Here is a 57,671-nt window from a genome sequence, read left to right on the forward strand (position 1 = left end):
GTGATGACCTTTGTCTTCGTCATTCTGGTTCGCCTGCTTGAAAGGAGGAACCGGGTATGAAAATGAAGGCAAAGACGGTAGATAAAATTGCAACATCCGTTATCGTTGTACTGGCCTTGTTCATTGTTATTCTATTGCTCGGTCTGCTTGGCTTCATCATGTTTAGAGGCATTGGACATATTAACTGGCACTTCCTGACAAGCGCTCCACAGTTACTCAAAGGCGGCGGTGGGATTGGTCCACAGCTCTTCAACTCCATATTCTTGCTTGTCCTGACCCTGATTGTTACCATTCCACTCGGATGGGGCGGCGGAATTTACATGGCGGAATACGCCAAACCAGGCAAGATTACCAGCTTCATTCGTCTGGTCGTTGAAGTATTGTCATCATTCCCTTCCATCGTTATCGGTTTGTTTGGTCTCTTATTGCTTGTAAATACATTTGGTCTTGGTTTCTCCCTGATCTCGGGTGCCTTGGCTCTGGCGATCTTTAACTTGCCACTGATGGTGCGGACTACGGAGCAGGCCTTCCGGGCTGTTCCGAAGGAACAGAAAGAAGCAGGTCTGGCACTTGGACTGTCCAAGTGGAAGATTATCACTTCCATTCTGCTGCCTGTGGCATTGCCCAGCTTGATTACGGGTACGATCCTGGCATCGGGCCGGATCTTTGGTGAGGCAGCAGCGTTGATGTTCACCGCAGGTATGAGTAGTCCACCATTGGACTTTACAGATTGGAATCCGACGAGCCCTAGATCACCGCTTAACCCTTTCCGTCCGGCAGAGACACTTGCTGTCCATATCTGGAAGGTCAACAGTGAAGGCATTGGGCCAGATTCCAAAGAAGTGGCAGCAGGCGCATCCGCGGTGCTTGTCATTCTCGTGCTGGCGTTCAATCTAAGTGCACGCTGGATCGGTCGGGTTATATTCCGCCGCATGACAGCTTCGAAATAAGGAGGAACCAACATGGCCATACCTTTTGGTACGGAACAGTTAAGCATATATTATGGGCATTTCCAGGCAGTTAAGCAGATCAGCCTGACGTTTCCCGAAGCAAGCGTAACGGCGCTGATTGGACCGTCTGGTTGTGGTAAATCCACGTTCCTCCGGTCCCTCAACCGAATGAACGATGAGATCGCTGGTTCCCGCACAGAGGGACATATCTGGATGGACGGTAACGATCTGAATGAGCCTGGAACCGATGTAATCAAGCTTCGCCAGAAGATTGGCATGGTGTGGCAGAAGCCGAATCCTTTTCATAAGTCCATCTACAACAATATCGCGTTTGGCCCCCGCTACCGTGGTACGAAGAGTAAGAAGGCACTGGATGAAATTGTGGAAAAAAGCTTGCGCCGTGCTGCGCTCTGGGACGAAGTGAAAGACAGATTGCATGAGTCAGCTCTGTCTCTCTCTGGCGGACAACAGCAGCGCCTATGTATCGCTCGCGCTTTGTCTGTTGAACCACAGATTCTGCTGCTCGACGAGCCGGCATCTGCACTTGACCCGGTATCTTCGGGTAAGGTTGAGGAATTGATCACCGAGCTTAAGAAGGATCTGCGGATTGTTATTGTTACCCATAACATGCAGCAGGCGGCACGCATCTCGGATTATACAGCTTATTTTTATCTTGGAAATATGATTGAACATGGGGATACAGAGCATATTTTCACGAACCCGGACAATCGTCTGACGCAAGAATACATTATGGGTCGTTTCGGTTAATTGGATCATGGAGTGTCACATAGAGCAACAGACAGAGAGATTAAGAAATTAATAGAGACAAAAGAAAGCACAATGCCTGGACGGTTGTTCGGGGGTTGTGCTTTTTAATTTCATTTTGGAAGAATTTGCTGTATGTCAAGCAATCATGCTACGATATTTATTAATAAGAGAACGTTTACATTACTTTGAAGGAGATGTTGATCATCACTACGGACCAGATGTCTTACGACCATATGGCAGCTCAGATTATACAAAACTACACTATTGAGAAACCTGTCGTTTCATATATTCGGCATAATGAGAATCTGACGTATCATGTTGTTGATGAAGCAAGCGGGCAGAAGTATCTGCTACGGATACACCAAGCCGCATATGCAAGTATGACAGGTATTCAGCATACACTTCCTGCGCTGGAGGCAGAGATGAATCTGCTTCATGAGTTGAACGCAACGACAGCATTGCGCGTGCAGCATCCGGTACGGAATGTATCAGGCGAATGGGTAACGGTATGGACAAGTGAAGCGGGAGAAGAGATTTGTTGTACGGTATTGGAGTGGATTGAGGGCAGGGACATCCAGCAGGGAGAACGCCTGACAACAGAGCAGATCTATGATCTTGGGGCACAACTGCAGATGCTTCATCAATATGGGCGTGAGCAGGATCAGACAGATCGAACAAAGGTACGGCCGGCATATGGTAATAGCCATGAGAACTTGGTCATGCTAGGGCAGTTAGAGGAAGGCGTCCGACTGGGAATTTTTACAACGGAAGACTTCGATCTGCTTCGTGAGACGTTTGAGAACATTAATGAACAGCTAGCAACGTACCCGCAGAACGCAGGGACATGGGGGATCATTCATGGGGATATTACTCGCAACAATCTGCTGATAAGGGAGCAGGGAATTTCCATGATTGATTTTTGTCTACACGGTTATGGTTATTATCTTTTCGATGCCGGAGGGGCAGCACTTATGTTCAATCGGGAGGAACGTGACATATTCTTATCCGGTTATACCCAACAGATCGCGCCACTCACGGATCATGATATTCGATTAATGGAAGGGTTCATGTTGATCTTTACACTGGGTTATTATGCCTTTCAGATGGCAAATGAATCGAGACACGAATGGATGAAAGATCGCATGCCGAAGCTGTGCAGCAAGTATTGCAGACCTTATGTGCAGAACGAGAGCATCTTCTATGAGTTATGAGGTATTTTCTTTTCTAGGAGCTATAACTTAGGATTAAGATTGTGAATAATACCTGGGCGTCCTGAACAATCGGGGGGCTCTTTTTGCATGCATTAGATAACGATCGTAATGGACATTTATGAAGAAAGTATAAACTCTGCGGAGAGTCAGCTTTTCTTCGCTACAATACAGTCATGGGAGGATGAAGCAGCGATGAGAGACAGCGAGAACATATTGCTGGTGGAGGATGATCCAGAGATTGCTCGCATTCTGAGAGATCATCTACGACGTGAGGGTTATGAGGTGACTTGGGCATCAAGCGGTTTGGAGAGCTGGGAAGACTTTAGGGGGGGGACCTATCAATTAGTCCTGTTAGATCTGATGCTGCCGGAGATGGATGGGTTCACGGTATGCAAAAATATCAGGCTAATCAGTGATGTTCCGCTGCTCATGATGAGTGCTCGAATCGAGGAAGAGAGCAAAGTCAGAGGGCTGGGTCTGGGAGCTGACGATTATATTACCAAACCCTTCAGTCTGACAGAACTTACAGCCCGCATTAAATCCCATCTGAACAGGTACCGGAGATATCAAGGTGTAGAGCCGGAATCGACAGATCAGCAGTATAACGATGGGTTATCGATCGATGATTTGAATCAGCGCGCACAGATACATGGAGAACATGTGGCACTAACCAACAAGGAATGGGCTTTGCTCCTACTGCTTGCCTCTCATCCGGGCCGGGTGTTTACCAAGGCGGAACTGTATGAACATGTCTGGAGTCAGCCAGAGGCGGGGAACTCTAGTACGGTCACAGTTCATGTGAAGAGCCTTCGGGCCAAGCTTGGTGACGAGCCCCATCATCCACGCTGGATTCAGACGGTGTGGGGCAGTGGCTACCGATTCGTGGGGGAGCCGGAAGAATGAAGCTGAAGTACTGGTTAATGCTTGCCTTTCTCATTGTAATGCTGCTGCCTGTCGTTGCAGGGTGGGCGCTGTACTCCCTGTATAACTATTACAATGATCAGCGTGCCGTAACGGAATATGTAGAGTTGTCCGGTCAAATGGCCCCTATTGAACTGGCTTTATCTGACCCGGGGCTGTACCGTCTGCAATCGCCTGATGCCTTCGCTGCACTCTCTGAATTGGAGGATGTTCGGGTGAACTTTGATCTGTATTTACCAACAGGGATTCGGGTGTATACATCTGGCGAGAACACATGGACTGCTGGAGCCTACACCGTTGGGGGCGCGGAGCTGTATCGTAATCTGTACAACTTACAGATTCGTCATCGCACATTTTCACTGAAAAAACCCGTATGGGAAAAGGGTGAGTTGGTTGGCATTTACGAGATTGTCATGCTGCGTGGAGATTGGCTGGAAGGCATATCCTTGCGGACAACCTGGGTCATTGGTCTGGCTGCTGCTTTCTTTATCCTGTTATACGGAACAGTGCTGTGGCTGCTATCCAGAAAGCTCTTTCGACCGATGAAATATCTATTAGAACGAATGGATGCTTTTGCACGGGGAGAGGCTGTTCCAGATGTGCTACCTGTTCGTCATGATGAAATGGGCACATTGCTCCAACAGTTTGATGCAATGCAGGAGAAAGTCAGAGAAACCCAGGCTGAAGTGCGAAGAGAACAAAAAGAGAAGGAACTTATGGTTGCCTCTTTGTCTCATGATCTGAAAACGCCGTTAATGTCCATTAGTGCTTATGCGGAAGCACTTAGTAGCAATCCGCATCTGGAACGCCGTGAAAGGCAGGAATATCAGGACGTGCTGTATGGGAATGTGAAGCGGATGAAACAGATGATTAGTGAACTTGAGATGTATACGGCGCTGGGTTCCACTGAATCGGAGATGGCCATGGTTGAGGTGGAAGGTGAGGAGTTTTTCGATATGCTGCTTGGGAGCTATGAGGGACTTGCCGAGCGTGGGCAGATTGACGTGAAGATGGATGTCCGCACAGATCAACTGTACCGAGTTCATCCCGAACAACTGATGCGCCTGACAGATAATCTGATAAATAACGCACTACGCCACACAAGGACGAACGGTGTAATGGGACTAGGGGTTATTGCTTCAGATGGGGAGCTCCCAGAATGGATTATTCCCTCGCTTGGAGATGAATTGGATAACTACAGGGCGGGGGCAACATTGATCATAGTACAAAATGAAGGTCCTGCTATTCCTGAAGAACAGCTCATTCGTATCTTCGAACCCTATGTTCAACACCAGAATCAGGAGGAGAAGACGTATGCAGGTGGTTCGGGATTGGGATTGAGTATAGCCAAACGGGTTGCAATAAAGCACGGGGGGGATATGCGCATGTGGTCATACGAAGGATATGGAACGCTGGCAGCATGCCGATTGCCTGAACATGGAGAATGTAAACGCAGAGAGGATGGGTAAGATGATGAAAAAAGGATGGATGATGCTGGGTACTGCTTTGCTTGCAGGCGCCCTGCTTGGAGGTTGCGCGGAGAAGGATATGCTGGCTATGTCAGGAGACGATATGATCGAGAAGGTTGTCTCAGCAGAAACAGAACCTGCCTCATATTATGCGGAAGGTGTGATGAAGATATGGGCGGACGACAAGCTGACTAACACGATGCAAATTAAGGAATGGGTAGATGGTGAAACCGGCCGAAAGCGCACGGAAACATCCGAGAATGGCAATGTCAGTTACGCAGTTAATAACGGAAAGGAGATCATCCTTTATGAAAAAGAAACAGGAGCAGCATATTCCATGGATGCATCATCCGTGTCACAACAGCCTAATCAAACCCAGAAGCAAATATTGGTTGATCAACTAGAGCGGTTACGTATTACGCATGATGTGAATATGATGGGACAGGAGAAACTTCATGGACAGGACGTCATTCATATTGAATTGACACCAAAAGAAGAAGGCGTATTCTCCATATCTTCAGAGTATTGGGTAGACCCCAAAACGTGGATGATTGTCAAAGTAAACAGCGCGTATGGGGATGGGAAATCAGAAATGGTCTATGATCCGATTCAGTATGACCCTGAATTCACAAAGGATACTTTCGTAATTGACATCCCTAAGGAGGTCGATGTGAAGGACTTGAACGATATGATGCAGAATTCCGAAGTGACCTTAGAGGAAGCGGAAAAAGCGTTGGAACAGCCGTTCCTACAGGACACGAGTGGAGAATTCGAACGATCACGGATCGAAATGTCTACATTGGGCGGTGAGCTGAGCAGAGATGAAGTAACCTTGTATTATGTACGTGACGACAAGGTAGAAGTCAGCCTGACGGTATTCAAGATGCCGGAAGAAAATGTGGACGATACACTAATGCCGGATGAAGCCAAGATTAAGGTTCGTAACACCGAGGGTTCATATATGAAGAGCATTCGGAACATATCATGGAGTGAAAATGGCTTGCGGTACTCCGTCATGGGTGAAAACGAAGGATGGACGAAAGAGAAGCTTCAAGCTTGGATAAATGAATTGAAGCTGCCTAATCATTCCTAATGAGTGATAAAGATGATAATTATACGTCACTTTTATTGACATATAATGTGTAGCATATTAATCTGTAAGTATATGTACCGAATATGATCATTTTAACAAAAGATACACGTTCGATGTGTGTTCGAACGAGGATATGACTATACAGCGGATGATAACGAGCGGGAGAGACCTGGTTAGCCGAGCAAAATGGCTAGTGTTCAGGCACCGAAGGAGCAAGCTGCTGCGCACCCGGCGTAGTGGTTAATCTCTCAGGTAAATGTACCATCGTTGGACGCAACTCTGGAGAGTGCGCGAATTGCGCCACCCAAGGGGTATATGATCAGTCAGCCCGGTGAGCTTGCCTGTAATCGCAGGCATTCACCTTGTCCTTGGACACTGCTGATCATGAAACTCTCAGGTATCGAGGACAGAGAGAGGGCTTGGGGCCTTCTTCTGTCCTTTTTTGGTGTCATCATTCAGTAAATAAGGAACAATCTGTATATGCTTCTGGATGGAAATGACGAATATAAATGGAGGGTTGCAGGTGCGGTTTAAAGATGTTTTTTCAATTATTGGTCCGTCCATGACGGGGCCTTCAAGTTCACATACAGCTGGAGCAGCAAGGTTAGGAAGAATTGCTCGACAGTGGCTGGGATGTACACCGGATCGGGCACGACTGACACTGTACGGTTCATTTGCAGATACGTATCAGGGGCACGGAACAGATCTGGCACTGATCGGTGGTCTGCTGGACTATGTCACAGACGATCCGCGTATTCCAGATGCAGAGCAATACGCAGAGGAAGCGGGCATGGAGGTTGAGTTTTATACAAGCGGCCTGCCTGCTCCTCATCCGAATACGGTCAAAATTGAATTGTGGCATGGAGATCGCGTATGCTCGCTGATCGGTGCTTCCATTGGCGGCGGCAGCGTATCAGTGCATGCGATGAATGATTTTCGTGTTCAGATCAGTGGAGAGTTTCCGACACTCGTTCTGCGACATGCGGACAAAGCGGGGGTGCTTGCGTCAGTGACATCCACGATCAGCTCATCCGGGGTTAACATCGGGTATATGCAGGTAGATCGGAAAGCCCGTGATGGAGAAGCGCTGACGGCAATGGAGATGGACGGCGTGCCTAATCCGGATATGTTGAAGCGTCTGCGTTCGCTCGACCATGTCCTGGACATTCGTGTCATTGATTTGAAGAGAGGAGTTGATTCGGATGCGGTTTAAACATTTGCATGAACTGAATACGATCTGTACAGCGGAATCCAAAACCATTGCTCAGCTAATGATTGAGGAGCAGGTCCAGGAGACCAATACGCCGGAAGTGGATGTTGTGCAGCAGATGTCGGACTATTATCAAGTGATGAAGGAAGCGGTACACAGGGGATTAACGGAAGATACCACATCACGCAGTGGGTTAACGGGTGGAGACGGCAAGAAAATGGCCGAGTACATTCGCAAGGGTGAGACTTGCTCTGGCGATGCTTCTGCACTTGCCATGGCGTATGCCCTGTGTGTATCTGAAGTGAATGCCTCCATGGGCCGGATCGTGGCAACACCAACAGCCGGTTCCTGCGGCATTATTCCTGGTGTGTTTATCAGTTCACAAGAGCGGTTTGGCTGGACGGACGAACACTTGGTGAACGGGTTGTTCTGTGCCGGGGCAATCGGTTATGTCATTGCCAACAATTCGTTTATCTCCGGTGCCGAAGGTGGCTGTCAGGCGGAAGTGGGTTCTGCGATTGGTATGGCTGCGGGTGCTATGGTTGAGCTGCGTGGAGGTACACCGGAGCAGGTCGTTCATGCCGTTGGCTTGGCGTTGAAAAATACACTGGGCCTTATCTGCGATCCAGTCGCAGGGCTCGTCGAAATTCCGTGCATCGTCCGTAATGGACTTGGTGCCGTAACAGCACTGGCTGCGGCCGATATGGCATTGGCCGGTGTGCGTAGTGCCATTCCGTCAGACGAAGTTATAGACGTCATGCTGGAAGTAGGCAGTGCAATGCCGAGTCGCCATCGGGAGACAGCCCAGGGCGGGTTGGCCCAGACGCCAACCGGACGCAAAATGATGCAGAAGCTGGCTAAACCGAAGGCAAAGCGTGCTGAGCCTGAGCCGGAATCGAACACAGCCGATTCTGACACAACTACAAGTGGGGCAGATAATGCTCAAGTGGACACGGACCCTCAGGTTTAAGCTGAACCGGGACCACCGAGATATAAATCAGTGACATTATTATGTATAACGGCGAATACAAAAACAAGCGTCCGCAAACCTGGATTCAGGTCATGCAGGACGCTTGTTTTGCGGTTGGGTATAGCCGAGATGTACTGCATAAACGGAATGACACATGTATGAGTATTAAGACGATCCCTGAGTCACAGCCGTACTCAGTACGGCATATCCATACGTAGGCAGCTCAATGGCGAGCACGCCATCTTCCTTGGCAGTACGATGGTTTCCGCCGAACAGCTCGGTCCACTCACCGTCACCTGCCTCCAGTTCGACAATGGCTGTCTCCTCTGAACGATTGAACAAGATGAGGATGCGTTCCTCATTGTCTTGCCGTTCGAATACCAGTTGCCCCCCATTGTGGCGAGCCTGCAGGAAACGAATGGTGCCTTCCGCACGGAGGGCGGGATGAGCATGACGCAGGGAGATCAGTTTCTGATAAAAGTCGAGCAGTTCCCGGTCCTGCTTTGCTTCATCCCACTCCATGCATTTCCGGCAGCCGGGATCATGCTCACCGTCCATTCCGATCTCGTCTCCGTAATAGATGCACGGAGCCCCCATATAACTGAATTGGAATAACGCAGCCAGCTTCATCTTGCGCTGATCGCCCTCACACAGGGTGAGTAGACGCGGGGTATCGTGGCTGTCCAGCAAGTTGAATGCTACTTCGCTGGCCTGAAGCGGATAGCGGGATAACTGTCGACCGATGGAGTTCGCAAACTGTTCGGCCTGCATGGTATTTTTCACAAAAAAGGCATTCACGGCATCGGTAAACGGATAGTTCATGGAAGCATCGAACTGATCTCCCTGCAGCCAGGCAGAGGACTCGTTCCATACTTCGCCCAGAATATAGGCATCCGGATTAGCGGCTTTGACTACACGGCGGAAATCACGCCAGAATGCATCATCCACTTCGTCCGCGACATCCAGTCTCCATCCGTCTGCACCCACTTCCTTGATCCAGTATTCGGCAACTTCCAGCAGATAGGCCTTAACCTCCGGATTCTCCGTATTGAGCTTCGGCATGTGCGCTTCGAATCCGAATGTCTCATAGGTAGGAATGCCATCCTTCACATCCAGCGGGAATTCGTGCACGTGGAACCAGTCCTTGTATTTGGATTGTTCCCCGTTCTTCTGTACATCCACAAACGGTGCAAACGTCTTCCCGGAATGGTTGAACACGGCATCCAGCAGAACGCGGATTCCGCGCGCATGGCACAGCTCGACCAGCCTTTTCACGGTATCTGCGTCACCAAAGTGCCGGTCTACATGCAGGTAGTCCTCGGTATCGTATTTGTGATTGGTGGTGGCTTCGAAGATGGGTGTGAAGTAGATTGCATTAATACCAAGCTGGCTGATGTAATCCAGATGGTCGATCACGCCCTGAAGGTCACCGCCGAAGAAATTGAATGGTGTCGGCTCGCCCCCCCACGGTTCCACCTTTTCCGGACTAATATCTGGGTTGCCGTTCGCGAATCGTTCAGGGAAAATCTGATAGAACACTGCATCCTTCACCCATGCAGGGGGTGTGAACACAGCTCCGGCGTGAATATAAGGGAACTGGAACATACGGCCCGGATCGTCCGGTTCTTCTTCCTGGAAGTCCGTCTCGGTCATCCAGATCTGTTCGTCTCCGTTTTTTAATAGAAAAGAGTACTTCAGTCGGTGGTAAGGAGGCTTCACTTCACCTTCGTAATAATCGAACATGGAGTCTGTCGTAAACTTGGTTAAGGGAACCAGCGCTTTGGTTGCATCCCAAGCATATTTGTCCCCGGTCAAGGCATGTACCTCGGTCAGATCGTCCTTTTTGGCACGCAGGCGTAGACGGATCGTATCCCGGTCGTAGGCATAGGCCCAGTTCCGTTTCGGTTGATGATAGATGGCTTCCAGCAGCATAATGAAATTCCTCCCGTCAGGTGTAGAACTAATATGTACTTGGTAGACTTGATTAATATGACATTCCCCACGTTAATGGATAAGCTATAATTAGCATGTGTGGTAACGTAAAGGCTTCAACATTGTTTCAACAAGACATGAATTCATTTGTTATAGGCAGCTTTTATCATTATTATGCTCAGATATATCATTAACCCAATGGGGACAGAAAGGAAACGAATATTCGGATGAAAACTAAACTGTTATATATTGAAGACGATACGGAAATTGCGACATGGGTCAGAGCCGATCTGGAGGAGCGCGGTTATGAGGTGGTATGGCTCGGCAGTGGTGAAGGTGCAGCGGAGGCTGCTGTCGGTTGTTCACTCATTATTCTGGATGTTATGCTGCCCGGGCTGGATGGATTTACGGTGGGTCAGCGACTGAAAAAAGAACATCCCGCCGTGCCCATTGTCATGCTCTCGGCCAGAACATCCATTGACGACAAGTTGCACGGTCTTGATTTTGCCGATGACTATGTGACCAAACCATTTCACCCCGATGAACTGGCTGCCCGAATCGAGGTCCAGCTGCGTAAGGCAGGAACTGCGGTCTCATCGGATACAGCCCTGAAGCTGGATCATCTCTCCATTTATGAGAAGGACAACCGGATCGTCAATGAGGAGACGGGGGATGAGATTATTTTATCGGGAAAACAGTTCCACATCTTCGCCTACCTGCTACGACATATGGGCATGATTCGAACGAAAGAGCAGATCTATGAGGCCGTCTGGAACGAGCCCTATCTGGATGGGGACAAGACCTTGATGGTACATATTCGGCATCTGCGCGAAAAGCTGGAGCTTGATCCGGCCAATCCGGTAGTTATTCAAACGGTCCGCGGTGTGGGATATCGTGTGAAGAAGCCATGATCAGGCCGTTCAGAGAACGAAAGATCATGAAGGCAGAACGAAGCATGGATGGGAAGCAATCCGGGCGGCGCAAACTTCGCTTTGGGCGGTCCTTGATGTCCAGATACATCATCCTGATCTTGGCGGCAGTATTATTTGTGCCCGTTGTGCTTCCGATCATATCCATTATATATGTTGTGGTGGTAAATAACACGAATACGAATCAAGCTGCACCTTACGGTGACGTTACCCGAATCAGTAACCTATGGTCGCGTGAAGCAGAGAACTTGGATGGTGTTTCGGATGAGGAGATTAAGGCCCGGTTGGAGCAGTTACATGGCATGTATCCCAAATCTTCCATGTATCGTGTGAATGCGAGTGGTGAGACCCTCTTTATTCTTGGTGGTGAAGATGTAACGCTGCTGGAATCCACGTCGCCGGATGGCATGACAGACACGACATTGAGATGGTCACTGGATTCCGGGCAAACGGCAGAGACCCGAATTCCAGCCTTATGGAATGTGAACAATACGGTGCAATTCATGAAAGAAGCTTCCTTTCGCGATCCGCTGACCGTAGTTGCATATATCGGCGGGAATGAACAGGACAAAGGGCAGGGCTTCATGATCATTGAAGTGCCGCGTTCACTTCTGCAAATGACACAGAGTAACTGGCCGCTGGAACTCTTGTATCTCGGCATTGTCATGACTATCATCTTCATGATCTTCATCATGATGTCGATTCTCTTCTTCGCACGTATTCGCAAAAGGCTTATTCGATTGCAGACGGCGATGATGACTCCGGGTAAGGAAGGCATTCCGCTTCCAGTTGATATTCGTCGGTCAGATGAGATCGGTCAGTTGGAGGAATCCTTCAATCAGATGGTGCATCAACTGTCCGACAGCCGCGAGCGTGAACGCGAGGAAGAACAATTACGCAAACGTCTCATTGCAGGGCTCTCCCACGATCTGCGTACCCCGCTAACGGTGATTCGTGGACATATGCATGCTTTGCATAAAGAAGCGCTCAGCGAGCAAGGTGACCGTTCATTACATCGCATGGAAGTGAAGATGGAGGATCTCGGCGGCCTCATTGACAACATGTTATCCTACAATTTGCTCACGAGTGGGAAATATACACTGAAGCTGGAAGAGAAAGATATACTGCGGATCGTCAGGGAAACGGCGGCGGCCTGGTACCCGGTCTGGGAGAAAGAGCAATTCGAAATTGATATTGACCTTCCGGAGAAACCATTGATATGGCATATGGATGAGCAGGGAATGCGCCGTATTCTCGATAATTTGTTCCAAAACGTGATCCGTCATGCCGCCAGCGGGAAGTATATTGGCATATCAACACAGGAGATTCAGGGCGAGACCGCTATTGTTATTCAAGATCGTGGTCCGGGAATGCAACAGGATTCCGACACAAAAGGCACAGGTCTGGGCCTATCCATTGTAGACCTGTTGATTCGTGAGATGGGACTGCGCAAGCGGGAAGAGAGTTCTGATGCGGGTGTCTGGACATATATCTACAGTGGTAAGGGAAACAGGGAAACAACCAACCGCTGAAATAGCTTTTTTAAACTAAACTTAAACTGGAGACTACCTTGGCTTTAACCTTGGAGGGTTACGATAGTTCCGAGGTGATCATACAATGAGTGATAATATTATTCAAACGGCGAATTTATGGAAAACATACCGGGACCGTGCAGCGGTCCGTGAACTTGATCTGCATATTAAAAAGGGAGATATCTACGGCTTCCTCGGTCCCAATGGTGCCGGCAAAACAACAACGATTCGCATGCTTCTCGGCTTGATTAAACCAACCAAAGGCGTGATCCGTGTCTTTGACAAGGATATCCGCAAGGATCGCATGGATATTTTGCGCCGTGTGGGTTCCTTGGTCGAATACCCGTCCTATTACGGACATCTGAACGCGGTAGAGAATCTGGAAACCTTACGTCGCATCATCAATGTACCAAAATCGAGAATTGCTGAAGTGCTGTCCATTGTAGATCTGACCAAGGATGCCAAACGTTCGGTGAAGGGGTATTCCCTTGGGATGAAGCAACGTTTGGGTATTGCCAGCGCTTTGCTGGGTGAACCGGAGCTGCTGATCCTGGACGAACCAACGAATGGGCTTGATCCTGCCGGCATTCAGGAGATTCGTGAGTTGATCAAACGCATGCCTCTGGAGCACGGGATTACCGTACTGGTTTCCAGTCACTTGCTAAGCGAGGTGGAGCAGATGGCCAGCCGTGTCGGCATTATCCGTGATGGAAAAATGGTGCTTCAGGATACCATTGCGAGTCTGCATAGTCAGACGGGTAGCTCTATCCGATTAACGGTTTCCGAGCCGGAAGAGGCTATGAAGCTGGCGAGAGAACAGGGGCAATTCGGTCAGCAACAGGGTTCTGCGTTAACATTCCCTTATATGGATAACCCTTCGGTTGCACTGCTTGTGCGCCGATTGATTGAGCAGGATCATGATGTGTATCGTGTAGAGGAACAGCGTCAGTCGCTGGAGGATCTGTTCATGCGGGTCATTGGCGAGGGGGCAACCATATGACCGGACGTGCGTTATCGTCGGACTGGCTCAAGATTCGGGGGAAAGGAATCTGGTTTCTCGTCTTTTTGGCCCCTCTTGGACTTACAGCAATGCAGGCGCTTAATTTCGGATTACGGTTGGACTATCTGAAAGAGCAGTATGCAGATAACCTGTGGGGCGGATTGCTGGGCAATGTGGTTATCTTTGTGCCCTTGTCCCTGATGCTGGGGGCAACCATTCTCAGCTCCATGATCGCAAATGTCGAGCATGAACAGGGATCGTGGAAACAGCTGCTCGCGATGCCGATTCCCAGACCGGCCGTGTATCTGGCCAAGTTCCTGCTTGCCTGCCTGCTGCTGGTGATCTCCTGCTTGCTGCTAACCGCAGGAATTGTGGGTCTGGGTCTGGTCCTCGGATTCCATGCCAGTGAGATCCCTTGGATGCATGCAATCAAGCTGGGGCTGCTGCCTTTAGCTGGTGCTCTTCCCGTGTTGTCGTTGGAGTTATGGCTCACGATGGTAAACAAGAATCAGGCGCTTCCTGTCACCCTGGGCATCGTTCTCGCGATAACGGGCATGTTCGCACTCAGTATCTCACCGAACTTTCCGCTCGCATGGGCGCAGATGGCCTGGAATGGACCCCATCCATATCTGTATGCAGGCATGGGTGCAGGTCTGGGGCTCTTGATCCTGTTGCTCGGTATGGTGCACTTTAGCCGGAAGGATGTGGCCTGATATGAGCTTTGCGACAACGTATTTCCGAATTCTGTCCGCTGAACGGTTGAAAATGGGCAAGTCCCCCATATGGCTCCTGATTCTGCTGAGTCCACTCATTGCGCTGCTCATCGGACTCTTGTCCACTCCATCGGGGAATTGGCAGGTATTGATGGGCACCATGGTCTTCCTGCACGGATTACTCCTGTTGCCGATGCTGACCGGTGTGTTTACGTCCTTTGTCTGCCGTTTCGAACATGCAGGAGGAGGGTGGAAGCAGATGCTGGTTTTGCCGCTCACACGTTCAGGTGTATATGCAGGCAAACTGACGATTGTACTCATGCTTCTGGCGGGTACACAAGTATTGTTGCTGATGTCCATTCTGCTGGCAGGCATGGTTCATGACATTGCGATGCCAGTACCTTGGGGATTCTTGGCGAGCAAACTGCTGCTTGGGTTGCTGGCCTGTGTCCCACTGGCTGCCTTGCAGATGTTCGTTTCCCTGGTGTGGAGCAGCTTTGCCGCACCGCTCGCGCTGAATTTTGCACTGACTGTACCGAATATTCTCATCGTGAACTCAGCTACATTTGGGCCGTATTATCCATGGGCACAACCGATGATTCTGATGACACCCGTGGACGGCGGAGGTTTCGGAGCCTACAATGTACCACTGATGACGATGCTAACGGTCGTCGGAGGCAGTGCTGTTATTTTCATTGGAATCGGCATGATGTATTTTGCGAAAAAAGAAATCTGAATAATCCGTTACACACTTGGTTATCGTAGATCAAAATCCTCTTAAGCAAAACATGCAAAGCTCTATTGTATGTACGCTTCAGGAGGATTTTTTCTAATGTCTGACCCACCCATCATGAATGGTCAACTCCCGAATGATCTTGGCTGGTGCGCCGGCTACAAGTGTATTTTCGGGTACATCTTTGGTTACCGTGCTTCCTGCTGCCACAACTGCATTTCTGCCAATGGTCACTCCGGGCAAAATAAGCGCGCCTGTACCAATCCAGGCATTATCCTGAATCACAATCCGCTTGGCAGTCTGGCTCCCATCATCCAGCGAGTCAATTCGGTGGTAGGCACTGTCGAATATGCTTGTTCTAGGACCAATCATGACATTATTGCCGATGGTCACTTCAACGTTTGCGGCAATCCCCACTCCTGCATTAATCATGACGTCATCGCCAATTGTTAACCGCGCGCCCTTGACCACCGTTAACTGGGTTCCCCAAGGTTTGCCTATGATGTTAAGCCGCTTTCCCACCTGCAAGTCACCCAATCTATTCAGATAAACCTTACCCCGAATTCGTGGCAGCAGGCCCATAGAGGGCTGAATTTTACCAAAGATGGCCAAGCCTCTTAGTTTGCCGTAAGCAATTTTAAATCTGTTGGGCAGCATGATTCATCCGTCCTCTCCGTAGTCAAAAAACGTTTTTTTAACGATTATAGCCTTTTTGATACAAAATGTATCGTTAATTTTACATCGAGGCGTCATAAGAGCGGATTATCTCTCTTTCTTTGAGAAGCTTTGCCTCAGGCGGGGGGCGGGTTCATCCTCTCAACTCCCTAACGAATCCGAGGAGTCTTATTCAAGGATTTGAAGTGATCTCAGAAATCTAAGGAACCTGAGACATGTTATATCCAATGAAACAACCGTTTGCAGCGTTTATGACAGGAGATTATGGGGATTAACGTGTCTGATGTTCTTTAAAATTTAAAAAGGGGACCTGGACACCAAATAAGATGTCCTGAGTTCTTAAGAAAATCGTTTACCCATTCGCCAGAATCAGCTGGCTTCAACTTCAAGCTTGTTAGAGGCTTACATCGATTCTTGTATAACTTGCCTGCGTTTGAAGACACCTCCTAAGTAATATCAAAATTCCAAGTATTACATCACACATCATGTGAATTGGATCATAGATTGTAAGCAAAATGAGACGAGAATCTGATAAAATAAAAAAAAGCTGTTTCTAGGCAGGCTTACATGGTTATTCGAGGGTAGGCCCATTTCTGTAAGGGATAATTAATTCCTTCTGTTAGATGAAGAAAGTGGCTGAGAAAAGAGGGGTAAGCCTTGGATATTAATAAAACGGAAACCCTGAAGCGCATTATTTCTGAGGGAAGTTCTTACCAATCACTGTTTTTTAATCATCCGGATGCCATTTATGTGATGGACATTCATGGAAACTATATTGATGCTAATCCCTCGGTAGAGCGGATATCGGGGTATACACTGGATGACTTGATTCGTATGAATCAGAGTGAGATCTGTCCTCCGGACAGTGAAAATTCACGCAAACAATACATTAAAGAGGTACTGGCTGGACGTTCAGTCAGTAATTCCATTACTTTTTATCATAAAGATGGTTCCCTGAAACAGGCAGAGATCACGTATGTGCCTATAACGGAGGGAAAAGAAGTCGTAGGAATCTATGGCATTGCCAAAGATGTTACCGCTATCCTGGAAGTGCAACGTGAGCTTAAGGAGGCACAGGAGAAATATCAGGTGCTGGCTGACCATGCACAAGATCTGATTACGACTTGTGCTACGGATGGTGAGTTGTTATACGTTTCCCCTTCCGTGTACACCTTACTAGGTTATAAGCCGGAGGAAGTCATAGGAAAGTCCTTCAAGGATTATTGTTATCCGGGAGATTATCCGGACCCTATGGATCTTTCCAAGATCGGCAATGGCTGCAAGATGCGTGTGTTGCACAAGAAGGGACATTATATCTGGATGGAGACATTGGCGAAACCTGTGGCTGGAGAGCGTGGCAAGAGTGTCCAGATTGTAAGCATCAGCAGGGATATTACCCAGCATAAGGATGCGGAAAGACGTCTTCGGGAAAGCCGTCAGCGATACAGATCGCTATTTGAACATAACCCGGCAGCTGTGTATTCATTGAATCTGGAAGGTAAATACAGCGCAGTGAACAGCAAACTGGTGCAAATGTTGGATATTCCGCGAAATAAGCTTATTGGCCAATCTTTTTTATCCAATCTGGATAAATGCGAAGTGCAATACGGCAAACATTATTTTGAAATGGTGAAGCAAGGCGAACCGCAATATTATGAGACCCGAATCGTCAATTCAAGTGGTCGAAAGATCGAAGTATCGGTTACGAATGTGCCCATTATTGTGGATAAGGAAATGGTAGGTGTCTATGGGATCGTGTCCGATATTACCGAGCGCAAGGAATATACGGAACGGATTCAGGAGCTAAGCAAGCAACATGAGCTGATTCTCAACACGGTTACGGAAGGAATATATGGTTTGGATGCGGATGGAATCACCATGTTTATGAATCCAGCAGCAGCTTCGATGTTCGGTTATGAGGCGAAAGAATTCATTGGCAAAAACTCACATTCCATCATCCATCACACCCGTGCAGACGGAAGTCATTTGCCACAAGAAGAGTGCCCGATCCACATGACCGTGTTGGATGGACAGAGACGTTCAATTAAGGAAGATGTGTTCTGGCGTAAAGATGGCAGCAGCTTTCTGGTGCAGTATCAGGTGACGCCGATTATTGAACAGGGACAGATTCAGGGCGCGGTGGTTGTGTTTAATGATGTGACTGGCGAACGTGAAATTGTACGTGCCAAAGAAACAGCTGAGCTGGCAGCTCAGGCCAAGTCAGAATTTCTGTCGATGGTCAGCCATGAGATCCGGACACCGATGAACGGGATCGTGGGGATGACAGAATTGTTGATCGGTACCGATTTATCGGAAGAACAGCGTGAATATGCCGAGATTATTCAAGACAGCGGCGATGCTCTGCTGAACATTCTGAATGATATTTTGGACTTCAGTAAGCTGGAATCCGGGAAAATGGCGCTGGCTTATGAACCATTTGAATTACGCAAGATGCTGGAACAGGTTGCCGAACTGTTTAAACCCCGTGCAGATGAGAAACATCTGGAGATCAGATATCGTCTCAATCCAAGTATTCCTGAGTTCATGGTAGGTGACTCGATGCGTATTCGGCAGATTCTGGTGAATCTGGTTGGCAATGCGCTCAAGTTCACAGACCGGGGAAGTATTGATGTTACCGTGGACATCATTAAAGGCAAGAAGCCTGAAGATAGCGTTCTTGATTTTGCTGTGCAAGATACGGGGATCGGCATCCCGGCTGACAAGCTAGATCAGTTGTTCCAGTCCTTTTCTCAGCTGCATCCGGTGATTAACCGCAAATATGGTGGTACAGGATTGGGACTGGTCATCTCCAAGCGACTCGTGGAGATCATGGGAGGAAGTATCAGCGTCGAGAGCATAGAAGGGGAAGGTTCAACCTTCCGATTTGCTGTTCCTGCGACGAGTGTAGATGCTTCAGCAGAACAGACAGCGAGTCAATTCCATCATGATCGTACACGCCAAAGTGACAAGGTAGCCATGCGGATTCTCGTGGCTGAGGATCATCCGGTGAACCGAAAGATTTTGCGAGAATATCTGGAGAAGCTCGGATACGAGGCAGATGTGTGTACCAATGGCGTGGAGGCGATTGATGCCATCTCTCAGAATGCTTATGATATTGTCCTGATGGATATTCATATGCCTGTGATGGATGGACTCAAGGCGACAGACCTGTTACACCGCCTAATTCCACAGGATCGTATACCTCCAATTATTGCAGTTACAGGCAAGGCCAAACGTGAAGATAAGGAAGCTTGTCTGGAGATGGGTATGCGTGACTTTATTAGCAAACCGGTTATGCTGAGTGAGTTGAAGCGGGTGTTACAGCAATGGGGGCCAAGGGACGAACCTCAACTTGCACCGAATTGAACAACTACTCGGCTGTGAACCATAATAAACGCAAACACGCCAATAATCCTCCTCAGATGGAGTGTTATTGGCGTGTTTGCGTGGACAGGCTCTTGAACTTGAGCTGAAGCATATGAAGTTGAGCTGTATACAAATGGGTTATGCCAGTGTCAGACGATTGATGTTATCTGATAGGATTTCACAGGAATTGTTGAATTTCTCACGTTCCGTTGCATCCAGATTCAATTCGATAATCTCTTGAATGCCATTTCCACCGATGATTGCGGGAACACCGACGCAGACGTTGTGTTGCTCGTACTCTCCATCCAGAATAGCCGATACGGCGATGATTTTGTGTTCGTCATTGAGGATGGAACGGGTGATGTGTGCGAGGGCATTGCCGATCCCGAATTGAGTAGAGCCTTTACGGGTAAAGATCTCCCAACCGGCATCCTTCGTTTTACGTGCGATATCATCCAGATCCAGATGTTTGAAACGCTCCTTGTGCTGATCCATGATGTGCATAATCGGTTTACCACCGATGGTCACATGCGACCAAGCCACGAACTGGGATTCTCCGTGCTCCCCGAGAGCATAACCATGCACACTGCGTGGATCGATGGAGAAGACTTCAGACAGCAGTGTTTTGAGCCGCGAAGAGTCAATGGACGTCCCTGTACCGATGACATGCTCACGCGGTAGGCCTGATAATTTCCATACTATATAAGTTACTATGTCAACCGGATTGGCAGCGACGACAAAAATCCCGTTAAATCCACTGTTCATGATCGGAACCACGATGTCTTTGGTAATCGACTCCGCTTCCTCCAGAATATCCAGCCTTGTCTGTCCTGGCTTGGGATTCGCCCCGGCGGTTAGGATAATTACATCCATATTGCCACAATCCGCGTACGTCCCTGCATATACTTTGGTGCGATTATGTGTGAAGTCCATACAATGGGAAAAATCCAGCGCCTGTGCTACAGCACGTTCATACGTCCGGTCCACCATCATAATTTCCCTGCATATGGATTGATTAATCATGGAATACGCGCAACTCGAACCGACCAGACCCGCCCCGATCACCGCTACTTTACCTGATTTGCCTAACACTGCCGTTCAGCCCCCATTTACATTGATTTATCCAACACTTACGTGTCCTATGTTAAGTATAGTCCTTTATTTTATGCTGAAATGTAATTCTACGTTACATAAGATAACACACGGAAAAGCTGTACAGCAATGATATCCACTATCGCGGGAGCGTATTGGAGCAATGGAGTTAACAAAATTGACATGAATAATTCATAATCATATGATTTGACGGCGTTTGCACCTGTGTCATTCAACATGACAGCATTCATACTCGTTGTCGGATTGGGGGGGATTTGTGCGGAACATATACCTGACAAAAGTTCTTAGGAATCCGCAGAAACAGAACAAAACCGTCAAAGGGATCTACCGAGAAGCTGACGAATACATACGGACAAGCAAAAGATAACACACACTTGATCCCTGAGACAGGTTGCCCCGATCCGATGACGGTTCCAAAAAGGAACGCTGAAGCCATAATGTGTTTATCCAAGAATCAATTTCATAACTCACTAAAGGTATTATGAAATTGATTCCCAAAAGACTTCATTCCGGGAGGGAATTAATGATGATTGAAGAAGCAGGAGCAACGACGGAAACGGCCAAGAGCCTGGGCATAGGTGCCAGTACTCTTCGTAAATATGCGGCGGCATTGGAAGAGCAGGGGTACCGGTTCGAACGTTCCGCCAACAAATCCAGACTATTCAAGTCCGACGACATCGAGTGCATTGAACGCCTGATGACTGAACTCAGGGAGCATAATCTGCCCCTGGCTGATGCTGTGGTGACTGTGTTGGCTCCAGAAGTACCTGTCGTAGAAGTAAATGTAGATGTACCTGCAGTGAGAATCGAAGGTCTGGCAGAGCCGGAATGTGCGGCAACATCGATGTCATCTGTATTCCCTGAAGAACCTGAAGCAACGGGTAATCTGAGATCTTATGAGGGTCTGGGACAACTGGTAAGTGAGGTGACTTATGGTGCTGTAGAACAACAACGGGACGATCGGGTACAACTGCTGCAACAGCGGGTCGATGAACTGGAGTTGACCCTTCAGCATCTGGCAGAGACACATATGGTTCTTCAGGAACAGATGGAGAAACAGCGTCTATGGATGAACGAGAAGCTGGAAGAGGAGCGGGATCGCGAACTCGTGACTAATCTGCGAAGCTTCCAGGGAAGAAAACGCAAACCGAAAGGATTATCGCTGCGCATGTTGTTTGGACTACTGCCCAAGAAGCATAAGGAAGCTTGAGAGACAGGCTCTTGCCCATCGTGATTTTGCAGTAGCGGCCTGATATAATAAGCTCCATACAACATGAAGACTGGCAATGGATCGCTCGGTATAGAACAAGACCGGGATGATCGGGAAGCTGGCGTGGGAGGATCTGTGGAGCTGCGACGAAGTTTTCAAAGATTGCTCGGGCTATGGACGGACCGTCCCAGGCGGGAAGGGACGACCATTGCTGAGCGTTATACAATACAGGAATTGCTGGGTATGGGGAGTTATGGGCTAACATACCTGTGTACAGATGAGCAGAACGGCAAGGAAGTGGCGTTGAAGGAGTCCAAGTCCAGCAAGGGAAGACTCTCTGCGAAGCTGTTGGAGCGGGAGGCGGACGTGATGAAACGTCTGCATCATCCGGCGATCCCTGATCTATTGGATGTGTTCACATCCGGGAGACGACGTTATATCGTTACCGAGTATATTCGTGGACAGACGCTGGAAGAATGCATATTTGAGCAAGGTCTTCGTTATACGGAGCGCGAATGTCTGGAACTGGCAGGTCAACTGCTGGCTCCGGTGGCTCATGTGCATGAGCAAGGATATATTCATGGAGATGTGCGGATTCCCAATGTTATTTTACGTGAAGGGACGGTGCATCTGATTGACTTTGGCCTGGCGAGACGCTTGGGGGAGCCGTTGTTGCCGGAGCTAAAGCGACGTATGCGTGAAGTCCCTGAGCCTGAAGATGAACCGGCTACACCGGATCATGATTTGCAGGACATCGGCCACTTTCTGCTCTTTATGCTGTATTCGGCTTATGAGCCAGAGAAGGGCCGAGAACCAGCCAGCTGGCAGGAGGAACTTAAGCTTACGCCGGAATTGCACCAGATGCTGGAGCGACTCCTTGGACTTCGTCCGGGTTATGAAGGCGGGGCGATGGAGTTACTGGCAGAGATGGACCATGTGTTGCAGAAAGTAAGATGAAATAAGTTCTACAGGTGAACCCATATTTATTATCAGGGACCTCTTCGTGTTATATCTGTAGGGGTCTTTTCCTTTTTCATGATAAAGAAACAATCAAAAGGGGTGTTCTCCAGCCGTACTTATGGCCAACAGAACACCCCTTTGTTACATTTTTATTTATGGTAGCTTCCACTGAGCTGGAACGATCATTAGTTATTTAAAACAGTCGTGAGAGCAGCTTAGCTGGAGCTGTATTTTCTGCTTTTGTAATACCCGGAGCCACTGCGGCTGTCCCGGTATTTCACATCCGAAGAAGAATAGCGCTTGTAGGAACGCTTGCCTGAGGAACTGCTGTGACGTTTATATGAGCGCCTGTCCGAGGAGCTGTAACGTTTGCGGTGAGATGAAGATTTGGAATCGATAAGTTTGCCGATAATCTTTTTGAACATGAGCTTTCACCCTTTCGACTTCAACTGTTTTAACCATATACGTGGCCAGATCAGAAGGGGTTTCGAGTTTTTCATGGATAATTGTATTCACTGGACAGGAGCTTGGCGTATAATAGGATGTTGCTGATTGCACGGAATTTTTTATTTTGAGCGTTTAGCGTTACAATAGAGGACAGGATAAGATTTTAACGGACAGGAGTAGTTATTATGATTACATTGAAGACCAAAGAACAGATTGAATATATGAAAAAAGCCGGAGAAATTCTCGCCGCGTGCCATAGAGAAATTGCAAAGATGATTCGTCCGGGCATTACGACACAGGAGATCGACCAGTTTGCAGAGGCTTTTATGAAGAAAAATGGCGCTACGCCGGAACAAAAGGGATACAACGGATACCAATATGCGACATGTGCGTCGGTTAATGATGTGATCTGTCATGGGTTTCCGGGAAAATATGCACTGAAAGACGGCGATATCGTTACAATCGACATGGTGGTTAATCTGAATGGCTGGCTGGCGGATTCGGCTTGGTCTTATGCTGTAGGTGAAGTGACTCCGGAAGCACAACATCTGCTGGATGTAACCAAAAACTCTCTGTACAAAGGCATTGAACTTGCCGTGGTTGGCAACCGGATCGGCGATATCTCCCATGCCATTCAAGTGTATGCAGAAGGTGAAGGTCTGTCGGTTGTACGTGAGTTTATTGGACACGGCATTGGTGAGAAGATGCATGAGGAACCACAAGTCCCTCACTATGGTCCACCACATCGGGGTCCACGTCTCAAGGAAGGCATGGTTATTACGATCGAACCGATGCTGAATATTGGTACGTACCGCAGCAAGCTGGATTCAGATGGATGGACTGCGCGTACTATGGATGGAAGTCTGTCTGCCCAGTATGAACATACGATTGCGATTACGGCGGATGGTCCAGTGATTTTGACAGCACAATAATAGCCAAAAGCAGCTACAATGTGACGATATTTGCATATTTCAAGGCGGCCCACGTTTGTGATCCGCCTGTTTCGGTTTAAACTAGGATGTGTCTGAAAACTCCGAAGGAAGCAGATTTTAACGAATTTTCGTTCCAAGCCAGGAAGTTTTCCGCAGGCGTGCCGGGGCACGTCAAGGGAAAGTGACGCAGCAGGGGGCGAAAAGGCGGTAAAAGATGCACTTCAGCGAGTTTTGAGACACGTCCTAATAAGAAGTGATAACACAGAGCCAGTGGTGAGTGATTTCAGCTGACAAGGGTTAACCTTGCGTCCACTTGGCAACAAGGAGGTAATTTTGGTGTCTGTAAATAAACAGATCGTACTTGCGTCTCGTCCCGAAGGTGCCCCAACCAGAGAGAATTTCAACTTCATTGAAGCACCTCTTCCTGAACCGGAAGCTGGGCAAGTCCTGGTACGTACATTATATTTGTCGGTTGACCCTTACATGCGGGGCCGCATGAAAGATACGAAATCATATGCTGCACCGTACGCGTTGAATGAAGTAATTAAGGGTGGAACCATTGGACAGGTTGTGGAATCTTCGGAACCCAATCTGCGCAAAGGAGATCTCGTATCCGGCATGTGGGGCTGGCAGCAATATGCTGCAGTGAATACGACTGATCTTTCGCTGATTGATACCGAAGAAGCACCAATCACGGCTTACCTGGGTGCGCTGGGCCTGACGGGTCTGACGGCTTATTTTGGTATGGAAGACATCGGCAAACCCAAGGACGGCGAAACGGTAGTTGTATCGGGAGCAGCCGGAGCGGTAGGCATGATTGCAGGTCAGATTGGTAAAATTGTAGGAGCACGCGTGGTTGGTATTGCAGGCTCTGACGAGAAGTGTGCGTATCTGAAAGAAAAGCTGGGCTTCGACGTGGTCTTGAACTACAAGAAGGAGCAGGATATGTCAGCAGCCATTGAACGGGCTTGCCCGGATGGCGTGGACGTCTACTTCGACAACGTGGGCGGTGACATCTCAGATGCAGTGTTGCGCCACATTAATCGGAATGCACGTATTCCGTTATGCGGTCAAATCTCGTCTTATAATCTGGAGAAACCGGATATCGGGATGCGTCCACAGACGTTGCTGTTAACGAACACAGCATTAATGAAAGGCTTCCTGCTGGGTGACTACACCAAATCCTTCAAGGAAGGCCGCGCCAAGTTGGCGAAATGGATCAAGGAAGGTCATATCCAGTATGAAGAAAACATTGTGGACGGTTTCGAACAGACACCGGAAGCATTCATGGGTCTCTTCTCAGGAGATAATCTGGGCAAGCAGCTGGTGAAGGTTGCAGATCCTGAATAGATATCGAATGGTTTACATCTCCAATCTCCAACTAGGTTGAAAACAAAAAGACACGTTCTGCACACCGATAGTGCAGCAGAACGTGTCTTTTTATCTGTAAATCTGTGCGTGGTCTGCGTAGGGTAACTAGTGTTCAGCAACAAGCACTTCTTTGTAGTGTTTGTACATATATACACGCCAGCGTACAATCATGCCAAAAGCCAGCAGGAAGAATAATCCACCTGTTTGCGGAATGCTTACATATCGCTGAATGACTTCATGCAGGATCAGACGTACGGCCAGCAATCCAAGCAAGATAAAAGCAAAGCTGCGAGAACGTGTGGCAAAAATTTCTTCACCTACTCGTTCAAACCGTGTACTGCGAATGAGGGGATAGGAGAAGAGGAACCAGCCCACCAGAAACGCAATGAATGCCCAGAGTAGAGGAACATGTGTCTCCGGTACAACAAACATGAGAAATCCTGTGCTCATGCCGAGCGGAGGAATAAGGATTTTGCGAATGGTCACCGGTCTGTGACTGGCTTTCATGCGGATGAAGATGGCAAGCAGGGCCATGACGAGCATACCCACGGTTGCCCCAATTTGCAGGTAGTACGGACTGATTTGAGCCACGTAGAACTCCCTCTTTCTGGAATAATATGTTATCCGGAGATCCGGAAACCAGTACGAGTTGCCGGAATTTTCAGTTCCTATTATATCACAAACGCAGAAAGCCGATAGAAAGCTTAGTGTATCATAAGCCCGATATGTATTCACAGGGTGTATTTGAAAATTTTGTATTATTGTGCCCGTTGTAAGGCCGTTTATTCGATTAAGGGGAAATCAGGAATGAATTAGGATAGTATGCCGATCATAGCTATACCTTGGAACAGAGCAAGGAGGAAGGTGCTTCATGAACAAAATTCACAGGCCAGTCACGATGTGGACGATGGCTTGTTTTACGGTGGTATCGGTGGTGCTGGTTGTCCCCTGGATTATGTGGCAATCCCAGGCCCCGGTTCCGCTTAATATCATGATTATTGACAAGAGCAGACCGGACTTGTCCTATCAAGGACACAAGGGGTTGGTGTGGCTTCTGAATCAACAGAAGATCGTACAACATACAGGGGAACATTACTCGTATGAAGAGGATTATTACGGCTATGACATTCAGGATGGACTTCTTCAGATGAAGCGATTGTTGCCTGATGAGGTGACGGACACGGATCTGATCTATCTGACGGCGAATCGGAGTAGTCTGTCTACATCCAAGAATGAACGGAAACAAGATGGAATCTATGAAGGATTAACGATATATGATGTGCAAAAAATTCGCGAGGCTGCTTATAAAGGTGTAACGATTGTCGCCGAATACAGCGCATTAGCGAATACAGCTTCCAAGATGACAAGGGAGCAGTTGTATGCCATCTTGGGAGTGGACAGCAGTGGATGGCAAGGAAAGTCGGTATCTAATCTGAAAAGTAAGGAAGAAGTACCCCGGTGGGTTCGGACGAACTATGAGCAGCGAGAGAAGAAAATATGGCCTTACCACGGCGCTGGCATTCTGCTGGCGCATGTGGATGGACGGGTCATGGTGCTGGAGAAAGGTCCAGATGTGAAGACAGGCAATATACAGGTTGCATTTACACCGGAAGGCAGAGATTGGAGCGGCATAACGCAGGATATTCATTACACTGGCTGGTTCGATATCATTGTGCCGCAAGAGAAAAACTCCATACTGGCCTGGTATAAGAATGAACTGACGGAGGCAGGCGAGCGGAAGCTGGGGGATGCAGGGATACCCACGGCATTCGCTGCACTTGTCCGCTATGACGACTATAATCGATCGTATTACATGGCAGGGTCATTCGGAGAGATGAAGCATTATTCCTTCTGGCGCCGAATCCGAGGCTGGGATGTCATCTGGGCCAAGCTTACGCCAGATCAGAAAGAGATTCCTGACATGTTCTACTGGAAGGTGTACGTGCCAGTGATGAAGCATATTTTGCAGGAGGTAGAGGAAGGTCGGCAGCAATGGCCGTAGATTGGCTGTAGATGAACCGTTCCGATGGAGAGGAACGGGAGATGTACATATTAGAGAAGCGCGTAGTTGTGAGTGGCAGGCTGCAGACACAAGACGAATAACAGATAATAGATATCACATATCGATTTGAATGTGAGGAAGATACAACATCTGGGATGGCAATGTAAAAAGGACTGCAGAGGATCTACAGTCCTTTTTCGTGATGCAATGTGGCTTACTAGTCCTGGTGAAGATGCCGGAGTCCATGCAGGAATGCGGATACGGTCAGACGCAGACTTTCGTCTGGATCAAAGTTCATGCGGAAGCCACCTTGTGCCTCAATGGAGGCAAACCCATGGCAGAGACTGCGCAAACCACGAACGGCATGCAATGCTTCCGCTTCGGTTAGCGGGTAAGGCTGCAAGCTGTGCAGCAGCAACTCCAGCGTGGCTGTGCTGGCCGCGGCGAGCTGTGGCTCCTCGCGGTCCGGGGCATGAAATGAGGCTTCGTACAGTCCAGGGTGCTCGCGGACGAAGCCAATGTATGCTGCGGCGATGGCCTGGATGGCATCGTCGCCTGTACGGTCAGCCTTAGCCGCCGTTAGTGCAAGGCTAAGCTGTTGTACGGACATCAGCGCCATTTCCTGGCGAAGCCCGGGAAGTCCGCTGATGTGGTTGTAGAGCGACGGCGAGCGCACATCCAGCCGCTGGGCCAACGCGGCCAGTGTCAGCGCATGGAAGCCGTCGCTGTCAGCAAGCTGGGCGGCGGCGCTGAGCAGAGCGTCGCGATCCAGCCCTTGCCGGGGGCTCACAGTTGCCCCCCGGCAAAGCCGAGCCGCTGCTGTGCATCAGCGGTTGCCGCGCGCATGGCGGCCGCGGGCTGGCGCAGCATCCGTCCGTGGCCTACCGCCAGCACGGACGGTTCCAGCTCCGCCAGGCGCTTCGCGCTGGACAGAGCCGCTTCGCGGTTCCACGTCGCCAGCGCGGGGAACGGGAAGAGCGGGCGCATGCGGCCGGATACAGCAAGTCCGCCTTGCAGCTGGTACGCGTCGCCGGCGATCAGCACGCGGCTGCGCGTATCCATGAAGGCCATGTGCCCCGGCGTATGGCCTGGTGAGGCAACGGCAACCAGTGAACCCATCCGGTCGCCATCATCCAGCAAGTGGTCCGGCTGGGTTCGAACCGCTTGAGGTTTGGGCACACCGCCGCGCACCGGGGTCTGTGGCTCACCTGGGAGCAGGGAAGTATCTCCCGCGAGTAGCCGGGCATCCCGTCTGGAGATGAAGACTTCCGCTTGGGGGAGAGCCTCTTTGAGAAGGTCCAGCGCACCGATATGGTCGCTATGAGCATGAGTTAGAATGATTCTGGTGATGGGCTTGCCAAGGGACTGAGCAGTTGCCAATATCCCCTTAAGACTAAAGGGCATTCCGGCATCAATTAAGGTTAATCCATCTTGCTCTTCAACAAGATATACGTTCACAGGGAAGAGCTTTGGAAGGAATGTAACTTGAACGACATCAAATTCTCGGGTAATGCGCATCGATAAACCCTCCTTAAAACTAATGATATTAGTATAATAACTAATGACATTAGTTTTAGCAATACCTGTCATTCTTTTTGTTCGAATAAAAAAATTTTTAAATAATGATGCACTTTACAAAAAAAGCGTTTTCAAATTGAGGATTACCGATTATAATAATCACGTAAGCCCTTTCATATGTCTATCTTATTGGAGCCCTTCGCGTAGCGAAAGGCTCACTTTTTTGTTTTTTTTGGATTAAAATGCAGACGGGATGTTAATCCTAGCTTGATGGTATAAGGTGCTGTAAGTATTGATATAACAGGAAAAATCACGTTTGGACTCCAGCTTGGGCGAGAGTTGACAAACATAACTGTTATTCATATAATGACAGTTATACTTACCTTGGGTTGAAGTTCATCGGTGTTGTATGCCGGGAAGGGAGTAAGTTATGAACAGTGAATTTACCATTGCGGTGCATTGTCTTGTTTTTCTCTCCATGAGAGATGAGTGTATGGCCAATAGTGAAGACTTGTCCCAGAGTGTGGGTACGCATCCGGCCAGAGTCCGCAAGGTACTTAGTGTTCTGCGCAAGCATGGTTACCTTACAACGAAGGAAGGTGCTCATGGCGGGTACTTGCTTAGCCGTCCAAGTGAGGAGATCAAGCTTGGAGAACTGTACAGACTCGTTGCTGGCGGTTCACTTGGTCCGAACTGGTGTTCAGGGGAGTCGGGGTCATCGTGCGTGGTATCTTCCAATATGCAGGACGTGATGGGGAACATCTACGACGGAGGCGAAGAGGCATTAAGCGCCTATTTTGATCGGATATCCATTCAGGATGTGAAAGAGCGCATAGGTCATGGAAAAGCATGTAACTTGTCGCCGGATGGATTGCCTGGCAAAGAGAAGTCCTGACGGATTCCACAACCAATGGTCCTTCCTGATGTGACCTTGGTTTAGTCAGGAGTGGTGGACAGGTTCGTGATCGACTGGTTATGAAATGGGCGTATGCTCCGGTGAAAGATCCATTGATGTTTCAGGCGATTCCGGGCATAACGTGAACACAGATGAGGAGAGGTCGTCTGCGCTGATGTTATTTTCGGAAGGCAAGTCTTTGGTAGAGTTTTATCAAAATCGCCTTGCGAATGTAAAAAAGAAGAACAAACAAAATAGAGTCTGGGGAGTGGAACATATGTCAGGCATTGAAAAAAATGAAACACTTCGCGTTATTAGCGAACGTCATGCGGTCAAAAAATACGAAAAAGGTTTTGAATTGCCTGAAGCTGATCTAAACGCAATCTTGACAGCAGCTGGGGAAGCACCGTCTTCATGGAACCTGCAACATTGGAGATTCCTCGTGATCGAATCCGAAGCTGACAAAGCTAAATTGTTGCCAGTTGCTTACGGACAAAGTCAAATCACAGACAGTTCCGTTACAATTGCTGTTCTGGGAGATCTCGAAGCGAACCGTAACACGGTGATCTATGATCAAGCTGTGGAAGCTGGCGCATTGACTGCTGAGATTCGCGACGCATTGGTTGGACAGATCAACGGTGCTTACCAAAGCCCGCAAACGGCTCGTGATGAAGCGATCCGTAATGCTTCCTTTGCATCCCAAAATATTATGCTTGCTGCACGCTCCTTGGGTTACGACACTTGCCCCATCGGTGGGTACAACCCACAGAAACTGATCGAAACATTCAACATTCCAGCACGTTTTGTGCCAACATTGTTGATCACGGTAGGTAAAGCTGCACAGCCAGCGCACCCATCAGGACGTTTACCGTTGTCCGAAGTTGTAGTTAAAGGTTCTTTCTAAGTTAAAAATGCTAATCTGATGATTGCATCAGTCATATAGGTATAATAATGCAGACAGCCGCACATTCCTGTTAAAGGAAGATGCGGCTGTTTGGCATATGAGGGTTCTACCGAAGAGGCAGCTTTTTCATAGAAATATTACTTCTCAGGTGTTTCCGGGATTTGCGGTGCATAGAACGATTCCAGGTACTCGATTGCGTTATACATCATCACTGCTGCTTCGGCACGAGTAATCGTTTGTTTGGGATTGAAGTTGCCTTCGGCATCCAGTGCATTGATTTTGAGAACCAGAGAGCGCTGAACGGCACCTTGATACTCCGGAGTAAGTTCCTGTTCGTCGGTAATGTCCAAAGGTTTGATATTAATCATCGGCAGACCGCCTTTGGCCTCGATGCCTTGCATCAGGAACAGTGTGAATTGTTCACGAGTAAGCGGTTTGGACGGATCAATATCCTGCGACATCTGAATGCCATTATATTGAGCGCGGATAAATGCATCACTGTACCATACGCCATCTTTTACATGAGAGAAGTGGTCACTTGGCAGCGGCTGTTTGATAAAACGAATCGTGTCCAGATTCAGATGCAGTCCGTCCGCAATCAATTGGATGCCCTGAGCGGTATTTAACTCCAGTTCAGGTTTGAACAAGCTGTCACTCACGCCTTTGATGAATCCATCCTGATGGAGAGATTCGATTTTGTCGGCTCCTGCGATACCTTGAATATCCGTGAATTGGGCTGGCGCCGCGTTGATCGGGCCTGCACTTAGAGACAGCGTGAGCAGAGCTCCCGCAGTTAATGTAGCAAGTATATTTTTTTTCATGATAGGTTCGCCTCACTTTTCCAGGGATAATCCCTTTATATAAAAGTTATTTGCCCCTATAGACGACCTTTCTGTACAAAAGGTTGCTGCAATTTTCCAACTGAATTCATGATCATTCAGAAAGGGTTAAGTGAAGGCACGGCTTCTAACCTTTGGATTTATTTCGATAATCCGTGGGTGAACGTCCCATCATTTTGCTGAACAGACGGGAGAAGTAGTAGGGGTCCTTGAAACCAAGCTCGGAACTGATCTGCTTCACGGTCCAATCGGTAAAATCCAGATAGCGGCAGGAATGCTGGATCTTGAGCCGCAGAAAATAATCGATGGGCGAATGCCCGGTAGCTTGCTTGAACAACTGCGAGTAATGAGGTACAGACAGCCGCGCGTGTGCCGCCAGTTCCTTGAGGGTGATTCCGTTCTCCAGATGCTTCAACATATACTGGACAGATTGTTCAGCCGCACGTTTGCTGCTCACGACCCCGCCATCTGTTCCTGTCGTTTCTGGCCCATAAGCGAGCATGCTGAGCATATAACCAATAATCTGGGAGGCATAAGTCATCGTCTGTATGGAGTAACCCGTCTCTAACGCGCCGTAACATTCATGGAAAAGCTCAAGCCACTTTTGAGCCTTGGCTGGTGGCATGGTAGAAATATGATGGGTTAGCAATGGTTCTATGTAGAATAAAGCATGTTCCCCGCGTAGATGAATCCAGAAGATGCTCCATGGTTCAGCTGCATTGGCACCATACACATGAGGAACATGTGCTGGCAATATGATGAGGTTTCCCGGGCGGGCTTCATACGTCTTGCCGCCATCTATCGTATACCAGCCTGTGCCTTGGGCACAGTACATCAGAATATGTGATTCACAACCATCGGGACGGTCACGGTAATGATGTTCTGCTTCGTGAAAGTAACCGATATCCGTAACGTATAACCCCGACGTGACTGGATAAGCTGCGGCTTCTTGCAGCAGCGGGTCCGGGAGCACAATGAGTTTTTGCATACGAAATCCGTCTGATTTACGCAGTAGGGGTGGTCTGTTGTTAGGTCTCATACTCTGTATTATGGTGAGAGGGTATAAGGGAGTCAATGACAGAATGAGAGCGCTCGCCGATTTTGATTTAATTTAGAACGCACGTTACAGAAAGTGAAGCAGTTGCCCGTGAATTGGGTAAGTACATACCAGTGGGAAGAATCAGACCAATGAATATACAGGATAAGGGAGAGATTAGATATGGAACCAGTCACAACTCAGGAAACGTTTTTCTATACAGGTACGTATGCTTCATCGGAAGAACCGGGCATATTCCTATGTGCGTTGAATGCGGATACAGGAGAGATGCGAATCGTTAATCATATGGAGGGTGTGAGCAATCCTTCTTATCTGGCGCTATGCCCGGACGCAAACTGTCTATATGTGGCGAGTGAGACAGACGAGGGAGAAGTGTTGGTCTATCGGAGAGATGCGGCAACGAGTGAACTGCACCTGATGGATCGAAAGCAGACCAGAGGGGCTTCCCCATGTTATGTGTCTGTCTCGAAGGATGGTCAATGGGTATTCACATCCAACTATAGCAGCGGCAGTGTCAATGTATTCCCGGTAGGCGATCAGGGGACGCTCGGTGAGATGAGTGCATGGGTGGAGCACACGGGAAGTGGAATCAACGAAGAACGCCAGGAAGGGCCGCATGCACACTCCATCCAGCCAGATCCGTCCGGACAATATGCTGTCGTATGTGACCTCGGTCTGGATCAGATTATTGTGTATCGTTTGGAAGAAGGACGTCTGGTCACGCATCGTGAGACGAATCAGCCGCCAGGGGCTGGGCCAAGGCATCTTGTGTTCCATCCCAACTCCAAGTGGGCTTATGTAATCAATGAATTGGACAACACGGTTACGGCATTCCTGTACGATGAGCGCAGAGGTGAGTTCACTACGTTGCAGCACATCTCGACACTTCCAGAAGGGCATAAGGGAGAAGGTACGGCTGCGGACATCCGTGTATCTCCATGTGGTCGTTTCCTGCATGCATCCAATCGGGGAGATGACAGCATCGTGCTCTATCATATTGATCAGGAGAGCGGTAAGTTGAAAGCTGTAGAATGGACGTCCACGATTGGGCAGACACCGCATAACTTCAACCTGCTTCCAGGTGGCATTCTGGTGGTGGCGAACCAGGACAGCAATAACCTCGTAGGGTTCCAGATCAGTGAAGAAGACGGACGTCTGACGCATAACGGGTTCAAGCTGGAACTGCCTCGTCCAGTATGTATTGCGCCTGTGGTATGAGTTGTAATACGGTGAAGTGAGAAGTGTAAGTGGAATATTACATCTAAAAAGTGCTCTATAAGCTGTGAAATCATGGGGGAACGCATGGTTTTACAGCTTTTTTTAGTCTTTTTATTTGATTAAATTGAAAATAGTGGCAATTATCACATTTTTTTATTGACCGTCGTTCGAACGTTCATTATGATCAGAATATAGGGTGATAAAACCTAAAATCTGGATGTTGCACGAAGGGTGGTGCTTTCCTTGGAACCTGCAAATTCAATTCGGGAGCAATTAACCCAGTTTATTGATAAGAACAGCATGACGCTCTCCCGATTCTCGGAAGTATCTGGCATTAATACAGGCACAATTAGTCGTATTTTACATGGGAATCGTCCCATATCCGTGAGTCAGTTAATTGCGATCTCATCAGGAATGGGCGTGGCAGCGGATCATTTTTTTGCCGACTATGTGGAAGAATGTTTCGCTTATTCCGTATCCATGCGGCGGATCAGACCGTTTATTCTCCGATGTGCGGAGTTGAATCGGCTGGACTGCATTGAGCAGATTCTTCATCGGCTACTGGACGACCTGGATTATGCGACAGAACTATTTGAGATGGCAGAACAATTATTTGAACGAAATCAGTGGTCTGCCGCGGCATTGTTATATAAAAGTGTGAGTGAAGTTGAGAAATATCAGCATTCCGAAAGGCTTGCCATGTGTCAGTACCGCATGTTTCTAATTGGACAAGGTGAGAACCTGGAGGAGAATCTAAGGACGGCTATCTTGTTCGAGCCCTATGTGGATCGACTGGATGAGTCGTATCAACTGGATGCGCTGAAACATTTGATTCATTCTTTCGGCTCAGTGCATAAGTGGAACAAGGTTAACGAACTTGCCAACAAAATGCTTCATTTAGCCCAAATACAGTATGAGGCAAGTAACAACCGTAAACGTAAGAATCAGGAGATGAAACGGACAGAGCGTCCCCTATATTTTTATATACTATACTCCTGGCTGATCCAATCCACTGTATATGAGGAGCAGGGAGACTATACCAATGCATTAGAACTTGTTGGGCTTTATGCAAGTGGACAGAGTTGGGTGCGGGAGGACGATGATGACTCTCGACGTGTACTGAAACAATTCGAAGAATGGGCAACGGCTAATAAGTATCTCTATCAAATGTTATCTGGAGATATGGAGGTTGTTAAAGAATATGCAAATTACATCACACAATACCCGGATGAGATATTTTTGGCATTGCGTTATATCATCCAGGCAGCGAATAAGTTTAACTGGGGTATTGATGATATTTTAGAGCGTTTCTCGGATCACATTCCCTTACGTACATACAAAACAGAATTTGGACAATACAACTCTTCAATGATGGATCAAAATTATGCAAAAGTCCTAGGGGAATTGGGGATATACTATTTTAATCACAATGGTGATTTTGCAATAAGTCGAATTTTAGAAGGATTGAACTTCTCTATTCAAAAAAATAATGATCTCAATTTCATTAAATATGTAATAGATTATCTTGAAAAATGCTTTAGTAGTGAAAATTTTGAAGACAAGGAAAAGTTTAAATTGTTAATTAATGAGATGCAGCGAATTAATGCTTAATACAAGTACTTTAGTTCTCAATCTATTAAGCTTGTAGCTTATGACAATTGATTGATTGATTGGAAACTCGCAGAGTTCGATTGAAAATCTTCTATTTTTCTATATATTATATCTATTCTCTTATAGTTCGGAGAAGCCTTCTAGTTAATATCTAGGAGGCTTTCTATTGTTTCCGTGTATTAGAATTTTCCCTTTGTGCCTCACTAAATGAAATGAAAAATTTGTCATAGAATACTAAAATAGTATTAAAGGAGGCGGGGAGATTAGGAAATGTATTCCAAATAATTTTTAATGCATAGTTTCACCTGAGACTCTTTTAGTAGCCCAGAAAATTATAAATGAGGTTTAAACCCTGATGTGGAAAAAACAGAAATAAGATTGTAAGTCTACTTACCGTTTAAACATTGTGTATGAAGCCAGTAAAGGCCGAATACGGGGCGGACTCTGTTTTCTCTTTGCCGATGAGGTTTGCGATCTGGATTACCAGACTGTACTTCAGCAACTGATGAGTTTATTTCTGGACACGTCTCAAGTGAAAACGAAAAAGAACAAGATGTCTAATTTTTGTAAACTGCAAGATTGGATCTCTAGCTCACCCAGCTATATCAAGGGTCTGTTTGGAGATTTGAGCTGAGAAAGTTGAGTAATATACAAAAAAAGAGGAGGAAAATGAAAATGAATACTAAAAAGTTTATTGCATCATTTCTTGTTGTAGCAATGGTAGGTACTTCTGGAAGTGCATTTGCTAGTGAATCTCTGAATAATTCCCAAAAAAGGTCAACAATAGGGGGCGTGTTGCAAGATACTTCAGTCACTCAGAATGAATTCCAAAACTGGTCAAACAGTAATGAAGTGGTAATAGATAATCAAGTTATCGGAACTCGCACAACAAATTTTGATTATGATCGAAAGGTTGAAGGGGATATTACAAAGGTTAAGTTAATTACAACCACTAAATACCAATTCAATGAAAAGGCTAGTTTAGAGGAAAAGGAAGTTCTTAAAGACTCAACTAATGTTTATGATGTTTTTGTAGAAGAAGATAAGGCAAGCTTGGAAATTAATGGAGTTAAGATTCCTGAAGAAATGTTAGATCAGGAGATTTCTACTATGTATTCTCCGGATACTTCAACCTCTAATCCACGTGGTGTTTCAAGGGCTGCTGTTGCAACTGACAGAGGAGGCGTCCCGGCAGTTTCTCATTATTACGGAAATTACGAAACATATGCATTTGGATCTTATAGTGGTATTTCCTTTTGGACAAATAGCCCAAAAGGCGATAATGTACAGAAACAAGGAATAGATATAGGAAATAAATACTTTATGCCAGCTAAAACTGCAATTGATAGTTTTGCGACTAACCTTACTGAGACCAATCGAGCTACTATGGTCTTGGGTACTGAATTAGGGTTTGCTGTTATAACATTCACAACAGTAATAGGTGCACTTGCCGCTGGAGGAGCTGCAGCTATCACAGCCGGTCAAATCTCTGATTATTGGAATGCAACTCAAACCAATTTAACTTCAGCTTATAATTATATAAAGAGGATGTAAAAGTATAAAAATGTTATGATAAAAATCAAAGGTCATAGTTTCTTTATGAACCTTTGATTTTTATCGTATTTAAAGAAAAATAAGGAAGGTGAAGTTTTGAGAACACTCTGTTTTATATGGATTAGTTTTGTCTTACTTTTGTTACTATATAGACTAATTTTTCAAAAATTTAAAAAGCATAATAAAGAAAATGTAGGGTTATCTGCAATTCTGATTATTTTCTTGACAAGTAGCTATGATATCATGCAAATAAACAAATTTGTATTTTATTTGATAATTGCTATATCCATATATTTTGGTATATTGAATAGTATTAATTATAACAAAAACGTGAATGGGAATAAAAAATTGTATTAGAAAGCATCTGCTCATTGAATTGAAACGTAAATTTAAATTCTTACTCCGTTATCTACCAGTTATATGCCCATAGATATTTCCTCTCTAATATTCAGTCCAATAACTAATATTATTTGATGGAGCGGGTGTAGCATGAGGAATTTTAGGCAGTTTAAACTCCTCGCTCCTAGCTCTCTAAGATAAAAATACTAGCCGTTATATAATTTGCAGCAATCAACTCTTCCAGAGCCGCCATTATGTCTGTTTTGCCTCTTTCAGTTTTAACGGTCTGATAATATCTGTAACCGTTGCTGTAATTAAACAAGATTCTCAATACCTTTCGTTCATAATCCGTAATCCTTCAACATTGGATAGCTCCCTACGCTGTAATTCTGATTGGATAGCATGCCTGTAACCCGGATTTGCGAAATGTCCGAGGCTGCCCAGATATTAGATTATCTGCTTTGATACTATATAAATTGAACTAAACATTTACACCAAACGGAGAAGACAGAAAGGACCTGAAGAAGCGAAGCATGCGCCTTTATCAGAAAATTTCCCTTTGAGAAAAGGAATCAAAACATCAAAAACTTTTGTTTGCAATATATGAGAACGAGTGTTCTTTATACAATGACTCTTTTTCTCTTTACGGATGAGGTTCGCGATCTGTACTTCCGGGCGATGCTTCAGCAACTGATGAGTTTATTTTGAACAACAAAAAGAACAAGACGTATATTCACTGTTAACTGCAAGAATGGATCTCTAGCTTACCTAGCTATATCAAGGTTTTTTTCGGAGATTTGAGCTTCGAAAGTTGAGTTACTTATTAGATACTTTTTGAATAATTCAAAGAACTCACAACTGTTCATTGTATCCCATTCAACTAACTTATTGTCAAACTCACTTCTTAGACCGGATCAGATTTATGCTGTGGATTTTAATGGAGCTGAAGGAAGTATACTAAAAAGATTTTCTAGTGAGCAGCCTCGTGTTGCACAAAATTTAGAAGAGATGTACACAAGCGGTGTTTTTGGAGGGATTCCAGAATATAAGGATGATAGAAATTGATCAAGATCAATAAAGACAAAAACATAGGAAAAGTGCTGCTTGTAGTTGAGGGAGAAAGTACTGAATTTTACTTGTTGCATAAATATTCACTCGAATTTTCAGCTATCAATATGAAAAGATGGATCGGATGATGAAGTATAGAAAGTACAATGAACAGGATGGGATTAGTTCGTCCATATTCGTTATAATGCTAGGGAGTCCGCTATATCTACAATTATAAGTCAGGACGAATTTTTAGATGAGATGTTCGAAAAATTAATTGTTGAATATAAATTCCCAGTAGATCGAGCCGCATTCACTAACCAAAATTACTAAATTAGACCTATAGATGGAAGTAAATGTTTAATTTAAAATGAATATAATAAATCGCTTACATAAAACGGCGCTACAAGGGCATCGGGCTTACCAATTCGATTGGGGAGGCAATTGTTTATGGGAAATCGATCATCACTGTGGAAGCGCACATTACGTACAGCCGGAGTATCGTTGTTGAGTTCCGCGTTGTTGGTTACTTCGCTTGGCTTGGGCAACACGCCAGTAATGCATGCAGCGGGTGCAAGGCAGATGGAATATCTGGATCGCGGTGTGGTTGCTGTAAAGACCGGGACAGGTGTGTTTGTCAGTTGGCGACTCTTGGGTACGGAAGGTTCGAATGTATCGTTTAACGTCTATCGGGATGGAACCAAAGTGAACGCATCGCCCATAACGAACAGCACCAACCTTCAGGATGCAAGCGGGACAAGCAGTTCCAAATACACGGTTCGTGCTGTAGTCAGTGGAACGGAGCAGGCTGCTTCAGCGGCAGCGAGCGTATGGGGCAACAACTATCTGTCTGTACCGCTCAGTGTACCCGCTGGTGGTACAACGCCCGATGGAGTAGCCTACACCTACAGTGCCAATGATGCCAGTGCAGGTGACCTGGATGGTGATGGTGAGTATGAATTGATCGTGAAATGGGACCCCTCCAACGCCAAGGATAACTCCCAGAGCGGTTATACCGGGGAAGTATTTATCGATGCCTACAAATTGAACGGAACACGCCTCTGGCGAATTAGTCTGGGCAAAAATATCCGTGCGGGTGCTCACTACACCCAGTTCATGGTCTACGATCTCGACGGTGACGGCAAAGCCGAAGTCGCGATGAAAACAGCCGATGGCACCAAGGATGGCACTGGCGTGGTCATCGGGGATGCAAGCAAGGATTACCGCAATTCCAGCGGTTATGTATTGTCTGGCCCCGAATTCCTGACGGTATTCAATGGGCAGACTGGCAAAGCGCTCTCCACGGTGAACTACGAACCAGCACGTGGCAATGTATCCAGTTGGGGAGACAACTACGGCAATAGGGTGGATCGATTCCTTGCTGCCATTGCTTACCTTGATGGAGAGCGTCCAAGTCTGGTGATGGCTCGCGGGTATTATACGCGCAGTGTGCTTGTGGCCTATAACTGGCGGAATGGACAGCTGACCAAACAATGGACGTTTGATTCCAATACATCTGGCAATTCCGGTTATGCTGGGCAAGGCAATCACAATCTTAGCGTGGCGGACGTGGATGGGGATGGGAAAGACGAGATCGTCTATGGCGCCATGGCGGTGGATGACAACGGCAAAGGATTGTACACGACAGGACTTCATCATGGCGATGCCATGCATCTGAGTGACCTGGACCCGGATCGCCCCGGACTTGAGGTATTTCAGGTTCATGAGACGCCATCCAATGCAGGAGTGGAATTCCGTGATGCAGGTACTGGCCAGTTAATCTGGGGAGTCAAAACAACGAAGGATATTGGACGCGGCATGGCGGCGGATATCGATCCAAGATATAAAGGCGCCGAAGTATGGGCAGACGGCAGCCTGTACACGGCCAAAGGGCAGAAACTCGGAACAACCCTGCCTTCTTCCACGAATTTTGGTATCTGGTGGGATGGTGACTTGCTCCGTAAACTGCTGGACAGCAACCGAATCGACAAGTGGAACTATGCCAACAGCACAACGGTGAACCTGCTCACCGCATCCGGCGTATCTTCCAATAACGGAACCAAGTCTACGCCGAATCTGCAGGCCGATCTGTTCGGGGACTGGAGAGAGGAAGTGGTATGGCGGACGAATGACAGCTCAGCGCTGCGGATCTATACCACAACAGCAGTTACGGACAAACGCATCTACACGCTGATGCATGATCCGGTGTACCGTCTTGGCGTCGCTTGGCAAAATGTAGCCTACAATCAACCGCCGCACACCGGCTTTTATCTGGGAGAAGGCATGAGCACACCACCGGTACCCAATATCCGGTATGCGGGCAGATGAGGAATGGACAAGGTGTGGCCGTCCAATTCCGTTCATGTTTACACTAGCCAGCGAAGCATGGGATTCGCTGAAGGGAACAACGGACGATGGTTCGTTGTTCCTCTTTTTTTGCCAATGGTGCAGAAATCCGGTAAAAATCGGAAAAAACGTTTGACAGGTATATAGACTGCCTTTATTATACGTATATAACTTACTAAACAGGTAGGAATAATAAAAAATGATGACCTGAACAGAATAACGTTCTCACCGTATAGACGGAGGAACACCGCAGCGCATCCTTCCCGGATGGAGCATGCACGGCCTTAAGCCGGCATGACTTTATGGGGAGAAGTGCGCGGGGGTTCCTCCGTCTTCTTGTTTTTTACGGGGCGTTCCATCCTGTTCAGCCGGCCTGAGGTAGTCATGCAGATTGATATCGGGGGAGTGTTATTTAATGAAAAAGAGAATTCACAAGGGTATTCTGGTTGGTCTGGCACTGGTGTTAACAGGAGTTCTGGCAGCATGCGGATCGGAGAGCGGCGGGTCCAGTGCGGCAGGAACATCAGGGGGAGCGGAAGGCGGCACAGAAGGGGCCAAGGCCATCGAACTGCTGAATGTTTCCTATGATCCAACACGGGAACTTTATGAGCAATATAACAAAGCGTTTGCGGCGCATTGGTTGAAAGAAAAGGGCCAGGAAGTGACCATCAAGCAATCCCACGGGGGCTCGGGTAAACAGAGTCGTTCTGTCATTGACGGACTGGATGCGGACGTGGTGACACTGGCATTGGGATACGACATTGATGCGATTGAAGATAAAGGTCTGATTAACGAGGGTTGGCAGGATAAATACGAGCATAACAGCGCGCCGTATACCTCTACGATTGTATTCCTTGTGCGTAAAGGCAATCCAAAAGGCATCAAGGACTGGGATGATCTGATCAAAGGGGATACCCAAGTCATCACACCGAATCCTAAAACGTCCGGCGGAGCACGTTGGAACTATTTGGCGGCATGGGGATATGCCCTCAAGCAAAATAACAATGATGAAGAGAAAGCGAAATCATTCGTTGGTGAATTGTTCAAACATGCGCCTGTACTGGATTCGGGGGCTCGCGGATCTACGACAACGTTTGTTGAACGTGGCATTGGTGATGTGCTGCTTGCTTGGGAGAATGAAGCTTTTCTATCGGTAAAAGAGCTGGGTCCGGACAAATTCGATATTGTCGTGCCTTCCATCAGTATTTTGGCTGAACCACCCGTTGCGATTGTGGACAAAAATGCAGACAAAAAAGGAAGCCGCGACGTGGCGGATGCCTATCTGAAATATTTGTACAGTGAAGAGGGACAGACGATTGCGGCTGAAAATTATTACCGCCCAACGCTGGACAGCGTGGAGGAAAAATTCAAGGATCAGTTCCCGGCGCTTGAACTGTTCACGTTGAAAGATGTATTCGGCACATGGCGGGATACTCAGGCCAAACATTTCAATGACGGTGGTATCTTCGACCAGATCTATGTTCCAGGCAGCTAAGGTTGCTCTGTTCAATGAACACCTGATCAATCGCGCTGTGAGCGGCCAACGAGCCTTACCGGCTGAAGGCAGAGAGGATGAACGTGCATGAGCAAGGTGATGGTGGCGCGGAGACGCACATTGCCGGGATTCGGATTAACGATGGGTTACAGTGTACTCTACCTGAGCCTGGTTGTACTTATTCCATTGGCTGCGCTGTTGTTTAACTCCACAGGGCTGACATGGGCAACCATGATTGAGGTTGCGACCAATCCCAGGGTGCTGGCTTCCTTCCAGGTCAGCTTTCTGACCGCAGGTGCAGCGGCCCTGATTGATCTCGTGCTGGGGTTACTTCTGGCATGGGTACTTGTTCGGTATGAATTCCCTGGCAAAAGGTTGTTTGATGCGGTCATTGATCTGCCTTTTGCCTTGCCGACGGCGGTAGCTGGGGTTGCCCTAACGGCGATCTATGCCGGCAATGGCTGGATTGGACAGTTTGTAGAGCCTTTGGGCATTAAGCTGGCCTATTCACAGGCTGGGATTACACTGGCACTGATGTTTATCGGAATTCCATTTGTGGTACGTACAGTGCAGCCTGTGTTGGAGGAGCTGGAGGCAGAAGTGGAGGAGGCGGCTGCCACACTGGGAGCAGGAAGATGGAGGATATTCCGTACCATTCTGTTGCCGGATCTGATTCCGCCGCTGCTAACCGGGTTCGCTCTGGCTTTTGCCAGGGGCATTGGCGAATATGGCTCCGTTGTATTTATCTCTGGTAATATGCCGATGAAAACGGAGATTGCCCCCTTGCTGATCATGGCCAAGCTGGAACAGTTTGATTATGCAGGCGCTACAGCTGTAGCTTTGCTGCTGTTGCTGGTCTCTTTCATCCTGCTGCTGATCATTAATTCCTTGCAGCGTTGGAGCCGGAAGGCGGGCAGGGCATGACGATGAAGCATGATGGAATAAGGATATTAAAAGACGTCACTCACCCAAACCAAAGGAGGTGCAGCATATGGCGGATTCCATCCCACTGAGCCCTGTTCCACCTGTAAAGACCGGGCGTGGAACGAACCGTGCAACAACGGAAGCTCCATGGGTCAAATGGTTGTTAATCGGATTGGCAAGCCTGGTATTGATATGGCTGCTGATTCTACCGCTGGTAATCGTGCTCATGGAGGCGCTGAAGCAAGGCTGGGGTGTATACATCGCGGCTCTTACCGAGCCGGATGCCATGTCTGCACTGAAGCTTACGTTATTGGTTGCGGCGATTACGGTACCGCTGAATACGGTATTTGGTGTGGCAGCTGCCTGGGTCATTACCAAGTTCCAGTTCAAGGGCAAGGGACTCATGATCACACTGATTGATCTTCCTTTTTCGATCTCGCCTGTGGTGGGCGGGTTGATCTTTGTATTGGTCTTTGGTTCGAATGGCTGGTTTGGGCCGTGGCTGTCCGAACATGAGTTCAAAATCATTTTTGCGCTGCCGGGCATTGTCATTGCAACGTTGTTTATTACCTTCCCCTTCGTAGCGAGAGAGTTGATTCCACTGATGGAGGACCAAGGAACCCGGGAAGAGGAAGCGGCGGTTACGCTGGGTGCTTCCGGATGGCGAATCTTCTGGAGTGTGACTTTGCCCAACATCAAATGGGGGCTGCTGTACGGTATTATTCTGTGTAATGCCCGTGCTATGGGCGAGTTCGGAGCGGTATCTGTGGTGTCAGGACATATCCGCGGGGAGACGAATACGCTGCCGCTGCATGTGGAGATTTTGTATAACGAATATCAATTCTCGGCTTCATTTGCCGTAGCGTCCTTATTACTTATTCTGGCTCTCGGCACGTTGCTGCTCAAGAGCTGGCTTGGACACAAAGCGGTTTCAGAAAAGTGATACAAAGCGAATCAATTTCATAATAAGAGAAGAAGAAAATACAGATTGACAGCTACTGGAAGCCCTGCTAATGTATAAACCAAGTATATAGGTTGGATAAGAATGAATTATAAATCGGTTGGATGACAACGCATCGAGGACTATAGCGGGCAGTAGCCCGAGAAGAGGAGGCGGCTCTATGGCTAAGCCGTTAAAAGTGGATGAGGTATGGTTGGACCGAATTGCCGGACAGCTGAATGACATGGAGTTTGGTTCATTGCACATCGTGGTACACGAAGGTCAGATTGTGCAGATGGAGCGGACCGAGCGCAAGCGTTTTGAAAACACGCCCTCAGGCAGCACCTCCAAATCCGGCAGCACTGCACGAAGCACTTCACCCCGATCTCTGCGCGGATCGAATGCGAGTGCGAAGGGATAGAGAGTGACGTGGCTTCCAATACGTCCCGCCTATTGGGCAGGATTTGTCTCCAAATTCTCCTTATACCAGTCATTCGCTTCAAGTAGCATCTGTTGCCCACCTGCGTCCATGAATTCTTCCACAAAGGTATCGAAATACCCCACAGGCTGATCGCCAGTGATGATGGAGATGTACGCTCTGTCTCTCATGCGAATCAACTCAGATGAATATTGAATCAGGGCAGGGGTTGCAACCTCCAGGCGATTATAGATCCCATGCTCGGTCAACCCTGCAGATGCAGCCCACTGTTCACGTTTGTCCAAGGGCGTACCCGGAACCGTCATGCCGATACTTGAGCCGATCATATTGGTGTAATTCTCCATGTTGTTATATGGGGGAAGTAGATGAAACGATCTTGAAGGTTCACCGCTCCAGTCCCAGTGCTTTCCTGGAAGGCCATACTCCATTTTTATTTGCTCAGCCGGATCGGGGTTGGCACTTACATAATCGAGTATCTCCAGAATTTTCTCCAGTTTCCCCGGCTCTTTCGCAGCCTCAGCGCCAATAGCAATAAAATTCATCAGCAGATTATTTCCTTTTGAACCGCTATGTCCATCCGGACCTATAACAGGAGAACCAAATACAATCTCTGCAGCTGCGTTCTTCTGTAACAGCTCATTCACATTAAACGAGGCTTTCACTGGGGTTTCTTGGCCATTTTCATTGGGGACACTGTAATCTCCCGCTTGATTCCAATGATAGTAGTTACCCATCGAGGTCATTCCAATTTTTCCATTAATAAAAGCATGGGATAGATGTTTATAGCCGCCTTTATTCTCGCCGGTTATAAACTCAGGGTCGATAATCCCGTCCCGATACCACTTTTGCATATAAGTCAGGGCTTTTTTCATCTCAGGCTGCAAAGCACCGATCACGAGTTGGTTGTTTTTTTCATTAAAATACAGTTGCTCGGTGAAAACGGACTGTCCAAAAGCGCCAAACACGACATTTAAGCCCTCTCTGGATAGGCCATACGTATCTTGTTTACCATTTCCGTCCGGATCATCTTTGGCAAAAGCATACATAACCGTTTCGAATTCATCTAATGTCTTTGGAACGTCCAGACCAAGCCGCGTAAGCCAGTCCTCTCGGTATACGACAGGGGTTCGATAGATGTTAGTCTGATTGATGACCGGAATTCCATATAATCCGCCGTTTATTTTTCCATACTCCAAGTAACGTGAGTCATAATCGCGAATTCGCTGTACAATATTTGGCGCATATTGTTCAAGGACATCCGGGGAGATTTCCGCTAATACCCCTTGCATCTGATACTTAAGCAGATCATGCGGCTGTCTGATCCGGAACAGATCCGGTATCTTCCCTTGAACCAGCTCCAGTTCCAGTAGTTCCTCGTAACGCTTGTTCTCAAGGTTCCACATCTCCAGATTGACATCAAACCGATCCTCAATATAGGTAATCATCTCAGCGTTCTCAGGAACAGGGATATTTTGATGCATGGTCCAGGAAATCGTATATTGAGGAGCTGTATCCTTCTCAGAGCTTGCTGAATGTTCCTGCTGTTGCACTTGTGATCCTTCTCTGTTTAGAACGGTACATCCGCTCATCAATCCTATAAGAATAGATGTAGCAAACAATAGATATAGTTTTTTTGAAAGGTTAAAGTTCATAGCAGCTCCTTTCTTAATTTTAAATTGAGCTTATATAGATCCCTGTTCCATTAGACTGCGCATGAAGTTTTTTGGTGTACAGCCATGAATTTCTTTGAACTTCTTAATGAAATAAGCAGGGGTACGGTAACCGACTGTATTTGCGATCTGCTCAACCGTAATTTCACGTTGTGTCATGAGTTCCCGTGCACGTTCCATCCTCTGGTTCGTAACATATTCGGAATAGACAATCCCGGTTTCTTCCTTGAAGAGTTTACTGAGATATTTAGGGCTGATGAATACTTGCTCTGAGACATGATCCAGCGTGAGATCGCCCGATAAGTGCTCGTGAATATAGGCTTTGACAGCCGAGATGGTATCCACACTCCGTACCTCGCTTCGCTTCTCCATGTGCATCACAAATTCGGTCACGAGATGAATCATCCACTCCGAATAGCGGTTGATATCGTAGAACAATGAAAATTGCTTGTACAGATTCATTGAGCTTGCCTCGGCGGGTTGCCAACGCACCTGATGGATACACTCAGCGTAAATAGAAACCGTTTTTAATAATATAATGCGACTGTATTCGGCGGAATATAGGCCTTCCTTTATCGTCGCCACTAACTCCTGAATGGCCTGAACCGTACCTTGCACATCCCGAGTCTGCAATTTCTTTTCAAAGTTTGCGAGATATACGTCCGGAATTTCCAGGCTGCTGGTCTCCCTGTTCAGAAGATCAAGATCCTGAATGGCAGACTGATCGGGAAAGAAATAGCTGTATCGAATCAAGGTATTCGCCTGATGATAGCTCGTGTGGATCTTCGTGAAATGCTCTACCCACCCGCCCAGTGACAATGCAAAATCCAGACCGAACCTGTTTCTTGCCTCAGTGTGAATAAAGTTCACAATGTGATCAGTGAGAGGTTCTTCGGGTTGGTTGGTACAAATGATTACTGCTATTTTGTGATCCTGCAATTCCTCTGCCAGCAGTTGAGTTCCGTCCATTTCTGCGATCTCCAGTTGCTGGATCATCGTATACAACGTATGCTGCAACTGTCGTGGCTGCAGATCCTTCCACTTCTCATTGACGGGGTCAATGACGATGCAGCGGAAGCGAGAGTAGCCCATTGAAATGTGAACAGACTGCAGTTGCTCCGTAAGTTCCTCGGGTGTAAATCGATTATTTAACATATTGAGCATGATACTATGCTTAATTATTTTGTGATTGGCTTGCAGTGTTTCCTCCAGACTATCGACTTTGTTGGACAGGCTGTTAATCGCCGTATCAATGAAGCGATATTCATCCTGTTTAAGGCTGGTGGGGCTATCCATCCGGCTCTTGATATTATTCAGGATTCGCTTTAGAGGACTATAATTGGCGGTCGTAAAGATGGACGACATCGCAATCCCAACCGCGATAGCTAACAAGCAAAGAAGAATGGAGATTTCCTTCAAGCTATCCAATTTATTATAGAAACTTTTATTGGGTGTGGTGGTGTAAATTCGCCATCCATTTCCTTTGAATTGATCTTGGGACACGACATAAGAGCCATGGTTAAATACAGGCGTGAAGCTCTCATCTGAAGAATGAATGGAGAGCAACGACTGAGATAAGTTCTCCTCCGTGGAGCTACCTAGCAAGGATTTGTCTGCGGCAGAAATGACGGTCCCGTCCTGATCTACAATTAATGTACTATCATAGTCAGAAGGAATCATATTTTTAATGATCTGACTGATCGCTGATTCTTTGATATCAATTGCTATCATGACCTTACTGTCTTGTCCAGAAGATTGAAACGGGTAGCTGTGGACATAGGAAATCAAAGGATTCACGTTGGTCTGCTCAGGCGATTCGATATACGCATCTTGAGGCACCATGCGAGTCTGCATCCATAAGGAGCTTTCTTCAGTCTCTTTCATCGCAACAATCCAATCCGTGGTATGATCCGCACTCGAAGGCGTGTCCTCATAGAGCAACAGCCCATATATAGATGAGATCATCATGTGGTTCTTCGCATCGTACACATGAATGGCTTCAATGAGGTCGGAATAATTTTGTACCTTATTTTTGAGTAATTGTTCGATGTCCAGAATCTTGCCATGGTTTCCTTTTATGTTATCTAAATCAATATTGACGGAGCTACCCAAAGCCAGAGACAGATAGACCTGATTCACCTTCTGGATGACGGAGCTTTCAATATAATTGACGGTATTTTTCAGTGACAGCTGATTATTGATTCGGATCTCTTTGCTGTATTGATGGGAGAAGAAGAGATATAAAATGGAGCCGAAAAGAAGCGCAATGACAAGAACGACAGCGAGGTAAGAAAGAACCATCCTGGATCTCACAGACTGAAATGGCTTACGCATCCTTTTTCCCCCTTCATTTCTCGTGTCTAAACAACTTCATCATTATATAGTAGGTCGAGGGCTAGAAATCATGTTGACCGAAATTTAACAAACTTCCTCTTCATATTTTACACCAATTTAATAAAGCGTTTACATAAAAAGATATTATACTTAACGAAAGTAGTATCCTCTCCGTTTTTTTTAGGGCAAAAAGCAGCGGAACGTACGATTTTGATATAAAACGGAATATGTTCTATAGATACGAAACGTCCCCTAATGCTACAGTAACGGCAGATCAGACATCTGGATAGAGACTTTCTTATCATTTGCTGACGCAGAAGCAAAAAAATTACGATAATGGGAGCGTGTATTTACCAGCTATGAGAAAACCACTTAAAAAGTCACTGGCACTACTTCTAATGTTGTCTATGGTAGGTCCGACGTTTGCAGAGAAGAGTTTTGCAGCCGATCAGAAGATTCAGTTCTCTGATATTAAGGGACACTGGGCGGAAGCAAACATTCAAGCTTGGGGCGATGAAGGATTGATTCGAGGCTACCTGGATCGTTCATTCAAACCGAACACGTATATTACCAGAGCAGAATTTATGAATTTGGTAAACGGCGCTTTTGGATATTCAGGACAAGCTAAAATTACCTTTAATGATGTTTCTGACAGTGCATGGTACTACGAAGCGGTTTCTATAGCGAACGCTAATGGATATATAGATGGGTACACCGATGGTACAATGAAGCCGCAAGATCCGATCACACGTCAAGAAGCGGCTAAAATTATTGCGGGCATTTTGAATTTGGAATTGAATGAAACAGCTGCTAATGTCTTTAGCGATTCATCGTCTATTGCCGCGTGGAGCAAAGGGGCTGTAGGTGGAGCTGCAGCAGCGAAAATTATCGCCGGATATGCAGATGGAAGCTTCAAACCGCTTAATTCCATTACTCGTGCCGAAGCAGTATCTGCGCTCGTTAAGGCTGTAGAAACGGATGCTACTACAGCTGCCAAACCAGCTAAGCCAAAAGGAATGGCAACCGTACTGAATGTTAATCCCCCAGCAGATGAAGCTCGGTTGTCCGCCGTGAAGCACGGAGCCAATGCCGGAGACGACACCTTGAAAAATATTGCGGAAACCAATCCGTTTATTGATATTTTGGACGGTTTTGATCAAGTATGGTCCATGAACCAAGCGGATTGGAGGGATGGAACAGCGGCAACTAAAATTGGAGCTGACGGAAAAAATGCAAAGTATGGCGATGGACCGACCCCATATTATGATGGTTTTAAAAACGATCCAACCGTAGCCGTTGCTGATCAAAAAACATTTGCAAATGCGGAGATCCGAAATAAAGCGGCTTGGGAAGCTAATATCAAATATGTAGAAGATGTCACGCAAAATCGCACGGATGAAGAGGCTTTAGCAGCTTATTATGATGACCAAAGAGATAAGATCTATAGTATGATGGAGGCTTTTGGTCCGTTGGCTAACACGTATGTAGATATCATCAAGCCAAAGACAAACGTTGAACGAACTGTGGACGAGATGAATGTGGTATTGACCGAAGAAACAGCGGAAGATGAAAGCCAAGGCATTGGCGATTGGGATGAAACTACGGAGCTTGCAGACTTGGTCGCTTTAGTTGATCTGGTTCGATTCAAAATTCCTGCCTCATCTAATCCATCTAAATATTTCTACTCTTCCCCTAGACCGTGGAGAATGAATTCCAATGGAGAAGTGAACGAAGTTGTTGACAGCAAAGGATTGCCTGTATGGGAAACCTTGGGCGAGGGTGAGAAAAAAGAAGAACCTTTGCCTTCAGGCGGCACCAAATCAACAGGAGAAAAACATTACCAGCAATATGAAACAAACGTTAAGCTTATTCCTGCGTTAAGTTATGTCAAACGAATCGCTGAGGATGGAAGAGGAAAAGATGGTGGATTTCCGAGCGGACATACAAGTGCAGCTTATTTATCTGTATTTCCTTTGGCATACGCTACGCCAGAACGATTCTCTGAATTGTTAACGAGAGCAGCTCAGATGGGCGAAAATCGTATCGTATCGGGGATGCACTCACCGTTTGATGTTATAGGAGGAAGAATACAATCCACAGCCATGGCCGCATATGCACTTAATCAGCCTGAGAACAGAGAAGTGTTAGAGAAAGGCTATGAGAATGCAGGAGAGGTATTTGGAGCAAAAGCCAAGGAAAAAAATATGAGTTTGTATGAATATGCACATACCGTAACAGAGGATTATACTTTCAAAAGTGCTTACGATGAACACAAATGGGAAGATCATGATGCCAATAAAGCCTTTTATAGAGAGAAGATGACGTACGGTCTGCCGCAAACAGGAACCAAAGGTTTGGCACCAGTTGTACCGCAAGGAGCAGAAGCCCTGTTAGAAACACGTCAACCGTATCTAACAGATGAGCAACGCAGACAAGTATTGTATACAACATCCATTGACTCTGGATATCCTGTACTGGATGAATCCAAGGGCTGGGGTAGAATTGATCTGGTCACGGCTGCGGATGGATACGGTGCATTCTTGAACAATGTAACTGTGAATATGGACGCTTCCAAAGGGCGCTTCAATGCAGAAGACTGGTGGAGAAATGATATCACCGGTAGTGGAATGCTCACGAAAAAGGGAACAGGAACTCTTACATTGACAGGGAAAAATAGCTACACTGGCGGAACCTTACTGCAAGCTGGAACACTGGTGGCTGAATCTGCGACTGCTTTTGGTACAGGTGATCTGTATGTAGAAAATGGAACAGTGGTTGTGAATGTCGACAGAGCACTCAACTTAAATAGAAACTTTACCATGGATAACGGTACGTTGGAATTAGTAGTGACCGATAACAACAGTCAGCTGAATGTCGGCAGAAAACTCTATATTGATGGAGGAAGTCTCAAACTCGACTTGTCCAACCATAAGATTGAAGGTTCCAAAGATATTACGTTAATCACCGCTAATGGAATTACAGGTGAATTCGACAGTGTAACTGCAGATGGTTATGACGTGACTGTCACGTATGAAAACGGTCGTGTCATTGCACATGTTGTAGCAAAATAAGTGAAGTAATTATCCATTATATAAAGTGAACCCAAGACTGTTACACATGCCACTTCGATGACAGAATAACTTTCCGATCACTGTTATCCCCAGATTTTTCTGATTCCCTTCTTCAAAGGGGAAAATCTGGGGATAAAGGCGAACGCTTCGCTTCTTCACGTTATTTCTGCCCTCTCCGTTTCTTATGTAATTAGTAAGTTCGTTTTATATCGTTAAATTCTTCGCAAGAAAAGATCGTAAAAAAGGGCTGAAACTACATTGTAGTTTCAGCCCTTTTTTACGTGGTAAGAGACATGCAGGATCTAGATGTTGAAAATCCAGCCGAAGATGGTGATGGGCTGGATGCGTAAGTTATTCGCCGGTGTTGGTACCAGATTTACGACGTGTATTTACTTCGATCTCCGTAGAGGCTTCCTTTGTGGGTTCCAGTTCGGTATGCCCTGCATAAGGGCGATCACTGCGAGAACGGGTTCCAGTCAGTCCGAAACCTGTGGTGAATAAAATCAGTTGTAATCCAAGGGCATAGGGGGCGGCAACAAGTCCAATCAGATGGAGTAAGGAGCATAGAGTAATTAGCAAAGAAAGCGTTTTGGTGATTGTACCCGATGTATCCTGACGTGGGCTGGCCCAGAGCAGATATCCATACATAATGGTGATCATCAGGGAAACCGCGCGAATCCATGGCAAGATGCTGTCCCATGAGTCCACAGGGACGTCCAACATCCGCTGACGAAATACCAGATCTGCGACCAGAAACCCTGTGGCTGCTACTGCCGCTGGTTCGGCTATGGGCCGAAGGATCGTCCAGATTGCTGTACCCCAATGATCTGCTTGCGTATCCCCGCTGAGTTCATCCGATAATACGGTGCATTCTCGTTCCAGTGCTCTGTGCATGAGTCCGAGTTTGGCAGGGTCATGTTCCTTCATACAGTCACGGATCTGGTCCTGTAGTTGAGGGGATAGGTAAGATGCAGCTTTGCAGGCTAACATTGCCGTTATCAGATCATTATGTTCGTGTTCCGGCCGTTCATAATTCCGATTTTCCTGGATGGTAAGTTGTCCCAAGAGGGCTGTACTTATGTATAATGTATCTCGTATCCTTCTCATTCGCCTCTCGTGGCTGCGGCGAACTTCAGTGGCAGACCATATGTATATCCCCAGAAGCAAAGCCATGACGCCAAACAGCACAGCCACAGCGCCTGGACGCGATGTTAGATCTTCAATCCAACGTTGAAACACACTTGTTCCTCCTTTGCACCAACTTCACGTATCATGAAACACGCTTCACGTAAGCTTTCTCTCACTATTACACAGGAAGTAGATGAATTCAAGCAGAAAGGGGCACAATTCATGGATCATGTGAATATTGAACACACACCACCCGCAGCAGTGGAGTACCTTGCCCTGAGGCAGATTGCCGGTCTTAGTCCAATGAGCAGGGAAGGGGCGGAGATTGGATTACCGAATAGCCTGTTTGCCGTATGTCTGCGTGAAGAAGATATGCTGGTAGGCATGGGCCGAGTGATTGGAGATGGCGGTTGTTTCTTTCAGGTCGTCGATATTGCTGTACACCCGGATGTTCAGGGAATGGGGTATGGAAAACTGATCATGAGCGAGATTATGAATTATCTGCGTGAAGCAGTACCTGCCCGTGGTCTGGTCAGTCTGCTGGCGGATGTTCCGGCTGATCGCCTGTATGCTCAATTTGGGTTTGAGTATACCAGTCCGAAATCGGAGGGCATGTGGTGGAGGCAGGGAGAAGAAGGACCGACTACCTAGCGGAAGGGAACTGAAATTTTGAGATAAGAATAGACATTATGTCGTATGAAATCATCTCAGTATAGCCGCATTAGTGGCTTTTTTTCATGATCCGTGTTGGTAGATGGTGGGGAGAGGGGATACTTCTGAGTGTCGATGGTTCATCCGGTAGTGGAGTAAAGATTATTTTTCAACATATAAGCTGTAAGAGATAGGTTTACAAGTGTTCACATCCGGTTTAAGATGGCGTGAGCCGTTTAAGGTATATAACAATGGGATTAAGTATTAAAATAACGGTAAGTTGATGAGATGATATCTACAGAAAAGAGGGAATTCATATGAAAGTAGTCATTTTTGGAGCAACCGGAGCGATTGGCAAGACGATACTGTGGGAGCTAATGGATCGTGGGCATGAAGTGACAGCGGTGGTACGCGACCCGTCCAAAATTGAGATGGTGCATGAGCGTTTGCGTGTAGAACAGGGAGATCTGCTTAACCCGGATCAGGTGGCTGATTTTGCAGCGGGTCAAGAAGTGGTTGTGAGTGCATATGGACCGAAGTTCGGTGGAGAAGAAGAGATGCTGGAAGTGACACGTTCGTTGATCGAGGGTGTGCGCCGGGCAAAAGCAGGACGTCTGGTTGTGGTTGGTGGAGCGGGAAGCTTGATGACTGATTCCGGTGATATGCTGATGGATACGCCCGGATTCCCGGAGGAAGTCAAGCCGCTGGCGAAAGCTCATGCAGAAGCATACGATCTGATTGAAGCATCGGATATTCACTGGACTTATATGAGTCCTGCTGCAACGATCACAACAGGACGGCGGACAGGCCAGTTCCGGGTTGGCATGAACCGGGTGATTACGGATGATATCGGGGAAAGCTCCATTTCCGTTGGCGATTTTGCAGCCGCTTTGGTGGACGAACTGGATGACCCACAGTTTATTCAGGCGCGGTTTACGGTAGGTTATTAAGCGTAGACAGGCTTTGGAAGGCTGAAACTCAAGGTTTTCGTACACGGGACCAATAGAGCTTCCAATGATGCATGAAGCGCATTATGGTAACTATATGAGGTAAAGGGAAAGATAGCGATACACATATAGCATGCAGCGTTTAGGTGCGAAGTTGTTGCTTTTAGGTATGAGATGAGCTTGTCACGGGGAGGGATGAACGTTGTTTATCGTAACCGCTGAACAGATGAGAGCTGTGGACGAGCATACCATTCATCAGCTCGGTATTCCGGCAGCAAGTCTAATGGAGAATGCAGGCCGTGCCATAGCCGAGGAAGTGATCAAGCTGTGCCGGGAAGTGCAGGCAGAAGGCTGGCTTATGGATTCAGGGAAGCTTGCCTATAGCAGAAAGACAGATGCGAGGCGGGCATACACCGGGCCCGGAGATCGGCAAGATAATGGTGGCGACATCATCGCCGATCCGGCGCTGGTGATGGAGCGCCCGGGAGATCAGCAGTGGTACATGCTGATCGGCAAGGGCAATAATGGCGGCGATGGGCTGGTGGCCGCGCGCCATTTGGTTGAAGCGGGGCTTGGCGTGACATTGGTCTACGCCGACGCCCCGGATGCACTGCGGGGCACCGGCTCGCAGGGGGCGCCGCGAGGAGCTTACGCGGCGCTGATCGAGGCGGCGAACGACAGCGGCAAGCCGGTCGTGTCCGCCGATGTGCCAAGCGGGCTGGACGCCGACACCGGAGAGGTGTACGAGCCCTGCATTCAAGCCCGGGTGACCGTATGCCTCGCGCTGCTGAAGCGTGGGCTTGTGCAGTACCCGGGCGCTTCCGCCGCGGGGCGCATTGTGGTGCGCGCCATCGGCATTCCCGCGCGCCTTGCGCCGGAGCATGGCCCCTCGGTCCGTCTGCTGACGGACGAGGTGCTGCGCGGTGCGCTGCGCGTGGATACAGGCCGCCTCCGGGCACCGGACGGCCACAAGGGCACCTACGGCCACGTATTGCTGGCCGCAGGAAGTTTGCCGATGAGCGGCGCAGGCCTGCTCTCGGCCAAGGCCGCGCTGCGCGCAGGCTGCGGGCTCGCCACATGGGCGCTGCCCGCGGCACTGCTGCCGCATGTCATCGGCACCGTGCCCGAGCTCATGCTCGCTGCCGCCTCCGATGGCGACAGCGGCGAATGGAACGCGGCTTCCGCCTCCGCCGTGCTGCGTCTCGCGGAGAGCCGCGACGTGCTCGCGACCGGCCCCGGCCTCGGCCGCTTCAAGGGCGACACAGACTGGCTGCGCCGTCTGTGGCAACAAACGGATCGTCCGCTCGTCATCGACGCGGACGCCCTCAACATGCTGGCAGACGCTGGCCCACATGGGCCTCGCGACTGGGGCCAGCGAAGTGCGGCGACAATCCTGACGCCGCACCCTGGCGAGATGGGCCGACTGCTGGGCATGTCGACCCAAGAGGTGCAGCGTGACCGCATTGGACACGCTGCACGATACGCCCGCGAGCAGGGCGTGACCCTTGTGCTCAAAGGAGCACGAACGGTCATCGCAACGCCATCCGGCGAGGCGTACATCAACACCACCGGGCACGCCGGCATGGCGACTGGCGGTGCCGGAGACGTATTGACCGGCATCATCGCCGGTCTGCTTGCCCAAGGGCTCAGCGCGGAGCAAGCCGCCACGTTCGGCGTATATCTTCACGGACAGGCCGCCGAACGAGCAGCCCTGCTACGCGGTGATCCGTCGTCCCTGCTAGCGGGAGACATCATCGACGCACTGTGAGGATGGATCAGGCGTGAATCTCAGTGTTGGTCCTCTATCAGTGAGGTGATGTTCTCCCGAACGAGCTTCTCTCGCATCAACAACAAAACCTCCAGCTTCTCTCATTACAAGAGAAACTGGAGGTTTTCTGCTATTCCATCCTTTCCAGCCGTACCTTATTCATCGAATCGAACTGCCTACAGCCGGAAACGCAGCAGTTCCTGATGCATCTCAGCACTGATATCACGCAGTGACTTAACTTTATTACTCGCTTCGGCAAAAGAACGTTGTTGTTCTGATGTGGAAGCGGTAATCTCTTCACTGCTGGCAGCCGACTGCTCGGTGATGGCACTGATATTTTCAATGGCCTGTTGCACCTGTGTACTGAGTTCATTGGACTGCTGCATGTCCTCAGCAAGCTGATGGATGCCCGTACTAATGCGCTCCACACTTTCACGAATGGCGGAAAAGGATTCCCTTGTCTGGCCGGTAGCTTGTTCCTGTTCGCCGAATAGCTGCATGCTCTGCGCTACCGAGTTCTTCACCTTGTCCATGGAGGTCGTGATCTCGCCCACAGCCGCATAGATATGCTTGACCGATTGTGCAGATTGTTCCGCGAGTTTGTTCACCTCGCCCGCAACAACAGCGAAGCCACGTCCGGCTTCTCCGGCGCGAGCAGCCTCTATGGAGGCATTTAACGAAAGCATGGTCGTTTGTTTGGCAATCTCCGATACATATGCAGTCATCGTAGTGATTCGAACCGCGCTTTCTTCCAGTTCCCGCACCGTTTGTTCCACCTCGGACATCGCCAGACGATTCACTTCGGCCAGGCGGAGTTGCTCCGCTACAGCCTTATTGCCTTCCTCAACGGTAGTTAATACTTCACGACCATCGATCACCGATTGGGAAGTAGCCTCCAGATTGCTATTGAAGGTAGATTGCATTTTGTCCACAACCATCACCGTTTCACTCAGATCCTCGGCAATCTTTTGACTGCCAATCGAGAGTTCCTCCGTGGTGCGGGATACTTGCTGCACAATCGCTTGGGCCGTATCGTTGCCGCGGTCAATGTCTTGCGCCATCAGATCGACACGATGACCAGCTGCACCAATCGATTGAATAATGCCGCGGATATTATGGATCATGATACCGAAGGAGCGACTCAGGTCATCGAGTTCATCTTTGCCCCGAGCTTCCGGTAATTGTCCGGTAAGGTCACCGTCTGCAATTTGTCCTGCCGCGTCTTTGAGCGTACGAATACGCCGAGCGATTTGGCGTGAAGTATACATATTGAACAGCATCACTGCAACGAGCAATACGATGGCTCCACCGAGAGCGACTTGCCACGTTTGCTGGATATCACGCTCCAAATCAACGGTATATTGATCATATCGGTCCCGAGTTATTTCATCCAACGAATAGATATCATTCTGTATGCCCCGAACCCGAGTGCTGTAACGTTTCGCTTCCGCACTGTTCATTTCAGTCAT

General features: G+C 47.7%; 48 protein-coding genes, 2 pseudogenes and 2 riboswitches (2 of these 52 running past the window's edge). Of the genes and pseudogenes, 36 read left to right on the top strand and 14 right to left on the bottom strand.

The genetic code is table 11. The annotated features are described in order from the left end of the window. The 9 genes from pstC to sdaAA all read left to right on the top strand — a co-directional run. Positions 1–60 carry the 3' portion of a phosphate ABC transporter permease subunit PstC gene (gene pstC, locus AC1S8V_RS02490; protein WP_482072293.1) on the top strand. The gene continues 876 nt to the left of window position 1, outside the view, so 60 of the gene's 936 nt are visible here — the last part of the coding sequence; its start codon lies off the left edge, out of view; its stop codon occupies positions 58–60. Between the two features lie 2 nt (positions 61–62). Further along, positions 63–950, top strand: coding sequence for a phosphate ABC transporter permease PstA (gene pstA / locus AC1S8V_RS02495; protein WP_482074368.1), 888 nt, complete (start codon positions 63–65; stop codon positions 948–950). A 12-nt stretch (positions 951–962) separates the two neighbouring features. Beyond that, positions 963–1,718: a phosphate ABC transporter ATP-binding protein PstB gene (gene pstB / locus AC1S8V_RS02500; protein WP_482072294.1), complete on the top strand. Its 756-nt coding sequence runs from the start codon at positions 963–965 to the stop codon at positions 1,716–1,718. 218 nt (positions 1,719–1,936) lie between these two features. Continuing rightward, positions 1,937–2,929, top strand: coding sequence for a phosphotransferase enzyme family protein (locus AC1S8V_RS02505; RefSeq protein ID WP_482072295.1), 993 nt, complete (start codon positions 1,937–1,939; stop codon positions 2,927–2,929). 192 nt (positions 2,930–3,121) lie between these two features. Further along, complete coding sequence (locus tag AC1S8V_RS02510; protein WP_482072296.1) at positions 3,122–3,832, top strand: response regulator transcription factor; 711 nt, start codon at positions 3,122–3,124, stop codon at positions 3,830–3,832. Beyond that, positions 3,829–5,319: a sensor histidine kinase gene (locus AC1S8V_RS02515; protein ID WP_482072297.1), complete on the top strand. Its 1,491-nt coding sequence runs from the start codon at positions 3,829–3,831 to the stop codon at positions 5,317–5,319. Before AC1S8V_RS02510 ends, AC1S8V_RS02515 begins: the two co-directional genes overlap by 4 nt. Position 5,320: 1 nt before the next feature. Continuing rightward, positions 5,321–6,412, top strand: a complete 1,092-nt coding sequence (locus AC1S8V_RS02520) for a LolA family protein (protein WP_482072298.1) — start codon at positions 5,321–5,323, stop codon at positions 6,410–6,412. A gap of 149 nt (positions 6,413–6,561) precedes the next feature. Next, positions 6,562–6,685, top strand: a riboswitch (glycine riboswitch). A 4-nt stretch (positions 6,686–6,689) separates the two neighbouring features. After that, a riboswitch (glycine riboswitch) is annotated at positions 6,690–6,824 on the top strand. Positions 6,825–6,935: 111 nt separating this feature from the next. After that, on the top strand, positions 6,936–7,625 hold the full coding sequence (gene sdaAB / locus AC1S8V_RS02525; protein ID WP_482074369.1) for an L-serine ammonia-lyase, iron-sulfur-dependent subunit beta: 690 nt from the start codon (positions 6,936–6,938) through the stop codon (positions 7,623–7,625). After that, on the top strand, positions 7,615–8,592 hold the full coding sequence (gene sdaAA, locus AC1S8V_RS02530) for an L-serine ammonia-lyase, iron-sulfur-dependent, subunit alpha (protein ID WP_482072299.1): 978 nt from the start codon (positions 7,615–7,617) through the stop codon (positions 8,590–8,592). Before sdaAB ends, sdaAA begins: the two co-directional genes overlap by 11 nt. 165 nt (positions 8,593–8,757) lie before the next feature. On the opposite strand, the gene AC1S8V_RS02535 is transcribed toward sdaAA, so the two are convergent. Next, positions 8,758–10,524 carry an alpha-glycosidase gene (locus tag AC1S8V_RS02535; RefSeq protein ID WP_482072300.1) on the bottom strand — a complete coding sequence of 589 codons (1,767 nt, stop codon included), beginning with the start codon at positions 10,522–10,524 and terminating at the stop codon, positions 8,758–8,760. A gap of 227 nt (positions 10,525–10,751) precedes the next feature. Between AC1S8V_RS02535 and AC1S8V_RS02540 the strand changes: the two genes are divergently transcribed. The 5 genes from AC1S8V_RS02540 (at position 10,752) to AC1S8V_RS02560 (ending at position 15,434) form a co-directional block, all read left to right on the top strand. After that, entirely contained in the window at positions 10,752–11,435 is a 684-nt protein-coding gene (locus tag AC1S8V_RS02540; protein ID WP_017690959.1) for a response regulator transcription factor, read from the top strand. A gap of 26 nt (positions 11,436–11,461) precedes the next feature. Next, a complete protein-coding gene (locus AC1S8V_RS02545) occupies positions 11,462–12,985 on the top strand; it encodes a HAMP domain-containing sensor histidine kinase (protein WP_482072301.1) in 1,524 nt (507 codons plus the stop codon). Positions 12,986–13,070: 85 nt separating this feature from the next. Next, the gene (locus AC1S8V_RS02550; protein WP_482072302.1) at positions 13,071–13,985 is read left to right on the top strand and encodes an ABC transporter ATP-binding protein; all 915 of its coding nucleotides are present in this window, start codon (positions 13,071–13,073) and stop codon (positions 13,983–13,985) included. After that, on the top strand, positions 13,982–14,698 hold the full coding sequence (locus AC1S8V_RS02555; RefSeq protein ID WP_482072303.1) for an ABC transporter permease: 717 nt from the start codon (positions 13,982–13,984) through the stop codon (positions 14,696–14,698). Before AC1S8V_RS02550 ends, AC1S8V_RS02555 begins: the two co-directional genes overlap by 4 nt. Position 14,699: 1 nt before the next feature. Beyond that, positions 14,700–15,434 (top strand): ABC transporter permease, encoded by a 735-nt coding sequence (locus AC1S8V_RS02560; protein WP_482072304.1) that lies wholly within the window; start codon positions 14,700–14,702, stop codon positions 15,432–15,434. A 93-nt stretch (positions 15,435–15,527) separates the two neighbouring features. Here AC1S8V_RS02560 and AC1S8V_RS02565 read toward each other — a convergent pair whose 3' ends face one another. Continuing rightward, positions 15,528–16,088 (bottom strand): acyltransferase, encoded by a 561-nt coding sequence (locus AC1S8V_RS02565; protein WP_076215950.1) that lies wholly within the window; start codon positions 16,086–16,088, stop codon positions 15,528–15,530. 675 nt (positions 16,089–16,763) lie between these two features. Between AC1S8V_RS02565 and AC1S8V_RS02570 the strand changes: the two genes are divergently transcribed. After that, positions 16,764–19,472 (top strand): PAS domain S-box protein, encoded by a 2,709-nt coding sequence (locus AC1S8V_RS02570; protein WP_482072305.1) that lies wholly within the window; start codon positions 16,764–16,766, stop codon positions 19,470–19,472. Positions 19,473–19,610: 138 nt separating this feature from the next. On the opposite strand, the gene AC1S8V_RS02575 is transcribed toward AC1S8V_RS02570, so the two are convergent. Continuing rightward, a complete protein-coding gene (locus tag AC1S8V_RS02575; protein ID WP_482072306.1) occupies positions 19,611–20,564 on the bottom strand; it encodes an L-lactate dehydrogenase in 954 nt (317 codons plus the stop codon). Between the two features lie 544 nt (positions 20,565–21,108). On the opposite strand from AC1S8V_RS02575, the gene AC1S8V_RS02580 reads away from it, so the two are divergent. Next, positions 21,109–21,795: a hypothetical protein gene (locus tag AC1S8V_RS02580; protein WP_482072307.1), complete on the top strand. Its 687-nt coding sequence runs from the start codon at positions 21,109–21,111 to the stop codon at positions 21,793–21,795. 63 nt (positions 21,796–21,858) lie between these two features. Then, positions 21,859–22,752, top strand: coding sequence for a serine/threonine protein kinase (locus AC1S8V_RS02585; RefSeq protein ID WP_482072308.1), 894 nt, complete (start codon positions 21,859–21,861; stop codon positions 22,750–22,752). Between the two features lie 218 nt (positions 22,753–22,970). On the opposite strand, the gene AC1S8V_RS02590 is transcribed toward AC1S8V_RS02585, so the two are convergent. Next, the gene (locus tag AC1S8V_RS02590) at positions 22,971–23,180 is read right to left on the bottom strand and encodes a hypothetical protein (RefSeq protein WP_017690946.1); all 210 of its coding nucleotides are present in this window, start codon (positions 23,178–23,180) and stop codon (positions 22,971–22,973) included. 207 nt (positions 23,181–23,387) lie between these two features. On the opposite strand from AC1S8V_RS02590, the gene map reads away from it, so the two are divergent. After that, the gene (gene map / locus AC1S8V_RS02595) at positions 23,388–24,134 is read left to right on the top strand and encodes a type I methionyl aminopeptidase (RefSeq protein ID WP_339304469.1); all 747 of its coding nucleotides are present in this window, start codon (positions 23,388–23,390) and stop codon (positions 24,132–24,134) included. Between the two features lie 336 nt (positions 24,135–24,470). Next, on the top strand, positions 24,471–25,484 hold the full coding sequence (locus AC1S8V_RS02600) for an NADP-dependent oxidoreductase (RefSeq protein WP_482072309.1): 1,014 nt from the start codon (positions 24,471–24,473) through the stop codon (positions 25,482–25,484). A 126-nt stretch (positions 25,485–25,610) separates the two neighbouring features. Here the strand turns inward: AC1S8V_RS02600 and AC1S8V_RS02605 are convergent, their stop codons facing one another. Further along, positions 25,611–26,096 (bottom strand): CcdC family protein, encoded by a 486-nt coding sequence (locus tag AC1S8V_RS02605; protein ID WP_176873064.1) that lies wholly within the window; start codon positions 26,094–26,096, stop codon positions 25,611–25,613. A gap of 280 nt (positions 26,097–26,376) precedes the next feature. Here AC1S8V_RS02605 and AC1S8V_RS02610 point away from each other — a divergent pair, with 280 nt between their 5' ends. Next, positions 26,377–27,507 carry a hypothetical protein gene (locus AC1S8V_RS02610; protein ID WP_482072310.1) on the top strand — a complete coding sequence of 377 codons (1,131 nt, stop codon included), beginning with the start codon at positions 26,377–26,379 and terminating at the stop codon, positions 27,505–27,507. Positions 27,508–27,724: 217 nt separating this feature from the next. On the opposite strand, the gene AC1S8V_RS02615 is transcribed toward AC1S8V_RS02610, so the two are convergent. The 3 genes and pseudogenes from AC1S8V_RS02615 to AC1S8V_RS02625 all read right to left on the bottom strand — a co-directional run bounded on the left by AC1S8V_RS02615 (position 27,725) and on the right by AC1S8V_RS02625 (position 29,025). Further along, the gene (locus AC1S8V_RS02615) at positions 27,725–28,117 is read right to left on the bottom strand and encodes a TetR-like C-terminal domain-containing protein (RefSeq protein ID WP_482074370.1); all 393 of its coding nucleotides are present in this window, start codon (positions 28,115–28,117) and stop codon (positions 27,725–27,727) included. Positions 28,118–28,168: 51 nt separating this feature from the next. Further along, a pseudogene (locus AC1S8V_RS02620) lies at positions 28,169–28,297 on the bottom strand (TetR family transcriptional regulator); the annotation flags it as partial. Then, positions 28,294–29,025, bottom strand: a complete 732-nt coding sequence (locus AC1S8V_RS02625; RefSeq protein ID WP_482074371.1) for an MBL fold metallo-hydrolase — start codon at positions 29,023–29,025, stop codon at positions 28,294–28,296. The gene AC1S8V_RS02625 and the pseudogene AC1S8V_RS02620, both read right to left, overlap by 4 nt. 430 nt (positions 29,026–29,455) lie before the next feature. On the opposite strand from AC1S8V_RS02625, the gene AC1S8V_RS02630 reads away from it, so the two are divergent. Further along, on the top strand, positions 29,456–29,920 hold the full coding sequence (locus AC1S8V_RS02630) for an RrF2 family transcriptional regulator (RefSeq protein WP_482072311.1): 465 nt from the start codon (positions 29,456–29,458) through the stop codon (positions 29,918–29,920). 277 nt (positions 29,921–30,197) lie between these two features. Continuing rightward, complete coding sequence (locus tag AC1S8V_RS02635) at positions 30,198–30,824, top strand: nitroreductase family protein (protein WP_458125106.1); 627 nt, start codon at positions 30,198–30,200, stop codon at positions 30,822–30,824. A 137-nt stretch (positions 30,825–30,961) separates the two neighbouring features. Here the strand turns inward: AC1S8V_RS02635 and AC1S8V_RS02640 are convergent, their stop codons facing one another. Continuing rightward, a complete protein-coding gene (locus AC1S8V_RS02640; protein WP_482072312.1) occupies positions 30,962–31,645 on the bottom strand; it encodes an S-layer homology domain-containing protein in 684 nt (227 codons plus the stop codon). A 145-nt stretch (positions 31,646–31,790) separates the two neighbouring features. Further along, entirely contained in the window at positions 31,791–32,651 is an 861-nt protein-coding gene (locus tag AC1S8V_RS02645) for an AraC family transcriptional regulator (protein WP_482072313.1), read from the bottom strand. A 231-nt stretch (positions 32,652–32,882) separates the two neighbouring features. On the opposite strand from AC1S8V_RS02645, the gene AC1S8V_RS02650 reads away from it, so the two are divergent. From AC1S8V_RS02650 to AC1S8V_RS02695, 10 genes and pseudogenes are all read left to right on the top strand, one after another. Then, entirely contained in the window at positions 32,883–33,938 is a 1,056-nt protein-coding gene (locus AC1S8V_RS02650) for a lactonase family protein (RefSeq protein WP_482072314.1), read from the top strand. 243 nt (positions 33,939–34,181) lie between these two features. Beyond that, a complete protein-coding gene (locus AC1S8V_RS02655) occupies positions 34,182–35,549 on the top strand; it encodes a helix-turn-helix domain-containing protein (RefSeq protein WP_482072315.1) in 1,368 nt (455 codons plus the stop codon). 427 nt (positions 35,550–35,976) lie between these two features. Beyond that, positions 35,977–36,183 (top strand): annotated as a pseudogene (locus AC1S8V_RS02660) (IS4 family transposase); the annotation flags it as partial. Between the two features lie 41 nt (positions 36,184–36,224). After that, on the top strand, positions 36,225–37,103 hold the full coding sequence (locus AC1S8V_RS02665) for a hypothetical protein (RefSeq protein ID WP_482072316.1): 879 nt from the start codon (positions 36,225–36,227) through the stop codon (positions 37,101–37,103). A 1,173-nt stretch (positions 37,104–38,276) separates the two neighbouring features. After that, on the top strand, positions 38,277–38,507 hold the full coding sequence (locus AC1S8V_RS02670; protein ID WP_482072317.1) for a hypothetical protein: 231 nt from the start codon (positions 38,277–38,279) through the stop codon (positions 38,505–38,507). Between the two features lie 432 nt (positions 38,508–38,939). Further along, positions 38,940–40,817, top strand: coding sequence for a rhamnogalacturonan lyase (locus AC1S8V_RS02675; protein WP_482072318.1), 1,878 nt, complete (start codon positions 38,940–38,942; stop codon positions 40,815–40,817). Positions 40,818–41,250: 433 nt separating this feature from the next. Next, positions 41,251–42,330, top strand: a complete 1,080-nt coding sequence (locus tag AC1S8V_RS02680) for a sulfate ABC transporter substrate-binding protein (protein ID WP_482072319.1) — start codon at positions 41,251–41,253, stop codon at positions 42,328–42,330. A gap of 87 nt (positions 42,331–42,417) precedes the next feature. Further along, a complete protein-coding gene (cysT, locus tag AC1S8V_RS02685) occupies positions 42,418–43,254 on the top strand; it encodes a sulfate ABC transporter permease subunit CysT (RefSeq protein WP_145325621.1) in 837 nt (278 codons plus the stop codon). 67 nt (positions 43,255–43,321) lie between these two features. Further along, complete coding sequence (cysW, locus tag AC1S8V_RS02690) at positions 43,322–44,197, top strand: sulfate ABC transporter permease subunit CysW (RefSeq protein WP_482072320.1); 876 nt, start codon at positions 43,322–43,324, stop codon at positions 44,195–44,197. 178 nt (positions 44,198–44,375) lie between these two features. Beyond that, positions 44,376–44,615, top strand: a complete 240-nt coding sequence (locus AC1S8V_RS02695) for a YezD family protein (RefSeq protein WP_458125114.1) — start codon at positions 44,376–44,378, stop codon at positions 44,613–44,615. Between the two features lie 29 nt (positions 44,616–44,644). Here AC1S8V_RS02695 and AC1S8V_RS02700 read toward each other — a convergent pair whose 3' ends face one another. After that, positions 44,645–46,183, bottom strand: coding sequence for an extracellular solute-binding protein (locus AC1S8V_RS02700; protein WP_482072321.1), 1,539 nt, complete (start codon positions 46,181–46,183; stop codon positions 44,645–44,647). Between the two features lie 132 nt (positions 46,184–46,315). After that, positions 46,316–48,637 carry an AraC family transcriptional regulator gene (locus AC1S8V_RS02705; protein ID WP_482072322.1) on the bottom strand — a complete coding sequence of 774 codons (2,322 nt, stop codon included), beginning with the start codon at positions 48,635–48,637 and terminating at the stop codon, positions 46,316–46,318. Positions 48,638–48,996: 359 nt separating this feature from the next. Between AC1S8V_RS02705 and AC1S8V_RS02710 the strand changes: the two genes are divergently transcribed. Continuing rightward, positions 48,997–51,708, top strand: coding sequence for an S-layer homology domain-containing protein (locus AC1S8V_RS02710; protein WP_482072323.1), 2,712 nt, complete (start codon positions 48,997–48,999; stop codon positions 51,706–51,708). Between the two features lie 351 nt (positions 51,709–52,059). Here AC1S8V_RS02710 and AC1S8V_RS02715 read toward each other — a convergent pair whose 3' ends face one another. Then, positions 52,060–52,947, bottom strand: coding sequence for a hypothetical protein (locus AC1S8V_RS02715; protein ID WP_482072324.1), 888 nt, complete (start codon positions 52,945–52,947; stop codon positions 52,060–52,062). Between the two features lie 111 nt (positions 52,948–53,058). Here AC1S8V_RS02715 and AC1S8V_RS02720 point away from each other — a divergent pair, with 111 nt between their 5' ends. The 3 genes from AC1S8V_RS02720 to AC1S8V_RS02730 all read left to right on the top strand — a co-directional run bounded on the left by AC1S8V_RS02720 (position 53,059) and on the right by AC1S8V_RS02730 (position 56,202). After that, positions 53,059–53,487, top strand: coding sequence for a GNAT family N-acetyltransferase (locus tag AC1S8V_RS02720; protein ID WP_482072325.1), 429 nt, complete (start codon positions 53,059–53,061; stop codon positions 53,485–53,487). A 317-nt stretch (positions 53,488–53,804) separates the two neighbouring features. Beyond that, complete coding sequence (locus AC1S8V_RS02725) at positions 53,805–54,437, top strand: NAD(P)-dependent oxidoreductase (protein ID WP_482072326.1); 633 nt, start codon at positions 53,805–53,807, stop codon at positions 54,435–54,437. Positions 54,438–54,636: 199 nt separating this feature from the next. Then, positions 54,637–56,202, top strand: coding sequence for an NAD(P)H-hydrate dehydratase (locus tag AC1S8V_RS02730; protein WP_482072327.1), 1,566 nt, complete (start codon positions 54,637–54,639; stop codon positions 56,200–56,202). Between the two features lie 176 nt (positions 56,203–56,378). Here AC1S8V_RS02730 and AC1S8V_RS02735 read toward each other — a convergent pair whose 3' ends face one another. Next, positions 56,379–57,671, bottom strand: the 3' portion of a protein-coding gene (locus AC1S8V_RS02735) for a methyl-accepting chemotaxis protein (RefSeq protein ID WP_482072328.1). Its footprint extends 360 nt past the window's final position; the window shows 1,293 of its 1,653 coding nt (coding positions 361–1,653); the start codon falls outside the window, past its right edge — the gene reads right to left on this strand; the stop codon is at positions 56,379–56,381.

This window comes from Paenibacillus sp. B46(2026) (genome assembly GCF_056786355.1).

What these genes read in the sequence shown, in the direction of transcription:
- pstA (WP_482074368.1), top strand. Translation starts at nt 63, where the DNA reads ATGAAGGCAAAGACGGTAGATAAAATTGCAACATCCGTTATCGTTGTA.
- pstB (WP_482072294.1), top strand. Translation starts at nt 963, where the DNA reads ATGGCCATACCTTTTGGTACGGAACAGTTAAGCATATATTATGGGCAT.
- AC1S8V_RS02505 (WP_482072295.1), top strand. Translation starts at nt 1,937, where the DNA reads ATGTCTTACGACCATATGGCAGCTCAGATTATACAAAACTACACTATT.
- AC1S8V_RS02510 (WP_482072296.1), top strand. Translation starts at nt 3,122, where the DNA reads ATGAGAGACAGCGAGAACATATTGCTGGTGGAGGATGATCCAGAGATT.
- AC1S8V_RS02515 (WP_482072297.1), top strand. Translation starts at nt 3,829, where the DNA reads ATGAAGCTGAAGTACTGGTTAATGCTTGCCTTTCTCATTGTAATGCTG.
- AC1S8V_RS02520 (WP_482072298.1), top strand. Translation starts at nt 5,321, where the DNA reads ATGATGAAAAAAGGATGGATGATGCTGGGTACTGCTTTGCTTGCAGGC.
- sdaAA (WP_482072299.1), top strand. Translation starts at nt 7,615, where the DNA reads ATGCGGTTTAAACATTTGCATGAACTGAATACGATCTGTACAGCGGAA.
- AC1S8V_RS02535 (WP_482072300.1), bottom strand. Translation starts at nt 10,524, where the DNA reads ATGCTGCTGGAAGCCATCTATCATCAACCGAAACGGAACTGGGCCTAT.
- AC1S8V_RS02540 (WP_017690959.1), top strand. Translation starts at nt 10,752, where the DNA reads ATGAAAACTAAACTGTTATATATTGAAGACGATACGGAAATTGCGACA.
- AC1S8V_RS02545 (WP_482072301.1), top strand. Translation starts at nt 11,462, where the DNA reads ATGAAGGCAGAACGAAGCATGGATGGGAAGCAATCCGGGCGGCGCAAA.
- AC1S8V_RS02550 (WP_482072302.1), top strand. Translation starts at nt 13,071, where the DNA reads ATGAGTGATAATATTATTCAAACGGCGAATTTATGGAAAACATACCGG.
- AC1S8V_RS02555 (WP_482072303.1), top strand. Translation starts at nt 13,982, where the DNA reads ATGACCGGACGTGCGTTATCGTCGGACTGGCTCAAGATTCGGGGGAAA.
- AC1S8V_RS02560 (WP_482072304.1), top strand. Translation starts at nt 14,700, where the DNA reads ATGAGCTTTGCGACAACGTATTTCCGAATTCTGTCCGCTGAACGGTTG.
- AC1S8V_RS02565 (WP_076215950.1), bottom strand. Translation starts at nt 16,088, where the DNA reads ATGCTGCCCAACAGATTTAAAATTGCTTACGGCAAACTAAGAGGCTTG.
- AC1S8V_RS02580 (WP_482072307.1), top strand. Translation starts at nt 21,109, where the DNA reads ATGATGATTGAAGAAGCAGGAGCAACGACGGAAACGGCCAAGAGCCTG.
- AC1S8V_RS02585 (WP_482072308.1), top strand. Translation starts at nt 21,859, where the DNA reads ATGAAGACTGGCAATGGATCGCTCGGTATAGAACAAGACCGGGATGAT.
- AC1S8V_RS02590 (WP_017690946.1), bottom strand. Translation starts at nt 23,180, where the DNA reads ATGTTCAAAAAGATTATCGGCAAACTTATCGATTCCAAATCTTCATCT.
- map (WP_339304469.1), top strand. Translation starts at nt 23,388, where the DNA reads ATGATTACATTGAAGACCAAAGAACAGATTGAATATATGAAAAAAGCC.
- AC1S8V_RS02610 (WP_482072310.1), top strand. Translation starts at nt 26,377, where the DNA reads ATGAACAAAATTCACAGGCCAGTCACGATGTGGACGATGGCTTGTTTT.
- AC1S8V_RS02615 (WP_482074370.1), bottom strand. Translation starts at nt 28,117, where the DNA reads ATGTCCGTACAACAGCTTAGCCTTGCACTAACGGCGGCTAAGGCTGAC.
- AC1S8V_RS02625 (WP_482074371.1), bottom strand. Translation starts at nt 29,025, where the DNA reads ATGCGCATTACCCGAGAATTTGATGTCGTTCAAGTTACATTCCTTCCA.
- AC1S8V_RS02630 (WP_482072311.1), top strand. Translation starts at nt 29,456, where the DNA reads ATGAACAGTGAATTTACCATTGCGGTGCATTGTCTTGTTTTTCTCTCC.
- AC1S8V_RS02635 (WP_458125106.1), top strand. Translation starts at nt 30,198, where the DNA reads ATGTCAGGCATTGAAAAAAATGAAACACTTCGCGTTATTAGCGAACGT.
- AC1S8V_RS02640 (WP_482072312.1), bottom strand. Translation starts at nt 31,645, where the DNA reads ATGAAAAAAAATATACTTGCTACATTAACTGCGGGAGCTCTGCTCACG.
- AC1S8V_RS02645 (WP_482072313.1), bottom strand. Translation starts at nt 32,651, where the DNA reads ATGCAAAAACTCATTGTGCTCCCGGACCCGCTGCTGCAAGAAGCCGCA.
- AC1S8V_RS02650 (WP_482072314.1), top strand. Translation starts at nt 32,883, where the DNA reads ATGGAACCAGTCACAACTCAGGAAACGTTTTTCTATACAGGTACGTAT.
- AC1S8V_RS02665 (WP_482072316.1), top strand. Translation starts at nt 36,225, where the DNA reads ATGAATACTAAAAAGTTTATTGCATCATTTCTTGTTGTAGCAATGGTA.
- AC1S8V_RS02675 (WP_482072318.1), top strand. Translation starts at nt 38,940, where the DNA reads ATGGGAAATCGATCATCACTGTGGAAGCGCACATTACGTACAGCCGGA.
- AC1S8V_RS02680 (WP_482072319.1), top strand. Translation starts at nt 41,251, where the DNA reads ATGAAAAAGAGAATTCACAAGGGTATTCTGGTTGGTCTGGCACTGGTG.
- cysT (WP_145325621.1), top strand. Translation starts at nt 42,418, where the DNA reads ATGAGCAAGGTGATGGTGGCGCGGAGACGCACATTGCCGGGATTCGGA.
- cysW (WP_482072320.1), top strand. Translation starts at nt 43,322, where the DNA reads ATGGCGGATTCCATCCCACTGAGCCCTGTTCCACCTGTAAAGACCGGG.
- AC1S8V_RS02695 (WP_458125114.1), top strand. Translation starts at nt 44,376, where the DNA reads ATGGCTAAGCCGTTAAAAGTGGATGAGGTATGGTTGGACCGAATTGCC.
- AC1S8V_RS02705 (WP_482072322.1), bottom strand. Translation starts at nt 48,637, where the DNA reads ATGCGTAAGCCATTTCAGTCTGTGAGATCCAGGATGGTTCTTTCTTAC.
- AC1S8V_RS02710 (WP_482072323.1), top strand. Translation starts at nt 48,997, where the DNA reads ATGAGAAAACCACTTAAAAAGTCACTGGCACTACTTCTAATGTTGTCT.
- AC1S8V_RS02720 (WP_482072325.1), top strand. Translation starts at nt 53,059, where the DNA reads ATGGATCATGTGAATATTGAACACACACCACCCGCAGCAGTGGAGTAC.
- AC1S8V_RS02725 (WP_482072326.1), top strand. Translation starts at nt 53,805, where the DNA reads ATGAAAGTAGTCATTTTTGGAGCAACCGGAGCGATTGGCAAGACGATA.